This is a genomic window from Enterobacter asburiae (assembly GCF_024599655.1).
GTDB lineage: Bacteria > Pseudomonadota > Gammaproteobacteria > Enterobacterales > Enterobacteriaceae > Enterobacter > Enterobacter asburiae_D.
Genome location: NZ_CP102247.1, coordinates 1198781 through 1255915 on the forward strand (window position 1 = coordinate 1198781; position 57135 = coordinate 1255915).

General features: G+C 56.4%; 55 protein-coding genes and 2 rRNA genes (2 of these 57 only partly in view). 42 read left to right on the forward strand and 15 right to left on the reverse strand.

Annotated elements, in window-relative coordinates; genetic code table 11:
- The 3 genes from NQ230_RS05820 to NQ230_RS05830 all read left to right on the forward strand — a co-directional run.
- Positions 1-1202, forward strand: a 23S ribosomal RNA gene (locus tag NQ230_RS05820) (it extends 1704 nt beyond the left edge of the window).
- A 70-nt stretch (positions 1203-1272) separates the two neighbouring features.
- Positions 1273-1388, forward strand: a 5S ribosomal RNA gene (rrf, locus tag NQ230_RS05825).
- A 239-nt stretch (positions 1389-1627) separates the two neighbouring features.
- Positions 1628-2923: an MFS transporter gene (locus tag NQ230_RS05830; RefSeq protein ID WP_193939290.1), complete on the forward strand. Its 1296-nt coding sequence runs from the start codon at positions 1628-1630 to the stop codon at positions 2921-2923.
- On the opposite strand, the gene NQ230_RS05835 is transcribed toward NQ230_RS05830, so the two are convergent.
- The 5 genes from NQ230_RS05835 to trxC form a co-directional block, all read right to left on the reverse strand.
- Positions 2920-3243: a YfiM family lipoprotein gene (locus NQ230_RS05835; protein WP_090420245.1), complete on the reverse strand. Its 324-nt coding sequence runs from the start codon at positions 3241-3243 to the stop codon at positions 2920-2922. The two genes, NQ230_RS05830 and NQ230_RS05835, sit on opposite strands and share 4 nt — an antisense overlap.
- Before the next feature lie 45 nt (positions 3244-3288).
- Entirely contained in the window at positions 3289-4644 is a 1356-nt protein-coding gene (pssA, locus tag NQ230_RS05840; RefSeq protein ID WP_023333068.1) for a CDP-diacylglycerol--serine O-phosphatidyltransferase, read from the reverse strand.
- 110 nt (positions 4645-4754) lie between these two features.
- A complete protein-coding gene (locus NQ230_RS05850) occupies positions 4755-7418 on the reverse strand; it encodes a bifunctional acetate--CoA ligase family protein/GNAT family N-acetyltransferase (RefSeq protein ID WP_257260398.1) in 2664 nt (887 codons plus the stop codon).
- Positions 7419-7453: 35 nt separating this feature from the next.
- Positions 7454-8152 (reverse strand): tRNA-uridine aminocarboxypropyltransferase, encoded by a 699-nt coding sequence (locus tag NQ230_RS05855; RefSeq protein ID WP_257260399.1) that lies wholly within the window; start codon positions 8150-8152, stop codon positions 7454-7456.
- A 69-nt stretch (positions 8153-8221) separates the two neighbouring features.
- On the reverse strand, positions 8222-8641 hold the full coding sequence (gene trxC / locus NQ230_RS05860) for a thioredoxin TrxC (protein WP_023308858.1): 420 nt from the start codon (positions 8639-8641) through the stop codon (positions 8222-8224).
- A gap of 204 nt (positions 8642-8845) precedes the next feature.
- Here trxC and NQ230_RS05865 point away from each other — a divergent pair, with 204 nt between their 5' ends.
- On the forward strand, positions 8846-9976 hold the full coding sequence (locus NQ230_RS05865; protein WP_257260401.1) for a tRNA/rRNA methyltransferase: 1131 nt from the start codon (positions 8846-8848) through the stop codon (positions 9974-9976).
- Between the two features lie 40 nt (positions 9977-10016).
- Here the strand turns inward: NQ230_RS05865 and ung are convergent, their stop codons facing one another.
- On the reverse strand, positions 10017-10706 hold the full coding sequence (gene ung, locus NQ230_RS05870) for a uracil-DNA glycosylase (protein ID WP_023333064.1): 690 nt from the start codon (positions 10704-10706) through the stop codon (positions 10017-10019).
- 314 nt (positions 10707-11020) lie between these two features.
- Between ung and grcA the strand changes: the two genes are divergently transcribed.
- Complete coding sequence (gene grcA / locus NQ230_RS05875) at positions 11021-11404, forward strand: autonomous glycyl radical cofactor GrcA (RefSeq protein WP_008502190.1); 384 nt, start codon at positions 11021-11023, stop codon at positions 11402-11404.
- Between the two features lie 48 nt (positions 11405-11452).
- Here the strand turns inward: grcA and srmB are convergent, their stop codons facing one another.
- Entirely contained in the window at positions 11453-12781 is a 1329-nt protein-coding gene (srmB, locus tag NQ230_RS05880; protein ID WP_023308854.1) for an ATP-dependent RNA helicase SrmB, read from the reverse strand.
- 132 nt (positions 12782-12913) lie between these two features.
- Between srmB and trmN the strand changes: the two genes are divergently transcribed.
- Positions 12914-13651 (forward strand): tRNA(1)(Val) (adenine(37)-N(6))-methyltransferase TrmN, encoded by a 738-nt coding sequence (gene trmN, locus NQ230_RS05885; protein ID WP_023344703.1) that lies wholly within the window; start codon positions 12914-12916, stop codon positions 13649-13651.
- Here the strand turns inward: trmN and nadB are convergent.
- Positions 13636-15255, reverse strand: a complete 1620-nt coding sequence (nadB, locus tag NQ230_RS05890; protein ID WP_121425086.1) for an L-aspartate oxidase — start codon at positions 15253-15255, stop codon at positions 13636-13638. The genes trmN and nadB overlap by 16 nt on opposite strands.
- A gap of 363 nt (positions 15256-15618) precedes the next feature.
- On the opposite strand from nadB, the gene rseD reads away from it, so the two are divergent.
- From rseD to acpS, 12 genes are all read left to right on the forward strand, one after another.
- Positions 15619-15681 (forward strand): rpoE leader peptide RseD, encoded by a 63-nt coding sequence (rseD, locus tag NQ230_RS05895; RefSeq protein ID WP_229255512.1) that lies wholly within the window; start codon positions 15619-15621, stop codon positions 15679-15681.
- Complete coding sequence (gene rpoE / locus NQ230_RS05900) at positions 15678-16253, forward strand: RNA polymerase sigma factor RpoE (RefSeq protein WP_006176728.1); 576 nt, start codon at positions 15678-15680, stop codon at positions 16251-16253. Before rseD ends, rpoE begins: the two co-directional genes overlap by 4 nt.
- Positions 16254-16284: 31 nt before the next feature.
- Positions 16285-16935: an anti-sigma-E factor RseA gene (rseA, locus tag NQ230_RS05905; RefSeq protein ID WP_008502186.1), complete on the forward strand. Its 651-nt coding sequence runs from the start codon at positions 16285-16287 to the stop codon at positions 16933-16935.
- Positions 16935-17888, forward strand: coding sequence for a sigma-E factor regulatory protein RseB (rseB, locus tag NQ230_RS05910; protein ID WP_257260405.1), 954 nt, complete (start codon positions 16935-16937; stop codon positions 17886-17888). The genes rseA and rseB overlap by 1 nt, the downstream gene beginning before the upstream one ends.
- Positions 17885-18361, forward strand: a complete 477-nt coding sequence (gene rseC / locus NQ230_RS05915; RefSeq protein WP_121425088.1) for a SoxR-reducing system protein RseC — start codon at positions 17885-17887, stop codon at positions 18359-18361. Before rseB ends, rseC begins: the two co-directional genes overlap by 4 nt.
- Before the next feature lie 185 nt (positions 18362-18546).
- Complete coding sequence (gene lepA / locus NQ230_RS05920) at positions 18547-20346, forward strand: translation elongation factor 4 (protein ID WP_024908619.1); 1800 nt, start codon at positions 18547-18549, stop codon at positions 20344-20346.
- A gap of 15 nt (positions 20347-20361) precedes the next feature.
- Positions 20362-21336, forward strand: a complete 975-nt coding sequence (gene lepB / locus NQ230_RS05925) for a signal peptidase I (RefSeq protein ID WP_257260407.1) — start codon at positions 20362-20364, stop codon at positions 21334-21336.
- Between the two features lie 222 nt (positions 21337-21558).
- Positions 21559-22239: a ribonuclease III gene (rnc, locus tag NQ230_RS05930; RefSeq protein WP_003860711.1), complete on the forward strand. Its 681-nt coding sequence runs from the start codon at positions 21559-21561 to the stop codon at positions 22237-22239.
- Entirely contained in the window at positions 22236-23141 is a 906-nt protein-coding gene (era, locus tag NQ230_RS05935) for a GTPase Era (protein ID WP_042715851.1), read from the forward strand. The genes rnc and era overlap by 4 nt, the downstream gene beginning before the upstream one ends.
- Positions 23142-23158: 17 nt before the next feature.
- Complete coding sequence (gene recO / locus NQ230_RS05940) at positions 23159-23866, forward strand: DNA repair protein RecO (RefSeq protein ID WP_121425128.1); 708 nt, start codon at positions 23159-23161, stop codon at positions 23864-23866.
- A gap of 33 nt (positions 23867-23899) precedes the next feature.
- Positions 23900-24631, forward strand: a complete 732-nt coding sequence (gene pdxJ / locus NQ230_RS05945) for a pyridoxine 5'-phosphate synthase (RefSeq protein WP_032659491.1) — start codon at positions 23900-23902, stop codon at positions 24629-24631.
- A complete protein-coding gene (acpS, locus tag NQ230_RS05950; RefSeq protein WP_023294331.1) occupies positions 24631-25011 on the forward strand; it encodes a holo-ACP synthase in 381 nt (126 codons plus the stop codon). The genes pdxJ and acpS overlap by 1 nt, the downstream gene beginning before the upstream one ends.
- On the opposite strand, the gene NQ230_RS05955 is transcribed toward acpS, so the two are convergent.
- Positions 25008-25268 (reverse strand): YfhL family 4Fe-4S dicluster ferredoxin, encoded by a 261-nt coding sequence (locus tag NQ230_RS05955; protein ID WP_008502177.1) that lies wholly within the window; start codon positions 25266-25268, stop codon positions 25008-25010. The two genes, acpS and NQ230_RS05955, sit on opposite strands and share 4 nt — an antisense overlap.
- A gap of 46 nt (positions 25269-25314) precedes the next feature.
- Positions 25315-26163: a MurR/RpiR family transcriptional regulator gene (locus NQ230_RS05960; protein ID WP_023333056.1), complete on the reverse strand. Its 849-nt coding sequence runs from the start codon at positions 26161-26163 to the stop codon at positions 25315-25317.
- Positions 26164-26280: 117 nt separating this feature from the next.
- Here NQ230_RS05960 and murQ point away from each other — a divergent pair, with 117 nt between their 5' ends.
- Genes murQ through tadA form a run of 4 tightly spaced genes read left to right on the forward strand, consistent with a single transcriptional unit; the run spans position 26281 to position 29750 of the window.
- On the forward strand, positions 26281-27174 hold the full coding sequence (murQ, locus tag NQ230_RS05965) for an N-acetylmuramic acid 6-phosphate etherase (RefSeq protein WP_257260413.1): 894 nt from the start codon (positions 26281-26283) through the stop codon (positions 27172-27174).
- 11 nt (positions 27175-27185) lie between these two features.
- Positions 27186-28547, forward strand: a complete 1362-nt coding sequence (locus NQ230_RS05970) for a PTS transporter subunit EIIC (RefSeq protein ID WP_257260415.1) — start codon at positions 27186-27188, stop codon at positions 28545-28547.
- A 3-nt stretch (positions 28548-28550) separates the two neighbouring features.
- On the forward strand, positions 28551-29186 hold the full coding sequence (gene yfhb / locus NQ230_RS05975; RefSeq protein ID WP_121425131.1) for a phosphatidylglycerophosphatase C: 636 nt from the start codon (positions 28551-28553) through the stop codon (positions 29184-29186).
- Positions 29187-29210: 24 nt separating this feature from the next.
- Positions 29211-29750, forward strand: a complete 540-nt coding sequence (tadA, locus tag NQ230_RS05980; protein WP_032659480.1) for a tRNA adenosine(34) deaminase TadA — start codon at positions 29211-29213, stop codon at positions 29748-29750.
- On the opposite strand, the gene mltF is transcribed toward tadA, so the two are convergent.
- Positions 29638-31188, reverse strand: a complete 1551-nt coding sequence (gene mltF / locus NQ230_RS05985) for a membrane-bound lytic murein transglycosylase MltF (RefSeq protein WP_121425132.1) — start codon at positions 31186-31188, stop codon at positions 29638-29640. The genes tadA and mltF overlap by 113 nt on opposite strands.
- Before the next feature lie 267 nt (positions 31189-31455).
- On the opposite strand from mltF, the gene purL reads away from it, so the two are divergent.
- From purL to glnB, 5 genes are all read left to right on the forward strand, one after another.
- Positions 31456-35343: a phosphoribosylformylglycinamidine synthase gene (gene purL / locus NQ230_RS05990; RefSeq protein ID WP_257260416.1), complete on the forward strand. Its 3888-nt coding sequence runs from the start codon at positions 31456-31458 to the stop codon at positions 35341-35343.
- Positions 35344-35875: 532 nt separating this feature from the next.
- Positions 35876-37303, forward strand: a complete 1428-nt coding sequence (gene qseE / locus NQ230_RS05995; RefSeq protein ID WP_252032837.1) for a two component system sensor histidine kinase QseE/GlrK — start codon at positions 35876-35878, stop codon at positions 37301-37303.
- 1 nt (position 37304) lies between these two features.
- On the forward strand, positions 37305-38042 hold the full coding sequence (gene qseG, locus NQ230_RS06000) for a two-component system QseEF-associated lipoprotein QseG (RefSeq protein WP_193939301.1): 738 nt from the start codon (positions 37305-37307) through the stop codon (positions 38040-38042).
- Positions 38029-39366, forward strand: coding sequence for a two-component system response regulator GlrR (glrR, locus tag NQ230_RS06005; RefSeq protein WP_023308835.1), 1338 nt, complete (start codon positions 38029-38031; stop codon positions 39364-39366). The genes qseG and glrR overlap by 14 nt, the downstream gene beginning before the upstream one ends.
- A 65-nt stretch (positions 39367-39431) precedes the next feature.
- Positions 39432-39770 carry a nitrogen regulatory protein P-II gene (glnB, locus tag NQ230_RS06010; protein ID WP_003860685.1) on the forward strand — a complete coding sequence of 113 codons (339 nt, stop codon included), beginning with the start codon at positions 39432-39434 and terminating at the stop codon, positions 39768-39770.
- Positions 39771-39851: 81 nt separating this feature from the next.
- Here the strand turns inward: glnB and hmpA are convergent, their stop codons facing one another.
- Entirely contained in the window at positions 39852-41042 is a 1191-nt protein-coding gene (hmpA, locus tag NQ230_RS06015; RefSeq protein ID WP_257260420.1) for an NO-inducible flavohemoprotein, read from the reverse strand.
- 304 nt (positions 41043-41346) lie between these two features.
- Between hmpA and glyA the strand changes: the two genes are divergently transcribed.
- Positions 41347-42600: a serine hydroxymethyltransferase gene (gene glyA, locus NQ230_RS06020; protein ID WP_029741146.1), complete on the forward strand. Its 1254-nt coding sequence runs from the start codon at positions 41347-41349 to the stop codon at positions 42598-42600.
- A 54-nt stretch (positions 42601-42654) separates the two neighbouring features.
- Here the strand turns inward: glyA and NQ230_RS06025 are convergent, their stop codons facing one another.
- Complete coding sequence (locus NQ230_RS06025) at positions 42655-43077, reverse strand: DoxX family protein (protein ID WP_063143407.1); 423 nt, start codon at positions 43075-43077, stop codon at positions 42655-42657.
- A gap of 173 nt (positions 43078-43250) precedes the next feature.
- Here NQ230_RS06025 and NQ230_RS06030 point away from each other — a divergent pair, with 173 nt between their 5' ends.
- Entirely contained in the window at positions 43251-44396 is a 1146-nt protein-coding gene (locus NQ230_RS06030; protein ID WP_257260423.1) for a 3-phenylpropionate MFS transporter, read from the forward strand.
- On the opposite strand, the gene csiE is transcribed toward NQ230_RS06030, so the two are convergent.
- Positions 44391-45668: a stationary phase inducible protein CsiE gene (gene csiE, locus NQ230_RS06035; RefSeq protein ID WP_121425139.1), complete on the reverse strand. Its 1278-nt coding sequence runs from the start codon at positions 45666-45668 to the stop codon at positions 44391-44393. The genes NQ230_RS06030 and csiE overlap by 6 nt on opposite strands.
- A gap of 125 nt (positions 45669-45793) precedes the next feature.
- Between csiE and NQ230_RS06040 the strand changes: the two genes are divergently transcribed.
- Together NQ230_RS06040 and NQ230_RS06045 are read left to right on the forward strand one after the other, a co-directional pair.
- A complete protein-coding gene (locus NQ230_RS06040; RefSeq protein ID WP_257260424.1) occupies positions 45794-46432 on the forward strand; it encodes a DUF1007 family protein in 639 nt (212 codons plus the stop codon).
- Entirely contained in the window at positions 46423-47403 is a 981-nt protein-coding gene (locus NQ230_RS06045) for a nickel/cobalt transporter (RefSeq protein ID WP_159514697.1), read from the forward strand. Before NQ230_RS06040 ends, NQ230_RS06045 begins: the two co-directional genes overlap by 10 nt.
- 59 nt (positions 47404-47462) lie before the next feature.
- Here NQ230_RS06045 and suhB read toward each other — a convergent pair whose 3' ends face one another.
- The gene (gene suhB, locus NQ230_RS06050; protein ID WP_003860668.1) at positions 47463-48266 is read right to left on the reverse strand and encodes an inositol-1-monophosphatase; all 804 of its coding nucleotides are present in this window, start codon (positions 48264-48266) and stop codon (positions 47463-47465) included.
- Between the two features lie 131 nt (positions 48267-48397).
- Here suhB and trmJ point away from each other — a divergent pair, with 131 nt between their 5' ends.
- From trmJ to sseB, 11 genes are all read left to right on the forward strand, one after another.
- Entirely contained in the window at positions 48398-49123 is a 726-nt protein-coding gene (trmJ, locus tag NQ230_RS06055; RefSeq protein ID WP_023333041.1) for a tRNA (cytosine(32)/uridine(32)-2'-O)-methyltransferase TrmJ, read from the forward strand.
- Between the two features lie 231 nt (positions 49124-49354).
- Complete coding sequence (gene iscR / locus NQ230_RS06060; protein WP_023308826.1) at positions 49355-49846, forward strand: Fe-S cluster assembly transcriptional regulator IscR; 492 nt, start codon at positions 49355-49357, stop codon at positions 49844-49846.
- A gap of 117 nt (positions 49847-49963) precedes the next feature.
- Positions 49964-51178, forward strand: a complete 1215-nt coding sequence (gene iscS / locus NQ230_RS06065) for a cysteine desulfurase (protein WP_008502157.1) — start codon at positions 49964-49966, stop codon at positions 51176-51178.
- A gap of 24 nt (positions 51179-51202) precedes the next feature.
- A complete protein-coding gene (gene iscU / locus NQ230_RS06070; RefSeq protein ID WP_003860661.1) occupies positions 51203-51589 on the forward strand; it encodes a Fe-S cluster assembly scaffold IscU in 387 nt (128 codons plus the stop codon).
- Positions 51590-51602: 13 nt separating this feature from the next.
- A complete protein-coding gene (gene iscA, locus NQ230_RS06075) occupies positions 51603-51926 on the forward strand; it encodes an iron-sulfur cluster assembly protein IscA (RefSeq protein ID WP_003860659.1) in 324 nt (107 codons plus the stop codon).
- A 79-nt stretch (positions 51927-52005) separates the two neighbouring features.
- The gene (hscB, locus tag NQ230_RS06080) at positions 52006-52521 is read left to right on the forward strand and encodes a co-chaperone HscB (protein ID WP_257260427.1); all 516 of its coding nucleotides are present in this window, start codon (positions 52006-52008) and stop codon (positions 52519-52521) included.
- A 14-nt stretch (positions 52522-52535) separates the two neighbouring features.
- Positions 52536-54386: a Fe-S protein assembly chaperone HscA gene (hscA, locus tag NQ230_RS06085; RefSeq protein ID WP_257260428.1), complete on the forward strand. Its 1851-nt coding sequence runs from the start codon at positions 52536-52538 to the stop codon at positions 54384-54386.
- A gap of 1 nt (position 54387) precedes the next feature.
- The gene (gene fdx, locus NQ230_RS06090) at positions 54388-54723 is read left to right on the forward strand and encodes an ISC system 2Fe-2S type ferredoxin (RefSeq protein ID WP_003860652.1); all 336 of its coding nucleotides are present in this window, start codon (positions 54388-54390) and stop codon (positions 54721-54723) included.
- 1 nt (position 54724) lies between these two features.
- Positions 54725-54925, forward strand: coding sequence for a Fe-S cluster assembly protein IscX (gene iscX, locus NQ230_RS06095; protein WP_003860650.1), 201 nt, complete (start codon positions 54725-54727; stop codon positions 54923-54925).
- 60 nt (positions 54926-54985) lie between these two features.
- Complete coding sequence (gene pepB, locus NQ230_RS06100; protein ID WP_257260430.1) at positions 54986-56272, forward strand: aminopeptidase PepB; 1287 nt, start codon at positions 54986-54988, stop codon at positions 56270-56272.
- A gap of 141 nt (positions 56273-56413) precedes the next feature.
- Positions 56414-57135 carry the 5' portion of an enhanced serine sensitivity protein SseB gene (gene sseB / locus NQ230_RS06105; protein WP_257260431.1) on the forward strand. 55 nt of this gene lie beyond the right edge of the window, so only the first 722 of its 777 coding nucleotides appear in the window; it begins with the start codon at positions 56414-56416; the stop codon falls past the right edge of the window.

Below are 57135 nucleotides of genomic sequence, written 5' to 3' on the forward strand. Positions count from 1 at the left end.
CACGCTGATATGTAGGTGAAGCCCCTGCGGGTGGAGCTGAAATCAGTCGAAGATACCAGCTGGCTGCAACTGTTTATTAAAAACACAGCACTGTGCAAACACGAAAGTGGACGTATACGGTGTGACGCCTGCCCGGTGCCGGAAGGTTAATTGATGGGGTTAGCGGCAACGCGAAGCTCTTGATCGAAGCCCCGGTAAACGGCGGCCGTAACTATAACGGTCCTAAGGTAGCGAAATTCCTTGTCGGGTAAGTTCCGACCTGCACGAATGGCGTAATGATGGCCAGGCTGTCTCCACCCGAGACTCAGTGAAATTGAACTCGCTGTGAAGATGCAGTGTACCCGCGGCAAGACGGAAAGACCCCGTGAACCTTTACTATAGCTTGACACTGAACACTGGTCCTTGATGTGTAGGATAGGTGGGAGGCTTTGAAGCGTGGACGCCAGTCTGCGTGGAGCCGCCCTTGAAATACCACCCTTTAATGGCTGGTGTTCTAACGTAGACCCGTAATCCGGGTTGCGGACAGTGTCTGGTGGGTAGTTTGACTGGGGCGGTCTCCTCCCAAAGAGTAACGGAGGAGCACGAAGGTTAGCTAATCCTGGTCGGACATCAGGAGGTTAGTGCAATGGCATAAGCTAGCTTGACTGCGAGAGTGACGGCTCGAGCAGGTGCGAAAGCAGGTCATAGTGATCCGGTGGTTCTGAATGGAAGGGCCATCGCTCAACGGATAAAAGGTACTCCGGGGATAACAGGCTGATACCGCCCAAGAGTTCATATCGACGGCGGTGTTTGGCACCTCGATGTCGGCTCATCACATCCTGGGGCTGAAGTAGGTCCCAAGGGTATGGCTGTTCGCCATTTAAAGTGGTACGCGAGCTGGGTTTAGAACGTCGTGAGACAGTTCGGTCCCTATCTGCCGTGGGCGCTGGAGAATTGAGGGGGGCTGCTCCTAGTACGAGAGGACCGGAGTGGACGCATCACTGGTGTTCGGGTTGTCATGCCAATGGCATTGCCCGGTAGCTAAATGCGGAAAAGATAAGTGCTGAAAGCATCTAAGCACGAAACTTGCCCCGAGATGAGTTCTCCCTGACTCCTTGAGAGTCCTGAAGGAACGTTGAAGACTACGACGTTGATAGGTCGGGTGTGTAAGCGCAGCGATGCGTTGAGCTAACCGATACTAATGAACCGTGAGGCTTAACCTTACAACGCCGAAGCTGTTTCGGCGATGAGACGACGCATTCAACTCAGCTTGATACAGATTAACAGAATTTGCCTGGCGGCTTTAGCGCGGTGGTCCCACCTGACCCCATGCCGAACTCAGAAGTGAAACGCCGTAGCGCCGATGGTAGTGTGGGGTCTCCCCATGTGAGAGTAGGGAACTGCCAGGCATCAATTAGAAGAACCCCGTACCGAAAGGTGCGGGGTTTTTTGCTTTGTGCTTTCCCTCTCTGGCCTTTCTCTCTCTGGCCTTTCTCTCTCTGGCCTTTCTCTTAATCCCTTATCCTGCTAATGGAATGTGTGATCTCTGTCTCAATGTTATTTATAACAAAATTATAACATTTCATTCACGAGGTAATTGAGTCTCCTGGCTCAATACGCCGCTGTTTATGGCAGGAGCATAATCACAATGACAGAAAGTATTACATCAAACGGGACGCTGGCTAACAGTGATACCCGAAGAAGGGTATGGGCAATCGTCAGCGCCTCTTCAGGGAATCTGGTTGAATGGTTCGACTTTTACGTCTACTCATTCTGTTCACTCTACTTCGCACATATCTTCTTCCCCTCCGGCAACACCACGACACAACTGCTTCAAACGGCTGGGGTATTTGCCGCAGGATTCTTGATGCGACCCATCGGGGGCTGGCTGTTTGGCCGCATTGCGGATCGTCGCGGGCGTAAGGCTTCTATGCTGATCTCGGTGTGTATGATGTGCTTTGGCTCTCTGGTGATCGCCTGCTTACCCGGATACGAATCGATTGGTACCTGGGCACCGGCGCTACTTTTACTGGCCCGCTTATTCCAGGGATTATCGGTGGGCGGTGAATACGGTACCAGTGCGACCTACATGAGTGAGATTGCATTGGAAGGCCGCAAAGGTTTTTACGCCTCATTCCAGTACGTCACGCTGATTGGTGGTCAGCTGCTGGCCATTCTTGTGGTGGTGATCCTGCAGCAGATTCTGACGGACGCACAACTTCACGCCTGGGGTTGGCGAATCCCCTTCGCGATGGGCGCTGTACTGGCAGTTGTCGCACTTTGGCTACGCCGTCAGTTAGATGAAACCTCTCAGAAGGAAGTCAGAACGCTGAAGGAGGCGGGAACATTCAAAGGGTTATGGCGTAACCGCAAAGCTTTCCTTATGGTGCTGGGCTTTACTGCGGGCGGCTCCCTTAGTTTCTACACGTTTACCACCTATATGCAGAAGTACCTGGTGAACACCACCGGCATGCACGCAAACGTCGCCAGCGTAGTCATGACCGTGGCGCTGTTTGTCTTTATGCTCATACAACCCATTATCGGTGCACTCTCGGATAAAATCGGTCGACGCACGTCGATGCTGATTTTTGGCGGGCTGTCGGCGTTATGTACCGTACCTATTCTGTCTGCCCTTCAGCATGTGACTTCTCCGTATGCCGCGTTTGCGCTGGTGATGCTGGCGATGGTGATTGTCAGTTTCTATACCTCTATCAGCGGGATACTGAAAGCTGAAATGTTCCCGGCGCAGGTCCGCGCTTTAGGGGTAGGGCTCTCTTATGCGGTTGCTAATGCGCTATTTGGCGGATCGGCGGAGTACGTTGCGTTGTCGCTTAAATCATGGGGAAGTGAAACGACATTCTTCTGGTACGTAACGATAATGGGTGCACTGGCCTTTATTGTTTCCCTGATGCTGCATCGCAAAGGGAAAGGCATTCGACTTTAATAGCGCGCCATCTGCCACACGGCATAGCCGGTCGTTGCGCCGGCGACATCCCAGGCGAAATCTTTCCAGCTCCAGCCGCTCCCTGCGGGGCGGCTATCCCAAAGTTCTTTTGATGCTCCAAGACCGACTGAGAACATCAACCCTATCGCCGCGCTACGATCCCGGCTGTATCCCTGATGCTGCGCATATTCATTACCGGCTGCGGATAACATCGCAGAAGCGAGGAAATGCTGTGCTTTATCCTGTCCGGACCAGCTATCGTTGGCCATATGGCTACAGCCGCTCAGAAAGAAGACGCTCAGTAACAGAGGAATACGCATCAACGGGCCCTATAAAAAAGCCCTGCGGGTGGCAGGGCCAGGAGATTACAGAATACGGCTGATAAGTCGGTCGATACGGATACGACGTAAGCGGCGGATAAGCTTGCGGACTTTCACCGGATAATCGGCAATGCTCTGCAGTTCGCGGTAATGATTAACCACAGTGGTATGTGTGCGAATCAGCTCCAGCTCACGCTCACGTTTTGCGGCTAACTCATGCTGCGGGTCATGAATCAGGATAGCGTTTTCCAGATCCAGTCGCCACGCGCGTGGGTTCAGGTTGTTACCGGTCAGCAGCATCCACTCATCGTCGACCCACATTCCTTTCAGATGGTAAGTGTTGTCTTCGTCTTTCCAGAGACGCACAACCAGCTGGTCAGTGTTTACGTAATACTGTAAACGGCTCAGGAAACGGCGCAGGTTAATCTCATAGAGATAAGGCAGTGCACCGATGATTTTGAACGGCTGATCTTCAGGAATGAAGAAGTCGTTTGCGGTTTTATCACCAACGATGATTTCCACTTTTTTACCGTCGCGCAGCAGCTGAATGATATTACGCACCAGCACGGCAGGGAGGTTGAAGTACGGCGTACAGATGGTGAGTTTCTGCTCCGCGCACGGCATCAGATGGAAAATCGTTTTGTTCAGCAGGCTCGATTTGCCGAGCCCTACCAGCGGGGTAACGGATAACTCTTCGTTGTTCGCATCACCCTGGAAATGATAGACCGCATCACGCAGCTCCTGGCGGAAGGCGCGAACATCGTTTTTGATTTCCGGGCTTTTAGGACGTTCGGGATCGTCAAGGCGATTAACACCGCGTCCATGGACCAGGTTTTTATCAACCCAGTTGAACATGATATCGGCCATCTGCGGATTACGGATCAGATGGTAGCGGTCGTAGCGATATTTATCGAGCTGATGAAGGTAAACATCATTCAGACTTGCGCCGCTGTAAAGCACGCTGTCATCAATGATGAAGCCCTTGAAATGAAGTACGCCGAGCGCTTCACGGGTATTAACCGGGACGCCATAAACAGGCACATCAACGCCAGGATTTTCCTGCGCCGTGCGGCAATACCAGTCGGCATTGGTGTTTGACGCGGCAGCGCCAATACGGCCACGCTGAGCGCGATGCCAGTCGACCAGCACGCGAACATCGAGTTCCGGGCGCTGACGTTTGGCTTCATAGAGCGCGTTCAGGATCGCGCGCCCGCCTTCATCCTGTTCAAGATACAGCGCCACAATGCAAATGCGTCGCGTGGCGCTGGCAATCTTTTCCAGAAGCGTCTCCCGAAAATGAGCGGGAGCGTAAAAGAACTCTACATCATCAACTGACTGAGAAATCTTCGGTAGTTGAGCAAGGTGTTGTTGATGTTTATTACGCTTAAATTTTGACAACATCACAGTGCGTTTCTTCTCTGTTCATTGAAGGGTTGTCTGTACCATGCAAACAACATAAGCGGACAATGATACCACCAGTCCCGTCCAAAGTGGGTAACATTTCCAGTAGCTTACTCGCGTTTGTCTGCTGATGTCAGACCGAGGGACAAGGCCACAATACCTTCGTCCAGCTGAATATCAACGTCAAACCCAAGTTTTCGCGCCAGGGTCACCATACCGCGATTGTTAGGCATAGTAATGCCATTGAGGCGTAACAATCCGTGATCTCGCGTATAACTGATGAGTTTTTCCAGCAGCCGTCTTCCCAGACCCAGGCCTTTAAGATCGGATCGCACCAGCACCGCAAACTCCGCATCGACGTTATCCGGGTCAGAAATCGCACGCGTGACGCCGAGGATCTCATCCCCCTTATCGGAGCGACGAACGGCAACAAACGCCATTTCTCGATCGTAGTCGATCTGGGTCATATTGGCTAAATCATCGTGGGTAAATTCGTTGATTTCGCTAAAATAGCGATAATAAAGATCCTCTTTCGTGACCTGAGAGATAAAGGCCCGCAGCTGGGGCTCATCTTCCGGCAGAATAGGGCGGAACAAGGCCCGTTCCCCATTCTTCATCTCAACCCACTCCTCCAGCTGCAGGGGATACGGACGGATTGCCAGACGGCTCTCTCTGTCTCCTTCGAATGGCGCGATATCCAGGGTCACGTCCAGCGCCGTAAATTCATTGCCGGAGGCGAGCAGCGGATGAATGTCCAGCCGCTGGATCTCAGCACAATCCACAATCAGGTTAGACACCTGCACCAGGAACTGGCTTAACCCGGCAATATCAAGCGGACGCAGTGCGCTCCGGCCACGGATCTTTTTACTTTTAATCGCCTGGATGATCAGATAACGCGCCAGGTTCATGTTCAGCGGCGGTAAAGCGACCACGGCCTGCTCTTCCGGACGCCACTCAACGCCACCTTCCCCTAGCATGATGAGCGGGCCAAAGACGGGGTCGTGTTCGACCACAACCCGTAATTCCTGAGCCCCAGCGCGGTTGGCCATGCTTTGCACCAGCAATCCGTGGATCCTTGCCTGCGGCCAGGCCATTTTGACCCGGTCGAAAATGGCATCAGCTGCCTGCTGCACCTCAGTCGCCGTACGCAGGTATAACATAACTCCCTGAACATCAGACTTATGCGGGATGTCCGGGGAGCGCAGCTTCAGGGCCACCGGATAGCCAATTTGCTCGGCAATATGCACGGCCTCAGCGCTGTCGCTGGCGATCCAGGTCGGCAGGGTTTGCATGCCGTAGCTGCCCAGAATGGGCTGAACCTCATGCGTATCAAGCGACGTCGCGCCTTCTTCAATGGCCTGCTGCAACAGCCGGTGAACGTCGACGGTGTTCGCCGTCAGATTCCCGGGCAAAGCCGGGGTCTCACGCAGCTGTTTCTGGTTGCGGCGATATTCCACCATATGCATGAACGCGGTGATAGTGCCTTCCGGCGTGCGGTAGGTTGGCAGCCCGGCCTCGCTGAACAAGCGCCGCGCCTCCTGAGAGGAAAATTCACCGCACCAGTTGGTGAGCAGGGTGACATATTTGCCTCGTGGATGGTTGTGCACGGCGTCAATGAGCGCGCGCGCGCTTTCGCTGCCCGGTGCGACCGCGCTGGGGGAGTGGATAATCATCAGCGCATCAAAATCCTGACTATCCAGCAATATGGAAATCGCCCTGATATAGCGGTCGCTGCTGGCGTCATCGCGCAAATCAAGCGGATTGCCGGGCGTCACGCTGGTCGGAAGCGCTTCTTTCAGGCGCTGCAGCGTCTCTTCACTCAGCGTTGCCAGCTTGCCGAAGCGCCGCCAAAGCTCATCCAGCGCGAGCGCGGCAGGGGCTGCACCGTTACTGACAATCATTAATTTCTCACCGCGCAACGGGCGCATATGGCTTAACGTCTCAACGGCGGAAAAAAGCTCGTGCGTATCCTGCACCCGCAGCAACCCCGCGCGCTGGATGGCGGCGTCCCATGCGGGATCCATGCCGGAATGCGAATGCAGCAAACGCTGTGCCGCAGGGCTTCGTCCGCTTTTGATCACCAGGATCGGCTTGTTGCGCGAAGCGCTTCGAGAAGCCGAGACAAAACGACGCGCGTCGCTGAGGTGCTCAAGATAAAGCAGGATCGCACTGGTTTTGCCGTCGCGCGCCAGAAAATCCAGCAGTTCATCAACATCGATATCCAGGCTGTCGCCCAGGGCAATGAAGTAGGAGAATCCCATTTCACGCTGCTGCGCCCAGTCCAGGATGGTGTTCGATACCGCAGCTGACTGCGAGATAAACGCGAGTTTGCCTTTGCGGATTGGAACCGGGGAGAAACTGGCATTCAGCCCCTGCCAGGGGGCGAGCAGGCCCAGACTGTTTGGCCCAAGAATGCGCATTTGATAGCGGCTGGCGCAGGCCAGAAGCTCGGCTTTCTGTTCAGGGGGAGACGAGAGAATAATGCAGGTTTTACACCCCTTCTTGCCGAGTGATTCCAGCAGTTCCAGGTTACGCTTCGCGTTTGTACAGAGTACGGCAAGATCCGGCACGAAAGGCAGGCTTTGTACGTCAGGCCATGCAAGCACCCCCTGAACGGCTTTATAAGCCGGCGTGACGGGCATGACGGGGCCATTAAAACCCCCGGCCAGCAGGTTGCGCATCATCAGATAGCCAGCACGATCCGGTTTCATTGATGCGCCGATGACGGCAATGGATTTAGGACGAAGTAGCGCTTCTAACCCTCGCTGGCTCATGCAGGCCTCCTGTGAATGCAAGCGACCTGATGATTTTAAACGCTTTCTGGCTCGAGTGCTGTGACGCTGCCCTTATGAACGGTTTTTCCCGCCAGATAGCGCTCCCGGAAGCATGAGAAATGGTCGCCAAGAGCCCCTGCAGCAGCGGTATCTCCCGCTAAATCCAGAAGCGCAATGGCCACTTCGGCGGTGCAGTACTGCCCGTCAGCATGCGCTTCACGCAGGCGGTAGGCGGAGACGCGGGAAAGATCGACAGAAATCACCGGCAGCGCGTCGAGATAGGGGCTTTTGCGAAACATTTTCCGCGCTTCGGTCCAGGTACCGTCCAGCATAATAAACAGCGGTGGTTTACCGGATGGCGGCACGGAAAGCACCTGGCGATCCACGCCTGCATATAACGCGGGGAAAACGACCATCGGCTGATAGTCCTTGCTTGCCACTAAATCGAGCAGGGCCTGAGGTGGCTCCGTACGGGACCACTGAAACGCGGCCGTATCCGGCAGAATATCGGCGATAAGACGCCCCGTATTGCTGGGTTTCATCGGCTCGGTATCGAACATGACCAGACAAAAACGGCTCTCCGCCGTACTCGGAGCCAGCGTCTCGCACAGGCAAACCTTCAGCGGCAGCAGGCAGCGCTGACAGCGGCGAATACGGTTGCCTCGGGCGAGGAACGGTCGGGTGGCGCGCGCAAGGCGTTCGGCGCGTAATTTTAGGACAGCGTTATCAGTCATGGGCGAAATGCAGGAAAAACACTATTTTCGCAGAGGCGGGAGCGGGGCACAAGGTGTGCCCCGTGAATGTTACAGCGACTCGTTTAACCAGCTTTCAAAAGGCGCTTTTGGAACCGCACCGTTGAGCATATCGATCACTTCGCCATTTTTGAAAATCATAATGGTCGGGATGCTGCGAATACGAAAACGCGCGCTCAGTTCGGGTTCGGCTTCGGTATTGACCTTAACGAACCGCATTTTTCCGCTGCGCTCTTCGGCCACATCTTCGAAGATCGGCGCGAAGCTACGGCATGGGCCGCACCATGGCGCCCAGAAATCGATCACAACAGGAAGATCGTCCTTGAGGAGTTTGTCCAGCGTAGCACCCGTCGCGTTAATGACATCGCCATCAAATAATTCATGGCCACAACGTCCGCATTTCGCACCATCTTCCATCCGATCGTCCGGAATGCGATTAAGAGCCTGACAGTTGGCACATACGGTATTCATAACTAACCTCTGATAGAGCCGTGGGACAGCGGCAGAACGCCGATAATGTTTCTAATATGTTACATATTATCAATGAGCCTGTTTGAAACAACAATGCGTTTTATTCAATGAGAACAATAGTCACAGGCTTTTGTACGAAATTATGGCTATGCGCTGGCACATCGGGTAATCTGCGCGCTTCGCGCAGCGCTGGTGGAGAAAAGCATGAACGACGAAATGAAAAACAAAAGCGGCAAGGTCAAAGTGATGTATGTCCGCAGTGATGATGACTCTGATAAACGCACCCAAAATCCGCGTACCGGAAAAGGTGGCGGGCGTCCGGCGTCTTCTCGTGCAGACGGTGGCCGTCGCCCCGCCCGCGATGACAAAAATACCCGCGGTGATGACCGCAAACGTGACGATCGCAAACGCGATGACCGTCCGCGTTCCGACCGCCCACGCAGTGACCGTCCACGCGACGATCGTCCGCGTGATGACTTCTCACGCGATAACGCCTCCCCGTGGCGCACCGTTTCTCGTGCCCCTGGCGATGAGACGCCGGAAAAAGCCGATCACGGCGGTATCAGCGGTAAAAGCTTTATCGACCCGGAAGTGCTGCGCCGTCAGCGCGCAGAAGAGACCCGCGTGTATGGCGAGAACGCCTGCCAGGCGCTGTTCCAGAGCCGTCCTGAGTGTATCGTCCGTGCCTGGTTTATCCAGAGCGTGACTCCGCGCTTTAAAGAAGCGCTGCGCTGGATGGCCGCGAACCGTAAAGCCTACCACGTCGTGGATGATGCCGAGCTGACCAAAGCGTCCGGTACTGAACACCACGGCGGCGTCTGCTTCCTGATCAAAAAACGTAATGGCACGACCGTGCAGCATTGGGTCAGCCAGGCGGATGCCGATGACTGCGTGCTGGCGCTGGAAGACGTGGGCAACCCGCACAACCTGGGCGCAATGATGCGCAGCTGCGCGCACTTTGGCGTGAAAGGCGTGCTGCTGCAGGATGCCGCGCTGCTGGAATCCGGTGCCGCGATCCGTACTGCGGAAGGCGGAGCTGAGCACGTACAGCCGATCACCGGCGACAGCGTTCTGGATGCCCTTGAGCAGTTCCGTAAAGCGGGCTATTCCATCGTGACTACCTCGAGCCATGCCGGTACGCCGCTGTTTAAAGCGACGCTGCCGCGTAAAATGGTGCTGGTATTAGGTCAGGAACGCGATGGTCTGTCTGACGCGGCGCTCTCCAGTGCGGATCTGAGCGTCTCTATCGACGGGACAGGTAATGTGGAAAGTCTGAACGTATCCGTTGCGACCGGCGTACTGCTGGCCGAGTGGTGGCGTCAGAACAAGGCATAAGCCTCTTAATGTGCCGGGCCTGACCCGGCACATTCAAATCCTACTCGCTCTCTGCCGGTAATACAGGCATCCAGTCAATTGGCGTTTCGCCACGTTTTTCCAGCCATTCATTTGCCAGAACAAAATGATTACTGCCAAAGAAACCGCGATGTGCAGACAGCGGTGACGGATGCGGTGCTTTCAACACGTGATGACGCTGACGATCGATAATCGCCCCTTTCTTCTGCGCGTGAGAACCCCAGAGTAAAAACACCACCCCTTCACGATGCTCGTTGATAAGGCTGATGACTTTATCGGTAAAGGTTTCCCACCCAAGGCTGGCGTGCGAGTGCGCCTGGCCCGCCCGTACGGTAAGCACCGTATTCAGTAACAGCACGCCCTGGCGCGCCCAGCTTTCCAGGTAGCCGTGGTTTGGCCGGGTAAAACCGGGCACGGTTCCCTCAAGCTCTTTATACATGTTGAGCAGAGAAGGGGGGATAGCCACGCCCGGACGGACGGAAAACGCCAGCCCATGCGCCTGCCCAGGGCCGTGATAGGGATCCTGGCCAAGAATGACCACTTTCACATCGCTCAGTTCTGTGTAGCGAAAGGCGTTGAACACATCTTTCTGCGGCGGGTAAATCGTCTGTCCGGACTGACGCTCGGCGGCAACGGTGCTGAGCGTATTGATAAAATAAGGCTGCTGCTTTTCTTCTGCCAGCACGTCATGCCAGGTTAAAGGTGTTGTCATCTCGCTCTCCTGCGAATCTCAATCTGTGACTAGCTTACCTGTTTAACCCCGGTGAGCAAAATTACACGCTGAAAAGTGCGCTAAGTGGCTAAATTTATTTTGAAAAGATGCAGGGCAAGTTGAATTGGTAAGATTGCGAAATTGATCTAAAACAATAAATTCAAACCACACTCTTTATGTGGTTGGTGTTTTTGTTGATTTAAATCAATAAATCACCGGGGTGTGAATGATATATATACACACAAGAAACAATGGTTTTACCAATTGGCCGCGAGAGGCCGACATCAGTTAATGTAGCCTAAGGGAGGCAACACATGATTACAGGTATCCAGATTACTAAAGCTGCAAATGACGATCTGCTCAACTCTTTCTGGCTGCTGGACAGCGAGAAAAACGAAGCGCGCTGTGTCGTTGCGAAAGCGGGTTTTGCTGAAGATGAAATCGTGCCGGTGAGCAAACTGGGCGAAATCGAGTACCGTGAAATTCCAATGGAAGTGAAACCGGAAGTGCGCGTGGAAGGTGGTCAGCACCTGAACGTAAACGTACTGCGCCGCGAAACGCTGATGGACGCGGTTGAGCACCCTGAAAAATACCCGCAGCTGACTATCCGCGTGTCCGGCTATGCGGTTCGCTTTAACTCACTGACTCCAGAACAGCAGCGCGACGTTATCGCCCGTACCTTTACTGAAAGCCTGTAACGGCTTCAGCAGGGGGAATAAAAAAGCCGGGGAAATCCCCGGCTTTTTTTACTCTTCAGTTTTCGTCTCTGGTGCGGCAGAGCTTGGCTTACGGCGCTTACCAATATTTTTGGTATCGCGGTGGCGCTGCTTCACGCGCGGTTTCTCTTTTTCTTTCTCTTTTCTCTCAGCACGTTTCGCGAGCGCTTTCTTGGACGGTTTACCCGTCATCTTTTCACTCGGCGCGCGCGTGGTCGGGCGGAGTTCGTCAATAACGCGCGCTTTCAGCGGCTCATCAACATAGCGACCAATCTTCTGCAGCAGCAGGTAGTCATGCGCTTCGACCAGTGAAATCGCAATCCCTTTGCGGCCCGCGCGGCCGGTACGGCCAATACGGTGCAGGTAGGTATCTCCGCTGCGCGGCATATCGAAGTTAATGACGTGGCTGACGTCCGGGATGTCGATCCCACGAGCGGCAACGTCAGTCGCAACCAGCACGTTAACGCGACCGTCGGTCAGGCGCTTGATGCCTTCGGTACGCTTGATCTGCGCCATCTCGCCTTCAAGATAGCAGTTGTTGATCCCGGCGTTACGCAGCATTTCAGCCAGCTCGTGCACGCGCTCGCGCTTACGCACAAACACGATTGTGCGCAGAGCATCTTCCTGCTTCAGCAGGTGTTTCAGCAATTCGACCTTGTGCTCGAGGTTGTCCGCGCGGTAGTACCACTGGTGGATCTTCTTACGCTCACGGGTGGACGGCGTCGCTGAGACTTCCACCGGATCTTCCAGCAGACGCTCTGCGAAGTCTTTGATCGCTTCCCCTTCGAGGGTGGCAGAGAACAGCATCGTCTGGTTACGCCAGCGCGTTTCCCCGGCAATGTGCTCGATATCCTGTGCGAAGCCCATGTCCAGCATGCGGTCGGCTTCGTCGAGGATCAGCGTTTCAACCGCGCGGCAGTCGAAGTTCTCTTCTTTAATGTACTGCAGCAGGCGTCCCGTCGTCGCAACGACGATGTCCTGGTTTTCGCTGAACACTTCGGCGTGGTTCATATACGCAACGCCGCCGGTGATGGTGGCGATATCCAGATGAGTATTTGCCGCGAGTTCACGCGCGTGATCGGCAACCTGCATTGCCAGTTCGCGCGTAGGCGTCAGGATTAAAATACGCGGCGGGCCAGATTTTTTACGTGGAAAATCGAGCAGATGCTGCAACACAGGCAGCAAATAGGCTGCTGTCTTCCCCGTGCCGGTTGGCGCAGAACCGAGCACATCGCGGCCCTCAAGCGCAGGCGGAATGGCCGCGGCCTGAATGGCGGTCGGGCGTGTAAAGCCTTTGCTCTCAAGTGCATTGAGCAGGCTTTCATCGAGTTCAAGTTCGGAAAAAGTCGTTACAGTCATGTTCTACCTCTGTGTGGGGCGCTGATTATAGACGTTACGGCTGTAATCTTCATCTGTTTGTATGGATATCGCTTTTCGGCCACTTCGCTTTCCCCTATGCTACTCCAGTTTCACTTAGAAGGTTGCCCTGACATGTCTCAACTCAAAGCGCAGCTGCGCCGCGATGGTTTTACGTTCAAACAATTTTTTGTCGCCCACGATCGCTGTGCCATGAAAGTCGGTACAGACGGTATTTTACTGGGAGCGTGGGCGCCTGTCGCAGGTGTTAAGCGTATTCTTGATATCGGTACCGGCAGCGGGCTGGTAGCGTTGATGCTGGCGCAGCGTACGGAAGAACATGTCACCATTGATGCCGTCGAACTGGATGCGCAGGCCGCAGAGCAGGCGAGTGACAATATGGCCGAATCTCCCTGGGCAGCCCGAATGAAGGTGGAATGCGCAGATGTGCTCGCCTGGGCGCCTGAACAAACCGCGCGTTATGATCTGATCGTCAGCAACCCTCCTTACTACGAGCCCGGCGTTGAGTGCGGGACACCCGAGCGTGAACAGGCGCGTTATACCGGCTCCCTCGATCATAAAGCGCTGCTCACCAGTGCGGCAGAACTCATCTCCGAAGAAGGTTTTTTCTGTGTGGTCCTGCCTGAGAGTACCGGCAACACGTTCATCGGTATCGCGCAGGAGATCGGCTGGACGTTACGTCTGCGTACCGACATTTCGGATACGGAAGGACGGCTGCCGCACCGCGTGCTGCTGGCGCTCTCGCCAAAAGAGGGTGAATGCTTTAATGACCGAATGGTGATTCGTGGGCCAGACCAGCGTTATTCCGAAGATTACACTGCTCTGACCCAGGCGTTTTATCTGTTTATGTAAACCTGCGGGGCGAGTATCGACGGGCCGGACTCTGCAAGCTGATCCGGGTAGTCGAGGGTATAGTGCAGCCCGCGGCTCTCTTTACGCATCATCGCGCAGCGAACAATCAGCTCGGCAACCTGCACCAGATTGCGCAGCTCCAGCAGGTTATTGGATACGCGGAAATTGGCATAGTACTCATCAATTTCCTGCTGCAGCATGGTGATGCGGCGCAAGGCGCGTTCCAGACGTTTCGTGGTGCGCACAATCCCCACGTAGTCCCACATAAATAGCCTTAGCTCATGCCAGTTGTGCTGGATCACGACCAGCTCGTCCGGGTTATCCACCCGGCTTTCATCCCAGGCTGGCAGGTGCTCTGTCTCGCGGGCATAAGGCATGCGCTTGGTGATGTCTTCCGCTGCTGACCAGCCGTACACCAGACATTCAAGCAGCGAGTTAGAGGCCATACGGTTCGCGCCGTGAAGTCCGGTATAGCTCACCTCACCGATAGCATACAGACCGTCCACATCGGTACGTCCATGATCGTCAACCATCACGCCACCGCAGGTATAGTGGGCCGCTGGCACAATGGGTACCGGATCGCGCGTTAAATCAATGCCAAGATTGAGCAGCTTTTCGTAAATCATCGGGAAATGCTGGCGAATGAACTCTGCTGGCTTATGGCTGATATCAAGATACATGCAGTCCACGCCAAGACGTTTCATTTCATGATCGATGGCGCGGGCAACGATATCGCGCGGGGCCAGTTCGCCCCGTGCGTCAAAGTCGGGCATAAAGCGGGAGCCGTCAGGGCGTTTCAGATAAGCGCCTTCACCGCGCAGGGCTTCCGTCAGGAGGAAGTTGCGCGCCTGAGGGTGGAACAGGGCGGTTGGGTGAAACTGATTAAACTCGAGGTTCGCCACCCGGCAGCCAGCGCGCCAGGCCATCGCGATACCGTCTCCGGAGGCAATGTCCGGGTTCGTGGTGTACTGATACACCTTGGAGGCGCCGCCCGTCGCCAGCACCACAGCCTTCGCCTGGCAGGTTTCCACCTTCTCTTTATTACGGTTCCAGACCCAGGCGCCCACCACGCGACGCGTGCCGGGCAGGCCAATCTTGTCGGAAATGATCAGGTCAACGGCATTACTTCGCTCGAGAACGCGAATATTAGGATGGCTCAGCGCTTTACTGACAAGCGTAGTTTCCACTTCTTTTCCGGTGGCATCCGCTGCGTGCAGGATGCGGCGGTGGCTATGGCCGCCTTCGCGTGTCAGGTGGTAACTCTCTTCACCGTTGGGTTGAACCTGTGTATCGAATAAAACGCCCTGGTCGATGAGCCACTGAACGCAGTGGCGGGCGTTGCTGGCGACAAACTCTGCGGCGTGCGCATCCACGATCCCGGCCCCGGCAATCAGCGTATCGTCGACGTGGGATGCAATGCTGTCTGTTTCATCAAACACGGCGGCAATGCCGCCCTGGGCATAAAACGTGGAACCTTCACTTATCGGTCCTTTACTCAGAACAATAACGTTTTGATGCTCGGCCAGGCGCAGCGCCAGAGAGAGACCGGCAGCGCCGCTGCCGATGATCAGTACATCACAATGAAGTTCAGGTGTTGTGTTCATGATTGTTGTTTAATTTACTAAACAGTGTTTGGTCAGAATAGCACTCGAATGCGATTTATCGCACGTTTTTTTTAGAGACTGTTGCAATGGCTAAACGCGTAAGCGGAGGTAAACGGAGGGTAAATGAGTGAAATTATTTTGCGAAGCAGATCGTTAGCGTCAGATTTTGTGGTGAAATAAAGCCTGTGTTGCGTTACTCTTCTGGCGGGAAAAAGATGTTTCTTGTCAGAAAGTGGTGCGTATCGTGAACAGACTTATAATGAGAGAAAATGAACGGTCTGCGGCGCGATGAACAAAAACAAAGGCGTTACGGAACTTATTGAAGATCAGACACTCTAATTCGGTGCTTGCTCAAAGTGCGGTATTTTAGAGTGGCGTTTCGATAACGCGTGGAATTTAGGTTTGGGGAGACATTACCTCGGATGAGCGAGCAGTTAACGGACCAGGTCCTGGTTGAACGGGTCCAGAAGGGAGATCAGAAAGCCTTTAACTTACTGGTGGTGCGCTACCAGCATAAGGTGGCGAGCCTGGTTTCCCGCTATGTACCGTCAGGCGATGTGCCTGATGTGGTGCAAGAGTCTTTTATTAAGGCCTATCGCGCGCTGGATTCTTTCCGGGGAGATAGTGCTTTTTATACCTGGCTGTACCGTATTGCGGTCAATACGGCAAAGAATTATCTGGTCGCTCAGGGCCGTCGTCCGCCTTCAAGTGATGTGGACGCAATCGACGCCGAAAACTTCGAAAGTGGCGGCGCATTGAAAGAAATTTCGAACCCTGAGAACTTAATGTTGTCAGAAGAACTGAGACAAATCGTTTTTCGCACGATCGAGTCGCTCCCGGAAGATTTACGCATGGCAATTACGTTACGGGAGCTGGATGGTCTGAGCTATGAAGAGATAGCCGCTATCATGGATTGTCCGGTCGGCACGGTACGTTCACGAATTTTCCGTGCGCGAGAAGCTATTGATAATAAAGTTCAACCGCTTATCAGGCGTTGACGATAGCGGGATACTGGAAAAGGTATTAGGCATGCAGAAAGAAAAACTTTCCGCTTTAATGGATGGTGAAACGGTGGATAGTGAGCTGCTCAACGAGCTGTCTCATTCACCCGAAATGCAAGAGACCTGGGAGAGTTACCATCTCATCCGTGACACCCTTCGCGGTGACACCGGCGAGGTTCTCCATTTCGATATCTCAGCCCGCGTCATGGCGGCGATTGAGAATGAGCCTGTCCATCAGACCACTCCGCTGATTCCTGAAGCTCAACCTGCGCCTCACCAGTGGCAGAAAATGCCGTTCTGGCAAAAGGTGCGTCCGTGGGCCAGCCAGCTTACCCAAATGGGTGTGGCTGCATGCGTATCGCTTGCAGTTATTGTTGGCGTCCAGCACTATAATACTCAGTCTGAAACTAATCAGCAGCCAGAAGCGCCAGTGTTTAACACACTGCCGATGATGGGCAAAGCCAGCCCGGTGAGCCTGGGCGTACCGGCTGATGCTTCCGCCAGCGGCGGTCAGCAGCAGCAGGTTCAGGAGCAGCGCCGTCGCATTAATGCGATGTTGCAGGATTACGAGTTGCAGCGTCGTCTGCACTCTGAACAGCTTCAGTTTGAGCAGGCCCAGACACAGCAAGCTGCTGTGCAGGTGCCCGGAAACCAAACTTTAGGAACGCAATCGCAGTAATGAAGCAACTTTGGTTCGCCATGTCTCTGATGGCGGGTAGCCTGTTCTTCTCTGCCAACGCCTCGGCTGATGTATCATCCGGGGCGTTGTTGCAGCAAATGAATCTGGCTAGCCAGTCACTCAATTACGAGTTGGCATTTATCAGCATCAATAAGCAGGGCGTGGAGTCGTTACGCTATCGTCATGCCCGTCTTGATAACCAGCCGCTCGCCCAGCTTCTACAGATGGATGGTCCGCGTCGGGAAGTTGTCCAGCGTGGAAACGAAATCAGCTATTTCGAGCCAGGCCTGGAGCCTTTCACGCTGAATGGCGACTATATCGTTGATTCTCTGCCGTCACTCATTTACACCGACTTCAAACGGCTTGCCCCTTACTACGATTTTATTTCGGTAGGGCGTACCCGCATCGCGGACAGACTGTGCGAGGTGATTCGCGTTGTTGCCCGGGACGGAACGCGCTACAGCTATATCGTCTGGATTGACGCCGAAACCAAACTCCCCATGCGTGTTGACCTCCTCGACCGTGACGGCGAAACGCTGGAACAGTTCCGGGTTATCTCCTTCAGCGTGAACAATCAGGTTGGTAACAGCATGCAGAACCTGGCGAAGGCCAGCCTGCCGCCGCTGCTTTCTGTTCCTGCCGGAGATTCCGTTAATTTCAACTGGGTACCTGCCTGGATCCCGCAAGGGTTTAGCGAAGTGTCCAGCAGCCGTCGCCAGCTGCCAACGATTGAAACGCCGGTGGAATCGCGCCTCTATTCCGACGGCTTGTTCAGCTTCTCGGTGAATATCAATCGCGCAACGGCAAACAGCGCCGAACAAATGCTGCGTACCGGGCGCCGTACGGTGAGTACAACGGTCCGCGATAACGCAGAGATCACCATTGTGGGAGAACTTCCTCCGCAAACGGCGAAGCGCATCTCCGACAGCATTAAATTCAGGGCCTCACAATGATCAAAGAGTGGGCGACGGTTGTCTCGTGGCAGAACGGCATCGCGCTGGTGAGCTGCGATGTAAAAGCCTCATGTAATAGCTGCGCATCCCGCGCCGGCTGCGGTAGCCGCGTGCTGAATAAGCTCGGGCCGCAAACATCGCACACGATTTCTGTGCCAAGTGAACAGCCGCTGATGGCGGGGCAAAAGGTAGAGCTGGGCATCGCGGAAGGCAGTCTGCTCAGTTCCGCCATGCTGGTGTATCTCTCTCCGCTGGTCGGGCTGTTTATCATGGGCGGTCTGTTTCAGATGCTGTTTGGTACCGATGTGGCCGCCATGTGCGGTGCCGCATTGGGTGGCATAGGGGGATTCTGGCTTGCCAAAGGTCTCTCTCCGACGCTCGCCGCGCGCGAGGAGTGGCAGCCTGTCATTCTCAGCGTTGGGCTGGCACCAGACCAGCTTCGTGTTGAAACGCTCTCTTCTGAGGCCCGGTGATCCATCGGGCTTTATCATTTTTTACACCCTAAAACAGAAAACGTCCTTTCTTCACGCTATACCTGTCTCTAAGTGCATTTCCAGGTAGTGAGGATGTAGTGTAGAATGCTGCGTTTTCGCACTGAAAAACGTCAGGCTAAGAACAGCGGCCTCCAGGAATTCGTAAGGCATAATTATTTAACTATATGAAGAACATACGTAACTTTTCGATCATTGCTCACATTGACCACGGTAAGTCGACGCTGTCTGACCGTATTATCCAGATTTGCGGTGGCCTGTCTGATCGTGAAATGGAAGCCCAGGTTCTGGACTCCATGGACCTGGAACGCGAACGCGGTATCACCATTAAAGCGCAGAGCGTTACGCTTGATTACAAAGCGGCTGATGGTGAAACCTATCAACTGAACTTTATCGACACCCCAGGCCACGTTGACTTCTCCTATGAGGTTTCACGCTCGCTCGCGGCCTGTGAGGGCGCGCTGCTGGTGGTGGATGCCGGGCAGGGCGTTGAAGCCCAGACCCTGGCAAACTGCTACACCGCGATGGAAATGGATCTCGAAGTTGTGCCGGTTCTGAACAAGATAGACCTGCCAGCCGCCGATCCTGAGCGCGTAGCGGAAGAGATTGAAGATATTGTCGGCATTGACGCGACCGACGCCGTGCGCTGCTCCGCGAAAACCGGGGTGGGCGTGACCGACGTGCTGGAACGCCTGGTACGTGACATTCCGGCCCCGGAAGGCGATCCGGATGCGCCACTGCAGGCGCTGATTATCGACTCCTGGTTCGATAACTATCTGGGCGTTGTCTCACTGGTGCGTATTAAAAACGGCACCATGCGTAAAGGCGACAAAATCAAGGTAATGAGTACCGGACAGGTCTACAACGCCGACCGTCTGGGTATCTTCACACCAAAACAGGTTGACCGTACCGAGCTGACGTGCGGCGAGGTAGGCTGGCTGGTCTGCGCCATTAAAGACATCCTCGGCGCGCCGGTGGGCGATACCCTGACCGGTGCGCGTAACCCGGCAGATAAAGCGCTGCCAGGCTTTAAAAAGGTCAAACCGCAGGTTTACGCGGGTCTGTTCCCGGTCAGCTCTGACGACTATGAAAACTTCCGCGACGCGCTCGGTAAACTGAGCCTGAACGATGCTTCCCTGTTCTACGAGCCAGAAAGCTCAACGGCGCTGGGCTTCGGCTTCCGCTGTGGCTTCCTTGGTCTGCTGCACATGGAGATCATTCAGGAGCGTCTGGAGCGTGAATACGATCTGGATCTGATCACCACGGCGCCGACCGTAGTCTATGAAGTTGAAACCACCTCGAAAGAAGTGATCTACGTCGACAGCCCGTCCAAGCTGCCGCCGCTGAACAACATTCAAGAACTGCGTGAGCCAATTGCAGAGTGTCACATGCTGCTGCCGCAGGAATTCCTGGGTAACGTCATTACGCTGTGTATTGAGAAGCGTGGCGTGCAGACCAACATGGTTTACCACGGTAACCAGGTGGCGCTGACCTATGAAATCCCGATGGCGGAAGTGGTTCTCGACTTCTTTGACCGACTGAAGTCCACTTCCCGTGGCTATGCGTCACTGGATTACAACTTCAAACGCTTCCAGGCCTCCAACATGGTGCGTGTGGACGTGCTGATCAACGGCGAGCGCGTAGATGCGCTGGCGCTGATCACCCACAACGACAATGCGCCGTACCGTGGCCGCGAGCTGGTTGAGAAGATGAAAGATCTGATCCCGCGTCAGCAGTTCGATATCGCGATTCAGGCGGCCATTGGCAACCACATTATCGCGCGTTCAACCGTGAAACAGCTGCGTAAAAACGTTCTGGCCAAGTGCTATGGCGGTGACGTCAGCCGTAAGAAAAAGCTGCTGCAGAAGCAGAAAGAAGGTAAGAAGCGTATGAAGCAGGTCGGTAACGTCGAGCTGCCGCAGGAAGCATTCCTTGCCATCCTTCATGTTGGTAAAGACGGCAAATAACCCTAAGGAGTTGGCATGGCGAACATGTTTGCCCTGATCCTGGTCATTGCTACCCTGGTGACAGGTCTGCTGTGGTGTCTGGATAAGTTTATCTTCGCCCCAAAACGTCGTGAACGTCAGGCTGCCGCACAGGCAGCCACTGGCGATGGGATTGACGCGAAAACCCTGAAGAAAGTCGGCCCGAAACCGGGCTGGCTGGAAACGGGCGCCTCGGTATTTCCGGTGCTGGCGATTGTGCTGGTGGTACGTTCGTTTATTTACGAGCCGTTCCAAATCCCATCAGGTTCAATGATGCCAACGCTGCTGATTGGTGATTTTATTCTGGTAGAGAAGTTTGCCTACGGCATTAAAGATCCTATCTACCAGAAAACGCTGATCGAAACCGGTCATCCGAAACGTGGCGACATCGTGGTGTTCAAATATCCGGAAGATCCGCGCCTGGACTACATCAAGCGTGCGGTAGGTCTGCCGGGTGATAAAGTCACTTACGATCCGGTTGCGAAAGAAGTCACCGTTCAGCCGGGCTGCAGCTCCGGTACCGCATGTGAAAACGCGCTGCCAATCACCTACTCAAACGTTGAGCCAAGTGATTTTGTGCAGACCTTCGCCCGTCGTAACGGCGGCGAAGCGACCAGCGGATTCTTCCAGGTACCGAAAGGTGAAACCAAAGAGGACGGCATCCGTCTGGTTGAGCGCAAAGAGACGCTGGGCGATGTGACGCACCGTATCCTCACCGTGCCAATCGCGCAGGATCAGCTGGGTGTGTACTATCGCCAGCCGGGCCAGCAGCTGGCGAGCTGGATTGTACCGCCAGGACATTACTTCATGATGGGGGACAACCGCGATAACTCTGCGGACAGCCGTTACTGGGGCTTTGTGCCGGAAGCGAATCTGGTCGGTAAAGCCACCGCCATCTGGATGAGTTTTGAGAAGCAGGAAGGCGAATGGCCGACCGGTGTACGCCTGAATCGTATCGGCGGAATCCATTAATTCTCACTAAATGAACGCGTAGCCGCTTTAATTAGCGGCTACGTGAATTATTTCCACGATAAATCTCTTCGAACTAACGACATCCCCTGTCGTTGTGTATAGAATATTCCCCCGAAGTTTAAGGTTGGCCCTGCAAGGGTGCCACGGCACACGAAACCGCGTTGGTTTTCTCAGGTCGGTTTCGTGTGCTGCATTTTTGACGCATTCATTTATTGGTATCGCATGAACCCCATCGTAATTAATCGGCTTCAACGGAAGCTGGGCTACACTTTTCATCATCAGGAGTTGTTGCAACAGGCATTAACCCATCGCAGTGCCAGCAGCAAACATAATGAGCGTCTCGAGTTTTTAGGCGACTCTATTTTAAGTTTCGTGATTGCGAATGCGCTTTATCATCGTTTCCCGCGCGTGGATGAAGGTGATATGAGCCGCATGCGTGCCACGCTGGTTCGGGGTAATACCCTTGCGGAAATCGCGCGCGAATTTGAGCTGGGCGAATGTCTGCGTCTTGGGCCGGGTGAACTGAAAAGCGGCGGCTTCCGTCGTGAATCTATTCTTGCCGATACGGTCGAAGCATTAATTGGTGGTGTGTTCCTGGACAGCGATATCCAGACCGTAGAAAAGCTGATCCTGAACTGGTATCAGACCCGTCTGGACGAAATCAGTCCGGGCGATAAACAAAAAGATCCGAAAACGCGTCTGCAGGAATATTTGCAGGGTCGTCATCTGCCGCTGCCATCTTATCTGGTGGTGCAGGTACGTGGCGAAGCGCACGATCAGGAATTTACCATCCATTGCCAGGTCAGTGGCCTGAGTGAACCGGTGGTGGGCACAGGTTCAAGCCGTCGTAAGGCTGAACAGGCTGCCGCCGAACAGGCGTTAAAAATGCTGGAGCTGGAATGAGCATCGACAAAACCTATTGCGGATTTATTGCCATCGTCGGACGTCCGAACGTTGGCAAATCCACCCTGCTGAATAATCTGCTCGGGCAGAAGATTTCTATCACCTCGCGTAAGGCGCAGACCACGCGTCACCGCATCGTCGGCATCCATACTGAAGGCGCGTATCAGGCGATCTACGTCGATACCCCAGGCCTGCATATGGAAGAGAAGCGCGCCATCAACCGTCTGATGAACAAGGCGGCGAGCAGCTCGATTGGTGACGTAGAGCTGGTGATTTTCGTTGTTGAAGGCACCCGCTGGACGCCGGACGACGAGATGGTGCTGAACAAGCTGCGTGACGGCAAAACGCCGGTCATCCTCGCGGTCAACAAAGTTGATAACGTGCAGGAAAAGGCCGACCTGCTGCCGCATCTGCAGTGGCTCGGTAGCCAGATGAACTTCCTCGACATCGTGCCGCTGTCTGCTGAGACCGGCCTGAACGTGGATACCATCGCGGGCATCGTGCGTAAGCATCTGCCGGAAGCGATTCATCACTTCCCGGAAGACTACATCACCGATCGCTCTCAGCGCTTTATGGCGTCTGAAATCATCCGTGAAAAGCTGATGCGTTTCCTGGGCGCTGAACTGCCGTACTCTGTGACGGTGGAGATCGAGCGTTTCCAGACCAACGAACGCGGTGGCTACGACATCAACGGCCTGATCCTCGTTGAGCGCGAAGGGCAGAAGAAGATGGTGATCGGCAACAAAGGTGCCAAGATTAAAACCATAGGTATTGAAGCCCGTAAGGACATGATGGAGATGTTCGAAGCGCCGGTTCACCTCGAACTGTGGGTGAAAGTTAAATCTGGCTGGGCCGATGATGAGCGTGCTCTGCGCAGCCTCGGTTACGGCGAAGACCAGTAACTTAAGACGACGAGCATATGGATGGATGGCAGCGCGCCTTTGTCCTGCATAGTCGTCCCTGGAGCGAAACCAGCCTCATGCTGGACGTCTTCACGGAAGAGTCGGGCCGCGTGCGCCTTGTTGCGAAAGGCGCACGTTCCAAACGTTCTAATCTGAAAGGTGCCCTCCAGCCTTTCACGCCGCTTCTGGTTCGCTTTGGCGGGCGAGGGGAAGTGAAAACCCTGCGCAGTGCTGAAGCCGTCTCCCTGGCGCTTCCTCTTTCTGGCATCACGCTCTACAGCGGCCTGTATGTCAACGAACTCATCTCACGGGTTCTTGAACATGAGACTCGCTTCTCTGAACTTTTCTTCGATTATCTGCACTGTATCCAGGCGCTGGCTGGCGCAACCGGCTCGCCCGAACCCGCCTTGCGTCGTTTCGAACTGGCGCTGCTGGGCCACCTCGGGTATGGCGTCGATTTTCTGCATTGTGCGGGCAGCGGGGACGAAGTGGAAGACACCATGACCTACCGTTACCGCGAAGAAAAGGGCTTCATTGCCAGTATCGTGATAGACAACAGCACCTTTACCGGGCGCCAGCTCCGGGCGCTGTATGAGCGCGAGTTTCCCGATCTGGATACCCTGCGCGCAGCAAAACGCTTTACCCGGATTGCCCTCAAGCCGTATCTTGGCGGCAAGCCCTTAAAGAGCCGCGAATTATTCAGGCAGTTTGTGCCGAAACGTTAGACTACAGAATCGAAAAGAAAACCGAGGATTGTCATGGCTGAATTACTGTTAGGCGTCAACATCGATCATATCGCCACGCTGCGTAATGCGCGCGGCACGGCGTATCCCGATCCGGTTCAGGCGGCGTTTATCGCTGAACAGGCTGGCGCTGACGGCATTACCGTTCACCTGCGTGAGGACCGCCGCCATATCACTGACCGCGACGTGCGCATTCTGCGTCAGACGCTGGACACCCGTATGAATCTGGAGATGGCGGTTACCGAAGAGATGCTGGCCATTGCCTGCGAGACCCAGCCGCATTTCTGCTGCCTGGTGCCGGAAAAACGCCAGGAAGTGACCACCGAAGGCGGTCTGGACGTGGCCGGGCAGCTCGACAAAATGCGCGATGCCTGCAAGCGTCTGGCGGATGCCGGTATCCTGGTTTCTCTGTTTATCGACGCCGATTTTGCCCAGATTAAAGCGGCGGCCGACGTGGGCGCACCGTATATCGAAATCCACACCGGCTGCTATGCCGATGCCAAAAATGATGCCGAACAGGCCAAAGAGCTGGAGCGTATCGCCAAAGCGGCCACGTATGCCTCAAGCCTGGGTCTGAAGGTTAACGCCGGTCATGGCCTGACCTACCACAACGTGAAGGCCATTGCCGCTCTGCCGGAAATGCACGAGCTGAACATCGGCCACGCCATCATTGGCCGTGCGGTGATGAGCGGTCTGAAAGAGGCGGTTTCAGAGATGAAACGCCTGATGCAGGAAGCGCGTCAGTAATGGCCATTCTGGGCTTAGGTACCGATATCGTTGAAATAGCCCGCATTGAAGCGGTGATCGCCCGTAGCGGCGATCGCCTCGCAAGACGCGTGCTGAGCGATAACGAGTGGGCCATCTGGGAAGCGCATCAGCAGCCGGTGCGCTTTCTGGCAAAGCGCTTTGCGGTAAAAGAGGCGGCGGCCAAAGCTTTCGGGACCGGCATTCGTAACGGCCTGGCGTTTAACCAGTTCGAAGTGTTTAACGATGAGCTGGGCAAACCGAGCCTGCGTCTGTGGGGAGAAGCGCAGAAGCTGGCGGAAAAGCTGGGGGTGAATCACATGCACGTGACGATCGCGGATGAACGCCACTATGCCAGCGCGACGGTGATCATCGAAAGTTAAAGCTTGTCCGCGTGGTGCATCAGGACAAACTTATCCCATAGCTGCTCTTCGCTCTCGACGTGGGCCGGATCCTTCAGGATGGTATTCGGGATCGGGCACACCTTCTGGCAGGTCGGCGTTTCATAGTGGCCGATGCATTCCGTGCAGCGGTCGCTGTTAATCTCATAAATGCTGTCGCCCATCGAAATCGCCTGGTTTGGGCATTCGGGCTCGCACATATCGCAATTAATGCATTTTTTGGTAATTAACAGCGCCATCAGGAAATTCTCAGAAACAACACAAACTGGGCGGGCATTATACGCGTCAAACCAGTTTCTTTACCAGTTCTTCGCTGTGGCGAATGCGTTCGGGCGCGCGCTCGAGATCCTGCTGCACCAGCGCCATAAACAGCAGGTCCGTCAGCATCATCTGCGCACTGGTGGACGAGATAGCCGCGCTGCGCGTGGCCTGCTCTTCGGCAATGGTATATAAACAACGTGTGGCCCGCTGCTGCAGGGCATTCGGGGTAAAACCGGTGATCGCCAGAATTTTACCGCCGACGCGCAGGGCTTCATCGGTGGCCATATTGATTTCACGGCGCTCGCCGGAGTAGGAGATAGCCAGCAGCAGATCGTCAGGATCCATCGCCTGTACGGTCGCCAGCAGGGCGTGCATATCCTGCTCGACGATGGCGTTAAGCCCAATTTTCGTCAGCTTCCAGCCAAAGTTACGCGCCACAAGTCCGGACGCCCCGATACCGGTCAGGATGATGCGCCGCGCGCCGCGCAGCATCGCCACGCTCTCTAGCAGCTTCTCTTCCGTATTCACGTCGAGCGTCGCATGCATGGCCGCCACGTTCTCTTTGATCAGCTTTTCGCCGACCAGCCGCATCGGGTCATCGCCGCGGATCTGATTATGCACCGGCATGGACTGCGGATTGGGGTTGCTCACCAGCGCTTCGCTGATCGCCAGCTTGAGGGCGGGGAACCCCTTAAAGCCAATCTTCTGCGCAAATTTCACCACGCTGGACTGGCTCACGCCGGCTTCACTCGCCAGCTGCTGCGAGCTGAGATGGCGCGCGCGATCGGGTTGAGAGAGCAGAAAATCCGCCAGCTTCTTGTCGCTTTGGGCAAAGCCTGCGTAGCGCTGGCGAATGCGAATTAAACAGTTCATACGGTCTCCTGGCGAAAATGTGATTATCTGCGCAAATACGAATTTTGCTCGCCTGAATGAATTTTATATTCCATTATAGTGTGATTATTATGAATTAAAAATTCTTGAGGTACAAAAATGAATCTTGGCTCACTTGTTTCTGAAACGCGTAACCCGCAAACCATGGATCTGGACGCGCTCTCCACCCTGGAGCTGGTTAACCGCTTTAATCAACAGGATACGCTGGTCGCGCAGGCAGTGAAAGAGACATTACCCGAGGTGGCGAAAGCTGTCGATGCGGCGTCGGAAGCCCTCAAGGCCGGCGGCCGTATTATCTACATGGGGGCAGGCACCAGCGGGCGTCTTGGGGTGCTGGATGCGTCAGAATGTCCGCCAACCTTTGGGGTTCCGCATGGCCTGGTCGTTGGGTTGATTGCCGGTGGGCCCGGCGCGCTACTGAAAGCCGTTGAAGGGGCGGAAGATAACAAACAGCTGGGTGAGGATGATCTGAAGGGGCTGAATCTGACCGCGAAGGATCTGGTGGTCGGGCTGGCGGCATCCGGGCGCACGCCGTACGTCATTGGCGGCCTGGTATACGCCAACCAGACCGGCTGCACGACGGTGGCCATCTCCTGTAATCCGGGCTCCCCGATTGCGCAGGTGGCCGCTATCGCTATCTCTCCGGTTGTCGGACCGGAAGCGCTCACCGGCTCCACGCGCCTGAAATCCGGGACCGCGCAAAAGCTGGTGCTCAATATGATCTCCACCGGCGCGATGGTGAAGTTCGGCAAGGTGTATCAGAACCTGATGGTGGATATGCAGGCCACCAACGTCAAGCTGGTGGACAGAGCCTGCCGCATGGTGATGGAGGCGACAGGTTCAGGCCGTGAAGAGGCAGAAGCGGTACTCAAGCAGACCGATCACGATGTTAAACCGGCCATTTTGATGATCTTAAGCGGGCTGGATGCGGCGACCGCGAGAGCCAAACTCGCTGCGCATAACGGCTTCTTACGGGCGGCATTAGAAAACTAACAGAGGCGTCTATGGACAAAACAGCAGCGCTCGCCAGCGATATCCTGCAGGGAATTGGTGGGGAAAAAAATATTCAGCGTCTCGAAAACTGCATGACGCGCGTGCGCGTCGAGGTGCATAACGACGACCATCTTGACGTGCCGCGCCTGAAGCAACTCTCTGGCGTCAGCGGCTACGTGAAGCAGGGGCAGCAGCACCAGCTGATCGTCGGACCGGGGAAAGCGGCGCAGGTTGTCGATGCCATGCGCGCGCTGATGGGCGTTAGCGCGAGCGCGTCGATGGACGATGCGGAGCGCACCAAAGCGCAGGCAAAGGCCAAATACAAAGCCCCCATGAGCGATGCGCTGCGTCAGTTGGCAAACGTCTTCATTCCGCTGATCCCGGCGTTTATTGCCTCAGGTCTGATCACCGGGATCATCAATATCCTAAAGCGACCGGATATTGTGGGGGATTTCGCTACGCAGTATCCGAACCTGCTGGGGATTCTCGGGATCTTCGGCAGCGCTGTTTTCGCCATCATGAACATTCTGGTCGGGGTGAATACCGCGAAGGTGTTTGGCGGATCGCTGGCGATGGGTGGGGTAATGGCGGGCATCTTGTCCAGCCCGCAGCTGGCGCAGATCACGCTGTTTGGCGAGGCGCTCCAGCCCGGGCGCGGCGGGGTGATCGCCGTGCTGCTGGTGGTCATCCTGATGTGCTGGATCGAGAAAAGGCTGCGCGCGATCCTGCCTGGCTCGATCGAGCTGATCCTCAACCCGCTGCTGACCACGTTAATTACCGGTAGTGTAGCGATTGTGGCCCTCCAGCCGTTAGGCGGGTGGATCTCTGAAGCCATCGCTCACGGTGCGTCTCTGGCTATTGACCGCGGCGGCCTGTTAGTGGGGGCGGTGCTGTCAGGTACCTTCCTGCCGCTGGTGCTGACCGGTCTGCACCAGGGGCTGGTGCCGATCCACGTCGAGCTGGTGCAGTCGCACGGCTATAACGCGCTGCTGCCTATCCTGTCGATGGCGGGCGTGGGGCAGGTCGGCGCGGCGATTGCCGTACTGATGAAAACCCGCAACGCGCGTCTGAAAAAAATGATTAAAGGCGCACTCCCGGTCGGACTGCTTGGCATCGGTGAGCCGCTGATTTTCGGCGTTACGCTGCCGCTGGGTAAACCGTTCCTCGCCGCCTGTCTGGGCGGCGCGGTGGGCGGGGCGCTCATTAGCTACTGGAAAGTCGCTACCGTTATCACCTTTGGGCTTTCCGGTTTACCGCTGGCATTAACCATCGTGACCGGAAAAGTGATGCTCTATCTGTTAGGCTATTTAGTAGCGGTGATCGCCGGGTTCCTGTTTACCTGGCTGTTAGGTTTCAACGACCCAGAGGAGTAAGGTTTGGCAAATCACGGGCGTCGCGTTGTCTTTTTCGACCTGGATGGAACGCTGCATCAGCAGGATATGTTTGGTACGTTTATGCGTTACCTGCTGCGGCGTCAGCCTTTGAATGCGCTGCTCGTGCTACCGCTCTTACCGGTTATCGGTATCGCGCTGCTGGTGAAAGGCCGGGCGGCGCGATGGCCGATGAGTCTGCTGCTGTGGGGATGTACCTTTGGGCACAGCGAAGCGCGGCTCAAGCAGCTCGAAAAGGATTTTGCGCACTGGTTTCGCGGCCACGTCGCCGCCTTTCCGGTGGTGCAGGCGCGCCTGACCAGCTACCTCGACGCGAACGATGCCGACATCTGGCTGATTACCGGCTCCCCGCAGACGCTGGTGGAGCAGGTCTATTTTGATACCCCCTGGCTTCCGCGCGTGAATCTTATTGCCACGCAAATTGCCCGCGGCTACGGCGGCTGGGTGCTGACCCTGCGCTGCCTGGGGCATGAAAAAGTGGTCCAGCTGGAGAAACGCATCGGGACGCCGCTGCGCCTGTACAGCGGCTACAGCGACAGCAAGCAGGACAACCCGTTGCTCTACTTTTGCCAGCACCGCTGGCGCGTCACGCCATCAGGTGAACTCCAGCAACTCGAATAGTTTTATCCATAACGGGCGTGTATAATGCCGCCCGCTTTTCGACTGGAGTATCAGCCTTTGTCCAACCCTGAATACAATCATGAATACTGGATGCGCCATGCGCTGACGCTGGCTCAACGCGCCTGGGAAGAGGGCGAAGTGCCCGTGGGCGCGGTGCTGGTTCATAACAACCAGGTGATTGGTGAAGGGTGGAACCGTCCTATTGGACGCCACGATCCTACTGCGCATGCCGAAATCATGGCGCTTCGTCAGGGCGGTCTGGTGCTGCAAAACTATCGCCTGCTTGATACCACGCTGTATGTGACGCTGGAACCGTGCGTGATGTGCTCCGGCGCGATGGTGCACAGCCGGATCGGGACTCTGGTCTTCGGCGCGCGGGATGAAAAAACCGGTGCGGCCGGTTCGCTGATGGACGTGCTGGGTCACCCGGGGATGAACCACCAGGTGAAGACTATCGGTGGGGTGCTTGCACCAGAGTGTTCGGGGCTATTAAGCGATTTCTTTCGAATGCGCCGTCAGCAGAAAAAGCAGCAAAAGGCAGAATTGAAGCTGTCGGACGATTAAGCTCGTCCGGCGCCACGACCGGGTAACTTTGAGCCAGCTGTTTGGCCTCCGTCGCCTCTTTCTCTTTCTCCAGCAGATACCCGACCAGGCTAATCTGATATTTACGGATATTTTCCACGTAGGCGTAGGCTTCATGCCCGCGCGCGTAGCCGTATGTCAGCTTGTTATACCATGGCTTCTGGCTCAGCAGCGGCAGGCGCTGCTTAACGTCTGACCAGCTGTCCGGGTTACCTTTCGTTTTGGCCGTCAACGCTCGCGCGTCAAGCATATGCGCGTAGCCCATATTGTAGGCCGCCAGCGCAAACCAGATCCGCTCTTCTTCCGGCACCGTTTCCGGTACTTTGGCCATCATATCCTGCAGATAGCGCGCGCCGCCGCTGATGCTCTGTTCAGCATCGGTACGGTCATTCACGCCCAGGCTCAGCGCGGTATTTTTGGTTAACATCATCAAACCGCGTACGCCCGTGGGCGACGTGGCCTGCGTGTCCCAGTGGGATTCCTGATACGAAATAGCCGCCAGCAGCTTCCAGTCAATCTCCTGGGCGTATTTTTCGAACAGCGGCTGCAGGTCCGGCAGGACGCTGTCTACCGCGCGCAGGAAGCTGCGGGTGTCAACGTAGTCAAAGTCATCGCCGTGCCCGAGGTACTTCTCCTCCAGACGCGCCAGGGTACCGTCTTCATTGATGGTGTTGAAGAAATCGAGCATCGCGGCAGAGAAGGTCTGATCGTCATCAAGCTGGCTAAACCAGGTCACGGGCTGCTCGTCGGTGACGTCCAGCGCCACGGCGATTTCAGGATGCACCCGCTGGAACAGACTGATCGCAACCGAATCGGCGATGGTGTAGGGCACCTTCTGGTCTTTTACCTGCTCCAGCAACTCCGTCGTGCCGAGTTTCGGATCCACCGTCCAGCTCAGGTCGGGATATTTCTTCTCCTTGAGCTCACGCAGATCGTCAATCACCACGTGGCCGGGCGCAATCGTCAGCTGCCGATCGTTAATCGAGGCCAGCGAGCGCGGGCGCAGGCTCCCGACGCGGTAAACCAGCTGCTGCGAAACGGAGTAGTAGGTCGGGCCTGGCTGGTAGTTCTTGCTGCGCTCGCTGTTATACACCAGCCCGGCGGCAAGCATGTCGGCATCGTCGTTATCGAGGTCGTCAAAGAGCTCGTTGATATTCTGGCGGACGGTAATTTTAAGCTTCACGCCAAGATAATCGGCGAACTGTTGTGCCAGCTCGTAATCCAGGCCAATGATTTTGCCGTTGATGTCGCTGTAAATCAGCGGAGAGTTGAGGGTACTGACGCGCAATTCCCCCCGCTCCTGAATGGCGGCGATACGGTTTTCGGCTTTGCCGAACCAGGGGATGGAAGGCCAGAGGGCCACTGCCAGCAGCAACGTTACAATGCCGATGAGCAGATAATTAATCTTTAATTTTTTCAATTAGTTAATTCTCTGCGACGCCGGTTGCCTCAGTCTGCTGTAGCCATGTTAATCATAAGGTTTGCCATTGAATGAGCGGCATTTTGCGTAAACTTGCGCCACTTGGCAACCAATTAGAGAGACAGGTCACATCTATTGTTAAATCTCTGTGCAAATTTTATTTCGACGCAAACGGTTTCGTCGGCGCTCAGGATTCTCTATAATGACGCCCGTTTTCCCCCCTTGCGCACACTGTAAGCGCCCCGGCGCTTCGAAGACGAGAGACTTATGATGGAAATTCTGCGTGGTTCGCCTGCACTGTCTGCCTTCCGTATCACTAAACTGCTGGCACGTTTTCAGGCGGCCGACCTTCCGGTAAGCAATATTTACGCTGAGTATGTCCATTTTGCTGACCTGAATGCCCCCCTGAATGCAGAGGAGCGCGTACAGCTGGAACGCCTGCTCAAGTATGGTCCAAGCCTGAGCAGCCATACGCCAACCGGCAAACTGATCCTTGCGACGCCTCGTCCGGGCACCATCTCCCCCTGGTCTTCCAAAGCCACCGACATCGCCCATAACTGTGGCCTGAACCAGATTAACCGTCTGGAACGCGGCGTGGCGTACTACGTGGAAGCCTCTACCCTGAGCGACGCGCAGTGGCAGGCGGTTGCGGCTGAACTGCACGATCGCATGATGGAGAGCGTATTTGCCTCTCTCGATGACGCGCAGAAGCTTTTCTCTCACCATCAGCCTGCGCCGGTACAGAGCGTAGACCTGCTGGGGCAGGGCCGTCAGGCGCTGATTGACGCCAACCTGCGTCTCGGCCTGGCGCTGGCAGAAGACGAAATCGACTACCTGCAGGATGCGTTTGTTAAGCTCAACCGTAACCCGAACGACATCGAACTCTACATGTTCGCGCAGGCGAACTCTGAGCACTGCCGCCACAAGATTTTCAACGCCGACTGGATTATTGACGGCGAACAGCAGCCGAAGTCGCTGTTCAAAATGATCAAAAACACCATGGAGCAAACCCCTGACCACGTGCTGTCTGCCTATAAGGACAACGCCGCGGTAATGGAAGGTTCCGAGGTGGGCCGCTTCTTCGCCGATCGCGAAGCAGGGCGCTATGACTTCCATCAGGAGCCCGCGCATATCCTGATGAAAGTGGAAACCCACAACCACCCGACGGCGATCTCCCCGTGGCCGGGTGCGGCGACCGGCTCCGGCGGTGAAATCCGTGACGAAGGCGCGACCGGTCGTGGCGCTAAACCTAAAGCGGGTCTGGTCGGTTTCTCCGTCTCCAACCTGCGTATCCCGGGCTTTGAACAGCCGTGGGAAGAAGATTTCGGCAAGCCGGAGCGCATCGTGACCGCCCTGGATATCATGACCGAAGGCCCGCTGGGCGGCGCGGCGTTTAACAACGAATTTGGTCGTCCGGCGCTGAACGGTTACTTCCGTACCTATGAAGAGAAAGTGGACAGCCACAACGGCGAAGAGCTGCGCGGCTACCACAAGCCGATCATGCTGGCGGGCGGGATCGGCAACATCCGTGCCGATCACGTGCAGAAAGGCGAGATCGTCGTCGGCGCGAAGCTGATCGTGCTCGGCGGCCCGGCGATGAACATCGGTCTGGGCGGCGGAGCGGCCTCTTCTATGGCCTCCGGCCAGTCTGACGCGGACCTCGACTTCGCCTCCGTGCAGCGCGACAACCCTGAGATGGAGCGCCGCTGCCAGGAAGTGATCGACCGCTGCTGGCAGCTGGGCGATGCCAACCCGATCCTCTTCATCCACGACGTGGGCGCGGGCGGTTTGTCCAACGCCATGCCGGAGCTGGTGAGCGACGGCGGCCGCGGCGGGCGTTTCAACCTGCGCGATATCCTGAGCGATGAGCCGGGCATGAGCCCGCTGGAAATCTGGTGTAACGAATCCCAGGAGCGCTACGTGCTGGCGGTTGCTGCCGACCAGCTGCCGCTGTTTGACGAGTTGTGCCGCCGCGAGCGTGCGCCGTATGCTGTCATCGGTGAAGCGACCGAAGAGCAGCACCTTTCCTTAAGCGACACCCACTTCGATAACCAGCCGATCGATCTGCCGCTGGACGTTCTGCTCGGTAAAACGCCGAAGATGACCCGCGACGTAACGACCCGCAAAGCGGCGGGCAAAGCGCTGGATCGCCAGGGCATCACCGTGGCAGAAGCGGTTAACCGCGTGCTGCACCTGCCTGCTGTGGCGGAGAAAACCTTCCTGGTGACCATCGGCGACCGCACCGTGACCGGTATGGTATCGCGCGACCAGATGGTCGGCCCGTGGCAGATCCCGGTCGCGAACTGCGCCGTGACCACCGCGAGCCTCGACAGCTACTACGGCGAAGCGATGGCTCTCGGCGAACGCACCCCGGTGGCGCTGCTGGACTTCGCGGCCTCTGCCCGTCTGGCAGTGGGTGAAGCGCTGACCAACATCGCCGCGACGCAGATTGGCGATATCAAACGTATCAAGCTCTCCGCAAACTGGATGGCCGCAGCCGGTCACCCTGGCGAAGATGCTGGCCTGTATGAAGCCGTGAAAGCGGTGGGCGAGGAGCTGTGTCCTGCCCTCGGCCTGACCATTCCGGTGGGTAAAGACTCCATGTCGATGAAAACCCGCTGGCAGGAAGGCAGCGAGCAGCGCGAGATGACCTCTCCGCTGTCGCTGGTGATTACCGCGTTTGCCCGCGTGGAAGACGTGCGCCACACCGTTACGCCGCAGCTTGCGACCGTTGACAACGCCCTGCTGCTGATTGACCTGGGTAAAGGCCACAACGCGCTGGGTGCCACCGCGCTGGCGCAGGTTTACCGTCAGCTCGGCGACAAGCCAGCCGACGTGCGCGACGTGGCCCAGCTGAAAGGCTTCTACGACGCCATCCAGGCGCTGGTGGCACAGCGTAAGCTGCTGGCCTACCACGACCGTTCCGACGGCGGCCTGCTGGTGACGCTGGCAGAGATGGCCTTCACCGGCCACTGCGGCGTGGAAGCGAACATTGCCACGCTTGGCGAAGACCGTCTGGCGGCGCTGTTCAATGAAGAGCTGGGTGCTGTAATTCAGGTACGTGCGGCGGATCGCGACGCGGTTGAAGCGATTCTGGCGACGCACGGTCTGGCAGACTGCGTGCACTATCTGGGTAAAGCCGTTCAGGGCGACCGCTTCGTCATTGAAGCAGACGGTCACGCCGTGTTCAGCGAAAGCCGCACCACGCTGCGCATGTGGTGGGCGGAAACCACCTGGCAGATGCAGCGCCTGCGTGATAACCCGGAATGTGCCGATCAGGAGCATAACGCGAAAGCGAATGACCAGGATCCAGGCCTGAACGTGAAGCTCTCCTTCGACATCAACGAAGACATTGCCGCGCCGTACATTGCGACCGGCGCGCGTCCGAAAGTGGCGGTGCTGCGCGAGCAGGGCGTTAACTCCCACGTTGAGATGGCGGCTGCCTTCCACCGTGCGGGCTTTGACGCTATCGACGTCCACATGAGCGACCTGCTGGCGGGCCGTACCGGTCTGGAAGATTTCCAGGCGCTGGTGGCGTGCGGCGGCTTCTCCTACGGCGACGTGCTGGGCGCGGGCGAAGGCTGGGCGAAGTCCATCCTGTTCAACAGCCGCGTGCGTGACGAGTTCGAAACCTTCTTCCACCGTCCGCAGACCCTGGCGCTGGGCGTGTGTAACGGCTGTCAGATGATGTCTAACCTGCGCGAGCTGATCCCGGGCAGCGAAGCCTGGCCGCGCTTTGTGCGCAACCAGTCTGACCGCTTCGAAGCGCGCTTCAGCCTGGTGGAAGTGACCCAAAGCCCGTCTCTGCTGCTGCAGGGGATGGTTGGTTCACAGATGCCAATCGCCGTTTCCCACGGTGAAGGTCAGGTAGAAGTGCGTGATGCTGCGCATCTGGCTCAGCTGGAGAGCAAAGGCCTGGTGGCGCTGCGCTTTGTCGATAACTTCGGCAAGGTGACAGAAACCTACCCGGCTAACCCGAACGGCTCCGCCAACGGTATTACGGCAGTGACCAGCGAAAGCGGTCGCGCGACCATCATGATGCCGCACCCGGAACGCGTGTTCCGTACCGTGAGCAACTCCTGGCACCCGGAAAACTGGGGCGAGGACAGCCCGTGGATGCGTATCTTCCGCAACGCGCGTAAGCAGCTGGGTTAAGTTATAACGCAGTACCTGTAGGCCCGGTAAGCGCGAGCGCCACCGGGCTTTTTTGTATCTGTCGCAAAATCGCGACAAATAATATATGCAGATGTCTCCAAAAGGAGACATTTAAATCATTGATTTATATATGGTGGTATGGGTTCCCGTTAAGGTGTTGCTTAACAGCGACACTTAGCCTGGAAATCATTCAACCGATAACTAACCGGTTAAACGGCTAAAAATCATATATTTCAATGTGTTAATATTTTGTTTTGCATTCTGGCACGGGTGTTGCATAATATTAACCAGTGGCTCATTCACCTTCTTATGTCAGCCCCTTCGGGACGCGCTACATAAACTTCGAATGACGCACAAAAAGGTGCCTGCCGTCCAACTACTGATCATAGCGATGCTTTATCAGGCCAGGGCGAAACGTCGAGTTAGGCACCGCCTCATTCCATGACAAAGCCGGGTTTTTACCCGGCTTTGTTGTATCTGAAGGGCAGACTCAGTTACGCTCTGCGTAAACCCCCATTAAGAGAGTAATGCGTTGAAACGCTGGCCCGTTTTCCCCCGCTCCCTGCGGCAGCTCGTCATGATGGCCTTCCTGCTGATCCTGCTGCCGCTGCTGATCCTTGCCTGGCAGGCGTGGCAAAGCCTGAACGCGCTGAGCGCGCAGGCGGCTTTGACCAACCGCACGACGCTCATCGACGCCAGACGCAGTGAAGCGATGACCAACGCCGCGCTGGAGATGGAGCGCAGCTATCGTCAGTATTGCGTGCTTGACGATCGGACGCTGGAAAAGGTTTATCAGAGTCAGCGTAAACGCTACAGCGAAATGCTGGACGCTCACGCGGGGGTTTTGCCTGACGACAGGCTCTATCAGGCGTTACGTCAGGATTTGAACGATCTTGCGCAGCTGCAGTGCAGCAACAGCGGCCCGGATGCCGCCGCCGCCGCGCGTCTAGAAGCTTTTGCCAGCGCCAACACCGAGATGGTGCAGTCAACGCGCACGGTGATTTTCTCTCGCGGCCAGCAGCTCCAGCAGGAGATTGCCGAGCGCGGCCAGTTCTTCGGCTGGCAGGCGCTGGTGCTGTTCCTGGTGAGTCTTGGGCTGGTACTGCTCTTTACCCGCATGATCATCGGCCCGGTGAAGGGCATTCAGCGTATGATCAACCGCCTGGGGGAGGGGAAATCGCTCGGGGATACGGTCGCTTTTAAAGGCCCGCGCGAGCTGCGATCCGTCGGCCAGCGCATTATCTGGCTGTCCGAGCGCCTGGCGTGGCTCGAATCTCAGCGTCATCAATTTCTGCGCCATATCTCTCATGAGCTTAAAACGCCGCTGGCCAGCATGCGTGAAGGAACGGAGCTGCTGGCGGACGAAGTGGCCGGGCCCCTTACGCCAGAACAGAAAGAAATTGTCGAGATCCTGGATAACAGCAGCCGCAATCTGCAAAAGCTGATTGAGCAACTGCTGGACTACAACCGCAAGCTGGCAGACGGGGCGGTCGTACTGGAAAACGTTGAGATTGAGCCGCTGGTGGATATGGTGATCTCCGCCCATAGCTTGCCAGCAAGAGCTAAAATGATGCATACCGGCGTCGAGCTGAATGCGCCTGCGTGCCTGGCTGAGCCCATGCTGCTGATGAGCGTTCTGGATAATCTTTACTCCAATGCGGTGCACTATGGTACTGAATCCGGTAACATTTATATCCGAAGTAATACGAATGGTTCACGGGTGTTTATTGACGTCGCAAACACCGGCACCCCGATCCCCGATGACGAAAAAATCATGATCTTCGAACCCTTTTTCCAGGGGAGTCATCAGCGGAAAGGCGCGGTTAAAGGAAGCGGGCTGGGCTTGAGCATCGCCCGGGACTGCATTCGACGCATGCAGGGTGAGCTAAACATTGCCGCGGACGAACGTTCAGATGTTTGCTTCCGTATCGAACTGCCCCTGAGCCGGAAAAATCAATAAAATGAATCTATGTCTGGTGAGTATGTCACACGTCTTTTTCCGCGCCGTACGCGCGGTGTTTTCCTGCAACACGCTTCGCCTGAGCCTGCCCTGTTTATTTCTGGCAGGGTGTGTTTCCCATACGCCACAAAGTGCCATTAGCGATAAACAAGAAGATAAATGGCCCGATAACCAGCTGGCAGATTTCCTCTCCACCCGCTGTGAAGACATCTGGAACCTGTCAGGACATGACGTTGAAAGCAACCCGCTGTTCTGGCTGCGTGGAATCGATTGCGCCCAGCGTCTTGCGCCGGTAGACGCCCGTTCGAAGGCGGCGATGCTGGATGACGACACCTGGCAGGACGCGTTCAAGCGTGGGATTTTACTCGCAGATGCGAAAATCACCCCCGTTGAACGCCGCGTCAATGTGACCCGCCTGGACACGTTTGTGGTCAATCTTCCGGTACAGGTACGCCCGGTATACCAGCTGTGGCGCGATGGGCAGACATTACAGCTTCAGCTGTCTGAAGAGCGCTCCCGCTACAGCAAGCTGCAACAGTCAACCGACAGCGAGCTTGATACGCTGCGTCAACAGCAGCAACATTTACGTACGCAGCTGGATACCACGACGCGCAAGCTGGAAAACCTGACCGATATCGAAAGGCAGCTCTCGTCGCGTAAATATCAGCCGGGGAGTTCATCCGCGGCACCGGATAGCGATACGCCGAAACAAGAGGATGTGAAGCATGACGAGCCGTAAACCTGCCCATCTGTTACTGGTGGATGACGATCCCGGGCTGTTAAAGCTGCTGGGGATGCGTCTGGTGAGTGAAGGCTACAGCGTCGTGACCGCTGAAAGCGGGCTGGAGGGGCTGAAGATCCTCAGTCGCGAGAAAATCGATCTGGTGATAAGCGACCTGAGGATGGACGAAATGGATGGCCTGCAGCTGTTTGCGGAGATCCAGAAACAGCAGCCGGGTATGCCCGTGATTATCCTGACGGCGCACGGGTCGATCCCGGATGCGGTTGCCGCGACGCAGCAGGGGGTATTCAGCTTCCTGACCAAGCCGGTGGACAAAGACGCGCTTTATAAGGCCATCGACAGCGCGCTGGAACATGCCGCCCCGGCGGGGGATGAAGCATGGCGAGAGTCCATCGTCACCCGCAGCCCCATTATGCTGCGTCTGCTTGAACAGGCCCGGATGGTGGCGCAGTCCGACGTCAGCGTGCTCATCAACGGCCAGAGCGGAACCGGGAAAGAGATCCTGGCACAGGCGATCCATAACGCCAGCCCGCGCAGTAAAAACGCCTTTATTGCCATTAACTGCGGTGCGCTTCCGGAACAACTGCTCGAATCTGAACTGTTTGGTCACGCCCGCGGCGCATTCACCGGCGCGGTGAGCAGCCGGGAAGGGCTGTTCCAGGCTGCGGAAGGCGGCACGCTGTTCCTGGACGAAATTGGCGATATGCCCGCGCCGCTGCAGGTCAAACTGCTGCGCGTGCTGCAGGAGCGAAAAGTTCGCCCGCTGGGCAGCAACCGCGACATTGATATTAATGTGCGAATTATTTCCGCCACCCACCGCGATCTGCCAAAAGTGATGGCCCGCAACGAGTTTCGCGAAGATCTCTACTACCGCCTGAACGTGGTGAACCTGAAGATCCCGGCGCTGGCGGAACGGGCGGAAGACATTCCGCTGCTGGCGAACCACCTTTTGCGCCAGGCGGCCGATCGGCATAAACCGTTCGTGCGCGCGTTTTCCACCGATGCGATGAAGCGGCTGATGGCCGCAGGCTGGCCGGGCAACGTGCGTCAGCTGGTGAACGTGATTGAGCAATGCGTGGCGCTGACCTCGTCACCGGTGATCAGCGATGCGCTGGTGGAGCAGGCGCTGGAAGGGGAAAACACGGCCCTGCCGACGTTTGCGGAAGCGCGGAATCAGTTTGAGCTCAACTATCTGCGCAAGCTATTGCAGATCACCAAAGGCAATGTGACCCACGCGGCGCGCATGGCCGGACGCAACCGAACCGAGTTCTACAAGCTGCTGTCGCGCCACGAGCTGGAAGCAAACGATTTTAAAGAGTAATGCCGTATGGTACTGTGAGCAATCGATTACGAGGCAGCTTACAGGCAAGAGTTTAAGGACCCACCATGAAAAAGATTGATGCGATTATTAAACCTTTCAAACTGGATGATGTGCGTGAAGCGCTGGCGGAAGTCGGCATCACCGGGATGACCGTGACGGAAGTGAAAGGTTTTGGTCGTCAGAAGGGCCACACCGAGCTTTACCGTGGCGCAGAGTACATGGTCGACTTTCTGCCGAAAGTAAAAATTGAAATCGTGGTCAGCGACGATATCGTCGATACCTGCGTGGATACCATTATCCGCACCGCGCAGACGGGCAAAATCGGCGACGGTAAAATCTTCGTCTTTGACGTGGCGCGCGTGATCCGTATCCGTACCGGCGAAGAAGACGACGCCGCGATTTAACAATGCCAACGGTTTTGTAGGCCGGGTAAGGCGCAGCCGCCACCCGGCGAAAAAAAGCCCCTCGTTCGAGGGGCTTTTTCATTACAGTACCTTATGCGGCCCGAAACATTCGTAATGAATGTTGTCTTTGTTCACACCCAGCTCCACCAGCTGCTTCGCGGCATACTGCATAAACGCCACCGGCCCGCAGACGTAGAACTGCATATCCGGCGCGCTAAATGCCCCTTCCATCTGGCTTAAATTCATCAGACCTTCGCTGTCAAACCGAGCGGTAGCGCGGTCTTTATCCGTCGGCAGGCGATACCAGGTGTGCGCGGTGAAGCGCGGCAGGGACGCCCCGAGCGTTTTCACTTCATCCGCAAAGGCGTGCACGTCGCCGTTTTCCGCAGCGTGGAACCAGTTGACCTGCGCACCGTGGTTTACTTTCGCCAGCGTATCGAGCATCGCCAGCATTGGCGTTTGGCCGACGCCCGCAGAGATCAGCGTAACCGGGGTATTCGCTTCAACGGCCATAAAGAAATCGCCCGCCGGCGCGGCCAGATGAACCACGTCGCCCACGCTAGCTTCGTTGTGGAGCCAGTTGGAGACCTGGCCGCCGTCCTCACGCTTCACGGCAATGCGGTAGCCTTTGCCGTTTGGCTTGCGGGTAAGAGAATACTGGCGGATCTCCTGATGCGGGAAGCCTTCAGGCTTCAGCCACACGCCCAGATACTGGCCTGGCTGGTAATCGGCAACCGGCTGTCCGTCCACCGGCTCAAATTCAAAGCTGGTAATTAATGCGCTGCGCGGGGTTTTCTCGACGATGCGGAAGGCTCGCGTGCCTTCCCAGCCGCCGTTCTTGCTGGCGTTTTCGCTGTAGATCTGTGCTTCACGGTTGATAAACACGTTTGCCAGCACGCCGTAGGCTTTACCCCACGCGTCCAGCACCTCCTGGCCCGGGCTGAACATTTCGTCCAGCGTGGCCAGCAGGTGGCTACCCACAATGTTGTACTGCTCGGGTTGGATCTGGAAGCTGGTATGTTTCTGCGCAATCTTTTCTACCGCAGGTAGCAGTGCGGCCAGGTTTTCAATATTACTGGCGTAGGCCGCGATGGCGTTGAACAGCGCTTCGCGCTGATCGCCGTTACGCTGGTTGCTCATGTTGAAAATTTCTTTGAGCTCCGGGTTGTGCGTGAACATGCGATCGTAGAAATGGGCGGTGAGTTTAGGGCCGGTTTCCACCAGCAGGGGAATGGTGGCTTTAACGGTAGCGATGGTTTGAGCGTCGAGCATGAGCGCATCCTTCTGATGTGACTTTAATGATGTATTTTAAATGCATCTTATAAAAAATACCCCTGCGTTGTAAATGGTTCTTTGCAAGATGAAAAATATGCATCACAAACCTGAAAAGAAATCCGCTGGAAATGGCGAGGGCTTTATTCCTCAAACCCTTGCGTGGCGCGCAGGAAAACGTTTGCGTAAAATCGTTTGTCAAGACCTGTTATCACAGAACTAATCAGTTATACTGTTGCCCGTCGTCCAACAGGACTGCCTTTTCAGGCCAAAATTTACTTGTTAGCTGAGTCAGGAGATGCGGATGTTAAAGCGTGAAATGAACATTGCCGATTATGATGCCGAACTGTGGCAGGCTATGGAGCAGGAAAAAGTACGTCAGGAAGAGCACATCGAACTGATCGCCTCCGAAAACTACACCAGCCCGCGCGTCATGCAGGCGCAGGGTTCTCAGCTGACTAACAAATATGCTGAAGGTTACCCGGGCAAACGCTACTACGGCGGTTGCGAGTACGTTGATATCGTTGAGCAGCTGGCTATCGACCGTGCGAAAGAACTCTTTGGCGCTGACTACGCGAACGTGCAGCCGCACTCTGGCTCTCAGGCTAACTTCGCGGTCTACACCGCGCTGCTGCAGCCGGGCGATACCGTTCTGGGTATGAACCTGGCGCAGGGCGGCCACCTGACTCACGGCTCCCCGGTTAACTTCTCCGGCAAACTGTACAACATCATCCCTTACGGTATTGATGAGTCCGGTAAAATTGACTACGAAGACATGGCGAAGCAGGCTAAAGAGCACAAACCGAAGATGATCATCGGTGGCTTCTCTGCTTACTCCGGTATCGTTGACTGGGCAAAAATGCGTGAAATCGCGGACAGCATCGGTGCTTACCTGTTCGTTGATATGGCGCACGTTGCGGGCCTGATTGCCGCTGGCGTTTACCCGAACCCGGTTCCACACGCTCACGTTGTGACCACCACCACCCACAAAACCCTGGCGGGTCCACGCGGTGGCCTGATCCTGGCGAAAGGCGGTGACGAAGATCTGTATAAGAAACTGAACTCCGCTGTGTTCCCAAGCGCGCAGGGCGGCCCGCTGATGCACGTTATCGCGGCTAAAGCGGTAGCGCTGAAAGAAGCGATGGAGCCAGAGTTCAAGGTTTATCAGCAGCAGGTTGCTAAGAACGCCAAAGCGATGGTGGAAGTGTTCCTGAACCGTGGCTACAAAGTGGTATCCGGCGGTACCGAAAACCACCTGTTCCTGCTTGATCTGGTTGATAAGAACCTGACCGGTAAAGAAGCTGACGCTGCCCTGGGCCGCGCCAACATCACCGTGAACAAAAACAGCGTGCCAAACGATCCGAAGAGCCCGTTCGTGACCTCCGGTATCCGTATCGGTTCTCCGGCCGTGACTCGCCGCGGCTTTAAAGAAGCGGAAGTGAAAGAGCTGGCTGGCTGGATGTGTGACGTTCTGGACAACATCAATGACGAAGCGGTAATCGAGCGCGTCAAAGGTAAAGTTCTGGATATCTGCGCACGCTTCCCGGTATACGCATAATTCATCTGCTTTGCAGAAATAAAAAAGGCCGCGCATGCGGCCTTTTTTTATGGCTTAACGCCGGTCGAGGGAAATGGCTCCCGGTCCGACAATGGCCAGCAAAATAAAGGCGCCAGCAATGCTGATATTCTTGTAGAAGTTAATCATATTCGGCACGACCGCATCACCGGTCATATCCCAGTAGTGGTGTCCAATCACCGCCGTTCCGAGGGTATAGAATACAAACAGTACCGCGAGCGGACGGGTGAAAAAGCCCAGCACGATCAGGATAGCGGCAGGCACTTCCATCACCACCGCAATAATGGCCGCCAGCATGGGCATCGGTGCACCCAGCGAGGTCATATATTGTACGGTGCCGCTAAAGCCCGTTAGTTTTGGATAACCAAAGATAATAAACAGCACGACAAGCGCGATGCGGCCAATCAGCAGCAGCAGGTGACGTGACTGACCGAAATCGAAATAACGTAGTGAGTTCATGGCAGAAAAACCTCTGCAAGTGGAGTAATTTAAACGTAATACATATTTTCATTCCCTGCCATAAGCCAGGCGACTGCACAAGATGTTAATTTTTCGTTAATTTATAGCAGGCTATCGACTTGCTTAATTTTTATATTCTCGCCAGACTATGGCCTCGATTTCGGGAGGGATTCATGGTCTTGCATTCCACGCGCTGGCTGGCGCTCAGTTATTTCACCTATTTCTTTAGCTACGGTATTTTTCTGCCCTTCTGGAGCGTCTGGCTCAAGGGTATCGGCCTGACTCCCGAGACCATCGGTGTCCTGTTGGGGGCCGGGCTGGTGGCGCGTTTCCTCGGCAGCCTGCTGATTGCCCCGCGCGTCAGCGATCCCTCCTTGCTGATCAAGGCTGTGCGCATTCTTGCTCTGCTGACGCTGGTCTTTGTTGCCTGCTTCTGGGTCAGCCACCAGTTTGCCTGGCTGATGGTGGTAATGGTCGGCTTTAACCTGTTCTTCTCCCCGCTGGTACCGCTGACGGATGCCCTGGCGAACACCTGGCAAAAGCAGATCACCATGGACTACGGCCGCGTGCGCCTGTGGGGCTCTATTGCCTTTGTGATTGGCTCTGCGCTGGTGGGTAAACTGGTCAGCCTTTACGATTACCGCGCCATTCTCGCCCTGCTGAGTATCGGTATTGCCTCAATGCTGCTGGGCATGCTGCTGCGGCCGTCGATAATGCCGCAAGGGGAAAGCCGCCATCAGGAGAGCGCAGGCTGGCCCGCCTGGCGGAGCCTGGTAGCACAAAGCTGGCGTTTTCTGGCGTGTGTCTGTCTGCTTCAGGGGGCGCATGCGGCGTACTATGGCTTCAGCGCCATCTACTGGCAGGGGGCGGGATATTCTGCTTCCGCCGTGGGCTATCTGTGGTCGCTGGGCGTGGTGGCCGAAGTCATTATCTTCGCCCTGAGCAAGAAGCTGTTCCGTCGCTTTGGCGCGCGAGACCTGCTGCTGCTTTCCGCTGTGTGCGGCGTGGTGCGCTGGGGCATTATGGGCTGGACGACCGAACTGCCGTGGCTGATTGTGGCGCAGATCCTTCACTGCGGTACGTTCACCGTGTGTCATCTGGCGGCGATGCGCTATATCGCTGCGCGCGAGGGCGGGGACGTGATCCGTCTGCAGGCGGTCTACTCTGCGGTGGCGATGGGCGGCAGCATTGCGGTGATGACGGTCTTTGCGGGCTTCCTGTATCAGCATCTGGGGCATGGCGTATTCTGGGTGATGGCGCTGGTCGCCTTACCCGCAATCGTTGTTCGCCCTAAAGTGGCCGCTCGCGCGTCGCTATGATTCCAGCATGGCGCGAATATGTTCTTGCTGTTGCGCGTTCAATGTCTCAACGGCATGGATCAGCGGCGGCGAGAACAGCGGCAGGACGGTAGGGTAGGGGGTGATAACCAGCGCGGCCTCGCGCGGTGCCCCCTCTTTCTGGAAAGCCTGCAGCGTCAGATAGCGAATATTGAGCGGCAGCAGCGTTAGCTCGCGAAGCTGCTGTTCAATCAGGTCCTCGCTGGCCTTATCGTCTCCCGTCAGCAGGATCACCTGTTTTTCGTGCAGATCGGTCTCCTGCATCAGCCAGGCACCGAAAATCACCGCGACAAGGCTCATCTCTTCATCAGAAAAACGCAGCCCAAATTCCGCCTCCAGCTCAAACAGCGCTTCCTTCGTGGTGCGTAACAGCCGGGGATAGAGACGATGGATCTCCTCCGGCAGGCTAGTGTCGATGCCGATCTCAAACAGCGAGCGATCCAGCGCCTGAGCAAGATGGATATACAGCTGATCGGTCAGCCCTTGCTCGTCGCTGAAGTTCATCCCGGTCTGCGAGCGAAAACGGGCGACCATGCGCACGATGGCGCGGCGCAAGCGCTGATCCTGCTGGTGTTTATCGAGCACCGGATCGGGCGTGCGGAGCATCATAAACAGCAGCGCCAGAAACAGCTGTTCATCCCCGTGCGCACCCTGCGGCACGCGCCGTCTCCAGTGACGCACAATCTCCTGGGCCGTAAAATACTCCCCTCTCGATTGGGTCCAGCTGCGCTGAACGTGAGAAAACTGTGGCGTATTCCCAAGCTGGTGCTGAATAAGACAGTATTGTAAATAGAGCTGTAAAAACTGGACGTCGCGGCATTCAAACTGGCGCTGCAGCTTGCGTGAGCAGAAGCCGATCAGCGCCCGCAGGTTCGCATCGTCGTAAAGCGGCCGCGCAATGCCGTGTTGTTTAAGCGCGGTTTTTAATGCGGGGGTAAACTGGTGCGAGACAAACTGCGGGCAAAGCCGCAGCGCCCGGCGCAGCCAGTGCAGCAGGCATAAACGCTGATTCAGGGCTGTGCCTTCAATCCGGTAGCTGCCGTCGTGGTGCGTGACGATGTCCAGCCGGTGATAGCGCTGGATTTCATCGCGCGTCTCGGCTATATCTTGCCGTGCCATCGCGTCGTCCACCCCGTTGGCAGCAATGATGCTCTGTGCGGTGACGGCAGCATCGGGCAGGTAAAGCATCAAGAGCACCTGGCAGCGGCGCTGCGAACTGGAAAGCACAGATGGAATTTCAAGCGTCGTCATCATCTGTCGGGTATCCAGTGTGAATGTTTGATAAGAATAGCTAAAGGATGAGCGCTGAAAAGCGCGCCGGCAGGCCTTTCACTCAGGATTGCTGGGGAACATCACAGAATTTTTGACGTGAGGAATTGATGCAAACAGTTAAACAAAGTGCGATGGCGTTATTTTTGGCGGCTATCAGCTTCACCGCCAGCGCACATCCTCACAGTTTTATTGACCTCCAGACGGAGCTGCTCACCGACGGCACGCAGCTGAGCGGCCTGAAGATGCGCTGGACGATGGATGAAATCACCTCGGCCGATTTGCTCTACGATGCGGGAAGCGCGAAGCCCGGCGACGAAATCTGGAAAAAGCTGGCGGCGGAAGTGATGGCCAACGTGCTCGGCCAGCACTACTTCACGGAATTCTGGCACAACGGGCAGAAGGTCAAATTTCTTAACCGGCCAACGGAATACGGTATGACGCGTGACGGGCATCAGGCGGTGCTGACGTTCGTGCTTCCTCTGGCGCATCCGCAGCCGCTGGCGGGGCAAACGTACCGCTTTTCCACCTTTGACCCAACCTACTATGTCGACATGCGCTATGACAAAGACAGCGACGTACGGCTGCCGGATGCTTTGCAAAAAAACTGCAAAATTGGCGTGCACACCCCGAAACCCAGCGAGGAGACGCTGAACTTTGCAGTCTCGCTTGATAAAGAAGATGCACCGCCTGAGGACATGGAGTTGGGTAAACAGTTCGCGCAGGAGGTGACGTTACAATGTCAGTGATCTCCTCTCCGGTTCGGAAACCGCGCCGCTGGCTTCACCTCTGGCCGCTGGCGCTCTTTTTGCTGTTCGCCGTTTGCGGCGCCCTGTGGCTGTGGCAGGCCTGGCCGCAGGTGATGATGAAAAGCATTGTCTGGCAGCGTGAGGTCAACCAGCAGATGAGCGGTCTGCTGAAGGCGGTGGCGGAGAACCCGACCAAAGCGGGTGGTTCCCTGCTGGCATTCAGCTTTATCTATGGCGTTCTGCACGCGCTGGGTCCGGGGCACGGCAAAATTGTCATCACAACCTGGCTCGCCACACATCCGTCGAAGCTCAAATCGAGTATCGGCCTGACGCTGGCCTCCTCGCTGCTTCAGGGCAGCGTGGCGATTGCGCTCGTCGTGGTGGTGCTTTCGCTGTTACAGCTTCCCGCGCGCCAGCTGCACCTGAGCAGCTTCTGGCTGGAGAAGGGGAGCTACGCGCTGGTGGGCGTGCTGGGGCTGATCCTCTGCTGGCGGGCGCTGAAAAAGCTGCGCGTGCTGCTGCAAAAACCGAAATTCAAAACCTTTACGCCGCACCACGTTCATGATGCAAACTGCGGCTGCGGACATCAGCATTTGCCCACGCAGGAACAGTTGCAGAACGGCGACGACTGGCGCGCGCGGCTGATGATTGTTCTCTCGATGGGCATGCGCCCGTGTTCGGGGGCAATCATGGTACTGCTGTTCAGTAAGGTGATAGGTGTGTTTGGCTGGGGAATGCTGTCCGCGCTGGCGATGGCGGCAGGAACGTCTCTCACTATTTCGTCGTTAGCGCTGCTGGTACACAGCTTCCGTCAGCTGGCGGTCAAATTCAGCGGCAATAAAACGCCGGTATTGTGGCGACAGGTCGGGTGGACAACGCTCGCGCTGGCGGGCGGGGTGATTCTGCTGGTAGCGGCGGTGACGATGTGGATGAGCGCGGTGCCGGTAGGAAGGGGATTACGACCTTTCTAACGTACTGAGGGGGTTTGTAGGCCCGGTAAGCGTAGCGCCACCGGGCTTAACAAACTGGATTAACGCTTCAGCGCATCGCTCAGTTCATCACGCATGTTTGCCAGCATGGCTTTAACAACGCGTGGGTTACCCGCAACGATGTTGCCGGTAGACATATAGTTATGGCCGCCGGTGAAATCACACACGATGGCGCCTGCTTCACGTGCGATCAGCTCGCCCGCAGCAAAGTCCCACGGCTTCAGTGACAGCTCGAAGTAACCGTCAACGCGGCCGGTTGCCACGTAGGCCAGATCCAGCGCAGCAGAACCGGTGCGACGGAAGTCCGCGCATTCCGTGAACAGTTTGCCCAGGATATTCATATAGGTGGTCGCGTGCTGTTTCGCCTTGAACGGGAAACCGGTCGCCAGGATGGTGCCGTCCAGATCGCGTGCGTTGCTGCAGCGCAGACGGTAGCCATTCAGCTGTGCGCCCTGACCGCGGGTAGCGGTGAACAGTTCGTTACGCATTGGATCGTAAACAACGGCGACTTCAGTACGGCCTTTAATGCGTACTGCGATAGACACAGAGAAGTGTGGCAGGCGTTTGACGAAGTTGGTGGTGCCATCCAGTGGATCGATAACCCATTGAACATCCTGATCGGTACCTTCATGTTCACCGCTTTCTTCGGTGATGATGGTGTGCTGTGGGTAAGATTTGCGGATCGTTTCGATAATAATCGCTTCTGCGGCTTTATCGACGTTAGTCACGAAATCATTGCTGCCTTTCTGGCTGGTTTCTACGGAGTCTGGCGTTTCGTAGTGTTTGGCAATTACATTACCCGCCTTGCGCGCTGCGCGCACGGCGATGGTCAGCATCGGATGCATCGGTCTCTCTCACTGGATGTTAAAGAACAGGAAAATCGGCGCAGAGTATAGCAGTGGGATCGGATTATGTCTCCCGTTTATGATAATATGCCCGAATATTCTTCAGACGCTGAATTCAGACATTAAAAATTATGCTGCAAAACATTCGAATCGTGCTGGTTGAAACATCGCACACCGGCAACATGGGCTCCGTTGCCCGCGCTATGAAAACCATGGGCTTAACAAACCTGTGGCTGGTTAACCCGCTGGTGAAACCAGACTCGCAGGCCATCGCCCTGGCGGCCGGTGCCAGCGACGTGATCGGCAACGCCCAGATCGTCGACACCCTTGACGAAGCGCTGGCCGGCTGCAGCCTCGTTGTCGGCACGAGCGCGCGTTCACGCACGCTGCCGTGGCCGATGCTGGATCCGCGCGAATGCGGCCTGAAAAGCGTCTCAGAAGCGGAGCAGGCCCCGGTTGCGCTGGTGTTTGGCCGCGAGCGCGTAGGCCTGACCAACGACGAGCTGCAGAAGTGCCACTATCACGTTGCCATCGCGGCGAACCCGGAATACAGCTCGCTAAACCTGGCGATGGCGGTGCAGGTTATCGCCTACGAAGTGCGTATGGCGTGGCTGGCGACGCAGGAGAAACCGGTCGAACCGAAAGAAGAGACGGCCTACCCGCTGGTGGACGATCTTGAGCGCTTCTACGGTCACCTGGAGCAGACGCTGCTCTCAACCGGCTTTATCCGTGAAGGCCACCCGGGCCAGGTAATGAACAAGCTGCGCCGTATGTTTACCCGCGCGCGCCCGGAAAGCCAGGAGCTGAACATCCTGCGCGGAATTCTGGCGTCGATTGAGCAGAAGAATAAGGAATAGTGTCGTCTGTTCGCCGGGTGGCGCTTCGCTTACCCGGCCTACAAAACCGTAGGTCGGGTAAGCGAAGCGCCACCCGACAAAAAACGGCACGGAAGGTTAAATACCTGACTAAAACAGTCAAGTAAATAGTTGACCATTTTAGTCAGGAATGTCAGACTTGGCCCTGCTATGCAATACCCCATTTTACTATAAAAAACCCCGGGCAGGGGCGAGTTTGAGGTTAAGTAAGACATGAGACTGACATCTAAAGGGCGTTATGCCGTGACCGCGATGCTGGACGTTGCGCTCAACTCCGAAGCGGGCCCGGTTCCGTTGGCTGATATTTCTGAACGACAAGGGATCTCCCTCTCTTATCTGGAACAGCTGTTCTCCAGACTGCGTAAAAATGGACTGGTTTCCAGCGTTCGTGGCCCAGGCGGCGGTTATCTGCTGGGTAAAGACGCGGGCAGTATTGCAGTTGGTGAAGTGATTAGTGCAGTTGACGAATCCGTTGACGCGACCCGTTGCCAGGGTAAAGGCGGCTGCCAGGGCGGCGACAAATGCCTGACCCACGCGCTGTGGCGCGATCTGAGCGACCGTCTCACCGGCTTCCTGAACAACATCACCCTGGGTGAACTGGTCAATAACCAGGAAGTTCTGGATGTCTCTGGTCGTCAGCACGGTCAGGATTCCCAACGCAGCACCCGCGCTCAGGACGCTATCGACGTCAAACTGCGCGCGTAATAAAACGATAAAGATTTCAGAATCAGGCCGGGACGGTCACGTCCCGCGTACTCGGTCGTACATCCAGCCGGTTGCCTGATTCCTTGCATTGAAGCGATGTACGGAGTTTAAAGAGCAATGAAATTACCGATTTATCTCGATTACTCCGCAACCACGCCGGTGGACCCGCGTGTTGCCGAGAAAATGATGCAGTGTCTGACCCTGGACGGAAACTTTGGTAACCCAGCTTCCCGTTCACACCGTTTTGGCTGGCATGCTGAAGAGGCGGTGGATATCGCCCGTAATCAGATTGCTGACCTGGTGGGTGCCGACCCGCGTGAGATTGTTTTCACCTCCGGTGCGACCGAATCCGACAACCTGGCGATCAAAGGTGCAGCCAACTTTTATCAGAAAAAAGGCAAGCACATCATCACCAGCAAAACCGAACATAAAGCCGTGCTGGATACCTGCCGCCAGCTGGAGCGTGAAGGGTACGAAGTAACCTATCTCGCCCCACAGAGCAACGGTATTATTGACCTCAAAGAGCTCGAAGCGGCCATGCGTGATGACACCATCCTGGTTTCCATCATGCACGTCAACAACGAAATCGGCGTGGTACAGGACATCGCGACCATCGGCGAAATGTGCCGCGCGCGCGGTATCATCTATCACGTGGACGCGACCCAGAGCGTGGGCAAACTGCCTATCGACCTGAGCCAGCTGAAAGTGGACCTGATGTCCTTCTCCGGCCACAAAATCTATGGCCCGAAAGGGATCGGCGCGCTGTACGTTCGTCGTAAGCCACGTATCCGCATCGAAGCACAGATGCACGGCGGCGGTCACGAGCGCGGCATGCGTTCCGGTACGCTGCCTGTCCACCAGATCGTGGGCATGGGCGAAGCGTACCGCATTGCAAAAGAAGAGATGGAAACCGAGATGGCGCGCCTGCGCACGCTGCGTAACCGTCTGTGGGACGGCGTGAAAGATATGGAAGAAGTGTATCTGAACGGCGATCTCGAGCAGGGCGCTCCGAACATCCTCAACGTCAGCTTCAACTATGTTGAAGGCGAATCGCTGATCATGGCGCTGAAAGACCTGGCCGTTTCTTCCGGTTCTGCCTGTACGTCTGCAAGCCTGGAGCCATCCTACGTGCTGCGCGCGCTGGGCATGACCGACGAGCTGGCACACAGCTCTATCCGTTTCTCTTTAGGTCGTTTCACTACCGAAGAAGAGATTGACTACACCATCAAGCTGGTTCGCAACTCCATCGGCCGTCTGCGCGACCTTTCTCCACTGTGGGAAATGTTCAAGCAGGGCGTGGATCTGAACAGCATTGAATGGTCACATCACTAATCGGTACATAAGGAGAATTCAATCATGGCATACAGCGAAAAAGTCATCGATCATTACGAGAACCCGCGCAACGTTGGCTCTTTTGACAACAGCGACGAATCTGTCGGTAGCGGCATGGTTGGCGCACCGGCGTGTGGCGACGTGATGAAGTTGCAGATTAAAGTCAACAATGAAGGTATCATTGAAGACGCGCGCTTCAAGACCTACGGCTGCGGTTCTGCTATCGCGTCCAGCTCCCTGGTCACCGAATGGGTGAAGGGCAAGTCTCTGGACGAAGCACAGGCAATCAAGAACACGGATATTGCTGAAGAACTCGAACTGCCACCGGTGAAAATTCACTGTTCAATTCTGGCAGAAGACGCGATCAAAGCCGCCATTGCGGATTACAAAAGCAAACGTGAAGCAAAATAATTGAGGTTTGAGTATGTCGATTACCCTTAGCGACAGCGCTGCCGCGCGAGTAAGCTCTTTTCTGGCGAACCGTGGTAAAGGCTTCGGCCTGCGACTGGGCGTACGTACCTCCGGCTGTTCTGGTATGGCTTACGTACTGGAGTTTGTTGATGAACCGGCGTCTGACGACACCGTGTTTGAAGACAAGGGCGTGAAGGTGGTGGTCGATGGCAAAAGCCTGCAATTCCTCAACGGCACTCAGCTGGACTTCGTTAAAGAAGGCCTGAACGAAGGGTTCAAATTCACGAACCCGAACGTCAAAGACGAGTGTGGTTGCGGCGAAAGCTTCCACGTTTAACCGCGCGTCATCCGAAACCCCACCGTGGCGTACCCGCTACGCGTGGGGTTTGTTCTAACAGGCTACCCCTGAGATTGTTATGGATTACTTCACTCTCTTCGGACTACCCGCTCAATACCCGATTGATCTGCAGGCGCTGACGATCCGCTTTCAGGATCTGCAGCGTCAGTATCATCCGGATAAATTCGCCAGTGGTACTCAGTCAGAGCAACTGGCTGCGGTCTCGCACTCTGCGACCATCAACCAGGCCTGGCAGACGCTGCGCCATCCGCTGAGCCGTGCCGAGTACCTGCTTTCACTGCACGGTTTCGACCTGGCGAGCGAACAGCATACCGTGCGCGACACCGCGTTTCTGATGGAACAGCTGGAGCTTCGCGAAGAGCTGGATGAGATTGAACAGGCCAAAGACGAAGCGCGTCTGGAAAGCTTCATCACGCGCGTGAAGGGCATGTTCGATACCCGCCATCAGCAGATGGTGGAGCAACTGAACAACGAGACCTGGGACGCGGCGGCAGATACTGTGCGCAAACTCCGTTTTCTCGATAAACTGCGAAGCAGTGCTGAACAACTCGAAGAAAAGCTGCTCGATTTTTAATTTCGGAAGCAATTATGGCCTTATTACAAATTAGTGAGCCTGGCTTAAGTGCCGCACCGCACCAGCGTCGTCTGGCGGTGGGTATCGATCTGGGCACCACCAATTCCCTCGTGGCGACCGTGCGCAGCGGCCAGGCGGAAACGCTGGCCGACGAGCAGGGCCGCCATCTGCTGCCTTCCGTAGTCCACTACCAGCAGCAGGGTCACGCGGTCGGCTATGACGCTCGCGCCAACGCCGCGCGCGATCCGGCCAACACCATCAGCTCCGTAAAGCGCATGATGGGCCGCTCGCTGACCGATATTCAGACCCGCTATCCGCATCTGCCGTATCAGCTGCAGGCCAGTGAAAACGGCCTGCCGATGATCGCGACCGCGGCCGGTCTGCTGAATCCGATTCGCGTTTCCTCCGACATCCTTAAAGCGCTGGCGGCGCGCGCGACGGCGACGCTCGGCGGCGATCTGGACGGCGTAGTCATTACCGTTCCGGCCTATTTTGACGATGCACAGCGTCAGGGTACCAAAGACGCCGCGCGTCTGGCGGGCCTGCACGTGCTGCGTCTGCTGAACGAACCGACGGCGGCGGCGATTGCCTACGGCCTCGACTCCGGTCAGGAAGGGGTCATTGCGGTTTACGATCTTGGCGGCGGTACCTTTGATATCTCCATCCTGCGCTTAAGCCGCGGGGTGTTTGAAGTGCTGGCGACCGGCGGGGATTCCGCGCTGGGCGGCGATGACTTCGACCATCTGCTGGTTGACTACATTCGCGAGCAGGCGGGCATCAGCGATCGCAGCGATGCGCGCGTGCAGCGTGAGCTGCTGGATGCGGCTATTGACGCCAAAATCGCCCTGAGCGATGCACAGTCGGTCACTGTTAACGTTGCAGGCTGGCAGGGTGACATCACCCGCGACCAGTTCGACGACCTGATTGCTTCCCTGGTGAAACGCACGCTGCTGGCCTGCCGTCGCGCATTGAAAGATGCGGGCGTTGAGGCGAGCGAGGTGCTGGAAGTCGTCATGGTGGGCGGCTCGACCCGCGTGCCGCTGGTGCGCGAGCGCGTGGGCGAATTCTTTGGCCGCACGCCGCTGACCTCCATCGACCCGGATAAAGTGGTTGCCGTGGGCGCTGCAATCCAGGCCGATATCCTGGTCGGCAACAAGCCGGACAGCGAAATGCTGCTGCTGGACGTCATCCCGCTGTCGCTGGGGTTAGAAACCATGGGCGGCCTGGTAGAGAAAGTTATCCCGCGTAACACCACCATTCCGGTTGCGCGCGCGCAGGAGTTTACCACCTTCAAAGACGGCCAGACCGCGATGTCCATCCACGTGATGCAGGGCGAACGCGAGCTGGTGCAGGACTGCCGCTCTCTGGCGCGCTTTGCGCTGCGCGGTATTCCGGCGCTGCCTGCAGGCGGGGCGCATATTCGCGTTACCTTCCAGGTGGATGCGGACGGCCTGCTGAGCGTCACGGCGATGGAAAAATCCACCGGCGTGGAATCGTCCATCCAGGTGAAGCCGTCCTACGGCCTGACCGATGGCGAAATCGCCTCCATGATTCAGGACTCAATGAGCTACGCCGAGCAGGATGTGAAGGCGCGTATGCTGGCTGAACAAAAAGTTGAAGCCGCCCGCGTGCTGGAAAGCCTGAACGGCGCGCTTGCTGCCGATGCCGCGCTGTTAAGCGCCGCCGAGCGTCAGGTGATTGACGATGCTGCCGCGCACTTAAGCGCTGTCGCAGTAGGCGATGACGCTGACGCAATAGAAGAAGCCATTAAAAACGTTGATAAACAAACCCAGGACTTTGCTGCTCGCCGCATGGACAAATCTGTCCGCGTCGCGCTGAAAGGCCAGTCCGTGGACGAGGTTTAATATGCCAAAGATTGTAATTTTGCCTCATGCGGACCTCTGTCCGGATGGCGCTGTTCTGGAAGCGAAGACAGGTGAAACCATTCTCGATGTTGCCCTGCGTGCAGGTATCGAAGTGGAACACGCCTGTGAAAAATCCTGTGCCTGCACCACCTGCCACTGCATCGTGCGTGAAGGTTTCGACTCTCTCGCCGAGAGCACCGAAGACGAAGACGACATGCTGGATAAAGCATGGGGTCTGGAGCCAGACAGCCGCCTGAGCTGCCAGGCCGCGGTGACCGATGAGGATCTGGTCGTGGAATTCCCACGCTACACCATCAACCACGCACGCGAGCATTGATATGGGACTGAAGTGGACAGACAGCCGTGAAATCGGCGAAGCGCTCTACGACGCGAACCCGGATCTCGATCCGAAGACCGTACGATTCACCGACATGCACCAGTGGATCTGCGATTTAGAAGATTTCGACGACGATCCAAACGCATCCAATGAAAAAATTCTGGAGGCGATTCTGTTAGTCTGGTTAGATGAAGCAGAATAAATAACATAACGGGCTGCCTTCAGGCGGCCCGTTTGCTAGTTGCTAATAAGGAAAAATAAAATGACCGAAGCGATGAAGATTACGCTCTCGAATCAGCCTGCCGATGCGCGCTGGGGCGAGAAAGCCACCTACAGCATTAATAACGACGGCATTACCCTGCACCTGACCGGCAAAGATGATACCGGCCTGATCCAGCGCGCCGCCCGTAAAATTGACGGGCTGGGCATTAAGCATGTGTCCCTGGAAGGCGAAGGCTGGGACACCGACCGCAGCTGGGCATTCTGGGCGGGCTACAAGGGCCCGAAAGGCACCCGCAAAATTGAGTGGGCAAACCTCGATGCCGCCGGTCAGAAAGAGCTGGAAAACCGCCTGCAAATTATCGACTGGGTGCGCGACACCATCAACGCCCCGGCGGAAGAGTTAGGCCCAGAGCAGCTGGCGCAGCGTGCGGTTGACCTGCTGTGCGGCGTGGCGGGCGACAAAATGTCCTACCGCATCACCAAAGGTGAAGACCTGCGCGAGCAGAACTACATGGGTATCCACACCGTGGGCCGTGGTTCTGAGCGTCCTCCGGTCCTGCTGGCGCTGGATTACAACCCAACCGGCGATAAAGCGGCACCGGTCTTTGCCTGCCTGGTGGGTAAAGGCATCACCTTCGATACCGGCGGCTACAGCCTGAAGCAGAGCGCGTTCATGGACTCCATGAAGTCCGACATGGGCGGCGCGGCAACCATCACCGGCGCGCTGGCGTTTGCCATCACTCGCGGTCTGAACAAGCGCGTGAAGCTGTATCTCTGCTGCGCGGACAACATGGTGAGCGGTAACGCCTTCAAGCTGGGCGACATCATTCGCTACCGCAACGGCAAAAACGTCGAAGTGATGAACACCGACGCCGAAGGCCGTCTGGTGCTGGCCGATGGCCTGATCGACGCCTCTGCCCAGAAGCCGGAGCTGATTATCGACATGGCGACCCTGACCGGTGCGGCGAAAACGGCCCTGGGCAACGACTACCATGCGCTGTTCAGCTTCGACGACAAGCTGGCCGCTCGCCTGCTGGCAAGCGCCGCTGCGGAAAACGAGCCGTTCTGGCGTCTGCCGCTGGCCGAGTTCCACCGCAGCCAGCTGCCGTCCAACTTTGCCGAGCTGAACAACACCGCGAACGCGGCGTACCCGGCGGGTGCAAGCACCGCAGCAGGCTTCCTGTCCCACTTCGTTGAGAATTATCACGAAGGCTGGCTGCACATCGACTGCTCCGCAACGTACCGTAAAGCGGCGGTTGAGCAGTGGTCTGCGGGCGCGACCGGTCTGGGCGTGCGTACCGTGGCGAACCTGCTGACGGCTGAGTAATCGTCATTGCCCGGCGGCGCTGCGCTTGCGCGGGCCTACGGAGTCATCGTATTGCCCGGCGGCGCTGCGCTTGCACGGGCCTACGGTTTTGTAGGCCGGGTAAGCAAAGCGCCACCCGGCGTTTTTTGAAGTAGCGAAACTATGTCAGAAACCAAAAACGAATTAGAAACCCTGCTGGAGCAGGCGGCGACCGAGCCCGCCCACCGTCCGGCATTTTTCCGCACGCTGCTGGAATCCACCGTCTGGGTGCCGGGCACCGCGGCGGAAGGTGAGCAGGTTGTCGAAGACAGCGCGCTGGATCTGCTGCACTGGGAAAAAGACGACGGCACGTCGGTGATCCCGTTCTTTACCTCGCTGGAAGCCCTGCAGGAAGCGGTAGAAGACGAACAGGCGTTCGTGGTAATGCCGGTGCGTACCCTGTTTGAAATGACGCTGGGTCAGACGCTGTTCCTCAACGCTAAACTGCCGACCGGGAAAGAGTTCACGCCGCGTGAAATCAGCCACCTGATTGGCGAAGAGGGCAACCCGCTCAGCACCCAGGAAGTGCTGGAAGGGGGCGAAACGCTGCTGCTGTCTGAAGTGGCCGAGCCGCCCGCGCAGATGATCGATTCCCTGACCACGCTGTTCAAAACGCTCAAGCCCGTCAGGCGTGCGTTTCTCTGCTCCATTAAAGAGCGCGCGGACGAACAGCCGGTTCTGCTGATTGGTATTGAGGCGGACGGCGATATCGACGAGATAATTCAGGCTGCGGGAAGCGTGGCGACCGACACGTTGCCAGGCGATGAGCCGATCGATATCTGCCAGGTGAAGAACGGTGAGAAGGGCATCAGCCACTTTATTACCGAGCACATCACGCCGTTCTA

Coding starts and splice junctions, on each gene's coding strand:
- NQ230_RS05830 (WP_193939290.1), top strand. CDS start 1,628: ATGACAGAAAGTATTACATCAAACGGGACGCTGGCTAACAGTGATACC.
- NQ230_RS05835 (WP_090420245.1), bottom strand. CDS start 3,243: ATGCGTATTCCTCTGTTACTGAGCGTCTTCTTTCTGAGCGGCTGTAGC.
- pssA (WP_023333068.1), bottom strand. CDS start 4,644: ATGTTGTCAAAATTTAAGCGTAATAAACATCAACAACACCTTGCTCAA.
- NQ230_RS05850 (WP_257260398.1), bottom strand. CDS start 7,418: ATGAGCCAGCGAGGGTTAGAAGCGCTACTTCGTCCTAAATCCATTGCC.
- NQ230_RS05855 (WP_257260399.1), bottom strand. CDS start 8,152: ATGACTGATAACGCTGTCCTAAAATTACGCGCCGAACGCCTTGCGCGC.
- trxC (WP_023308858.1), bottom strand. CDS start 8,641: ATGAATACCGTATGTGCCAACTGTCAGGCTCTTAATCGCATTCCGGAC.
- NQ230_RS05865 (WP_257260401.1), top strand. CDS start 8,846: ATGAACGACGAAATGAAAAACAAAAGCGGCAAGGTCAAAGTGATGTAT.
- ung (WP_023333064.1), bottom strand. CDS start 10,706: ATGACAACACCTTTAACCTGGCATGACGTGCTGGCAGAAGAAAAGCAG.
- grcA (WP_008502190.1), top strand. CDS start 11,021: ATGATTACAGGTATCCAGATTACTAAAGCTGCAAATGACGATCTGCTC.
- srmB (WP_023308854.1), bottom strand. CDS start 12,781: ATGACTGTAACGACTTTTTCCGAACTTGAACTCGATGAAAGCCTGCTC.
- trmN (WP_023344703.1), top strand. CDS start 12,914: ATGTCTCAACTCAAAGCGCAGCTGCGCCGCGATGGTTTTACGTTCAAA.
- nadB (WP_121425086.1), bottom strand. CDS start 15,255: ATGAACACAACACCTGAACTTCATTGTGATGTACTGATCATCGGCAGC.
- rpoE (WP_006176728.1), top strand. CDS start 15,678: ATGAGCGAGCAGTTAACGGACCAGGTCCTGGTTGAACGGGTCCAGAAG.
- rseA (WP_008502186.1), top strand. CDS start 16,285: ATGCAGAAAGAAAAACTTTCCGCTTTAATGGATGGTGAAACGGTGGAT.
- rseB (WP_257260405.1), top strand. CDS start 16,935: ATGAAGCAACTTTGGTTCGCCATGTCTCTGATGGCGGGTAGCCTGTTC.
- rseC (WP_121425088.1), top strand. CDS start 17,885: ATGATCAAAGAGTGGGCGACGGTTGTCTCGTGGCAGAACGGCATCGCG.
- lepA (WP_024908619.1), top strand. CDS start 18,547: ATGAAGAACATACGTAACTTTTCGATCATTGCTCACATTGACCACGGT.
- lepB (WP_257260407.1), top strand. CDS start 20,362: ATGGCGAACATGTTTGCCCTGATCCTGGTCATTGCTACCCTGGTGACA.
- rnc (WP_003860711.1), top strand. CDS start 21,559: ATGAACCCCATCGTAATTAATCGGCTTCAACGGAAGCTGGGCTACACT.
- era (WP_042715851.1), top strand. CDS start 22,236: ATGAGCATCGACAAAACCTATTGCGGATTTATTGCCATCGTCGGACGT.
- recO (WP_121425128.1), top strand. CDS start 23,159: ATGGATGGATGGCAGCGCGCCTTTGTCCTGCATAGTCGTCCCTGGAGC.
- pdxJ (WP_032659491.1), top strand. CDS start 23,900: ATGGCTGAATTACTGTTAGGCGTCAACATCGATCATATCGCCACGCTG.
- acpS (WP_023294331.1), top strand. CDS start 24,631: ATGGCCATTCTGGGCTTAGGTACCGATATCGTTGAAATAGCCCGCATT.
- NQ230_RS05955 (WP_008502177.1), bottom strand. CDS start 25,268: ATGGCGCTGTTAATTACCAAAAAATGCATTAATTGCGATATGTGCGAG.
- NQ230_RS05960 (WP_023333056.1), bottom strand. CDS start 26,163: ATGAACTGTTTAATTCGCATTCGCCAGCGCTACGCAGGCTTTGCCCAA.
- murQ (WP_257260413.1), top strand. CDS start 26,281: ATGAATCTTGGCTCACTTGTTTCTGAAACGCGTAACCCGCAAACCATG.
- NQ230_RS05970 (WP_257260415.1), top strand. CDS start 27,186: ATGGACAAAACAGCAGCGCTCGCCAGCGATATCCTGCAGGGAATTGGT.
- tadA (WP_032659480.1), top strand. CDS start 29,211: ATGCCGCCCGCTTTTCGACTGGAGTATCAGCCTTTGTCCAACCCTGAA.
- purL (WP_257260416.1), top strand. CDS start 31,456: ATGATGGAAATTCTGCGTGGTTCGCCTGCACTGTCTGCCTTCCGTATC.
- qseG (WP_193939301.1), top strand. CDS start 37,305: ATGAATCTATGTCTGGTGAGTATGTCACACGTCTTTTTCCGCGCCGTA.
- glrR (WP_023308835.1), top strand. CDS start 38,029: ATGACGAGCCGTAAACCTGCCCATCTGTTACTGGTGGATGACGATCCC.
- glnB (WP_003860685.1), top strand. CDS start 39,432: ATGAAAAAGATTGATGCGATTATTAAACCTTTCAAACTGGATGATGTG.
- hmpA (WP_257260420.1), bottom strand. CDS start 41,042: ATGCTCGACGCTCAAACCATCGCTACCGTTAAAGCCACCATTCCCCTG.
- glyA (WP_029741146.1), top strand. CDS start 41,347: ATGTTAAAGCGTGAAATGAACATTGCCGATTATGATGCCGAACTGTGG.
- NQ230_RS06025 (WP_063143407.1), bottom strand. CDS start 43,077: ATGAACTCACTACGTTATTTCGATTTCGGTCAGTCACGTCACCTGCTG.
- NQ230_RS06030 (WP_257260423.1), top strand. CDS start 43,251: ATGGTCTTGCATTCCACGCGCTGGCTGGCGCTCAGTTATTTCACCTAT.
- csiE (WP_121425139.1), bottom strand. CDS start 45,668: ATGATGACGACGCTTGAAATTCCATCTGTGCTTTCCAGTTCGCAGCGC.
- NQ230_RS06040 (WP_257260424.1), top strand. CDS start 45,794: ATGCAAACAGTTAAACAAAGTGCGATGGCGTTATTTTTGGCGGCTATC.
- NQ230_RS06045 (WP_159514697.1), top strand. CDS start 46,423: ATGTCAGTGATCTCCTCTCCGGTTCGGAAACCGCGCCGCTGGCTTCAC.
- suhB (WP_003860668.1), bottom strand. CDS start 48,266: ATGCATCCGATGCTGACCATCGCCGTGCGCGCAGCGCGCAAGGCGGGT.
- trmJ (WP_023333041.1), top strand. CDS start 48,398: ATGCTGCAAAACATTCGAATCGTGCTGGTTGAAACATCGCACACCGGC.
- iscR (WP_023308826.1), top strand. CDS start 49,355: ATGAGACTGACATCTAAAGGGCGTTATGCCGTGACCGCGATGCTGGAC.
- iscS (WP_008502157.1), top strand. CDS start 49,964: ATGAAATTACCGATTTATCTCGATTACTCCGCAACCACGCCGGTGGAC.
- iscU (WP_003860661.1), top strand. CDS start 51,203: ATGGCATACAGCGAAAAAGTCATCGATCATTACGAGAACCCGCGCAAC.
- iscA (WP_003860659.1), top strand. CDS start 51,603: ATGTCGATTACCCTTAGCGACAGCGCTGCCGCGCGAGTAAGCTCTTTT.
- hscB (WP_257260427.1), top strand. CDS start 52,006: ATGGATTACTTCACTCTCTTCGGACTACCCGCTCAATACCCGATTGAT.
- hscA (WP_257260428.1), top strand. CDS start 52,536: ATGGCCTTATTACAAATTAGTGAGCCTGGCTTAAGTGCCGCACCGCAC.
- fdx (WP_003860652.1), top strand. CDS start 54,388: ATGCCAAAGATTGTAATTTTGCCTCATGCGGACCTCTGTCCGGATGGC.
- iscX (WP_003860650.1), top strand. CDS start 54,725: ATGGGACTGAAGTGGACAGACAGCCGTGAAATCGGCGAAGCGCTCTAC.
- pepB (WP_257260430.1), top strand. CDS start 54,986: ATGACCGAAGCGATGAAGATTACGCTCTCGAATCAGCCTGCCGATGCG.